The sequence below is a fragment of the Streptomyces sp. CBMA123 genome, from assembly GCF_014596465.1.
Lineage (GTDB): Bacteria > Actinomycetota > Actinomycetes > Streptomycetales > Streptomycetaceae > Kitasatospora.
In genome coordinates this window covers 1-45,413 of the sequence record NZ_MECK01000490.1, presented here as the reverse complement: position 1 = coordinate 45,413, position 45,413 = coordinate 1, and the positions used below count along the sequence as shown (strand labels likewise).

The window sequence follows — 45,413 nt, the reverse complement described above, 5'->3', positions numbered from 1 at the left end:
GCACCAGTGCCCCGGCCGCCCCCGCCGCGCAGAGCGTCGCCGCGGGCGGCGAGCTCGCCCACACCGGCGCCGGTGACGTCGAGATGCTCGGAGCCGCCGGGCTCGCGCTGCTGATCGGTGGCGGCGTGCTCTACCGCCGCGCCCGCGCCGGCGCCCGCTGAGCCCTCCCGTCCAGCCGTTCCGCCGACTGAGCCTTGCCGCCCGCTGAGCCCCCGACCGCTCGGCTGCCCCCGTCGGCGGGGCGCAGTCACCCGCCGACGAAACGACGCGCCTACGACCGCCCGATGCCGGGCGGTCGTAGGCGCGTCAGGGCTCGGCGCGCATTCCGCTCAGGACGAGGCGCCCCCGCCCGTCACCAGCTCCGGACCTGCCGGATGATCCGCCGCTTCAGCCGGACCGTCCGACTGCCGTCGGGGAACAGCCTCAGCCGGTCGAGCTCCCAGTGCCCGTACTCGGCGTGCTCGGTGAGCAGTTGGCGGGCCGCGTTGCGCGTGGTGCCGCGCGGCATGCGCAGCGACTGGTACTCGTACTCCGACTGCCGGACCGGCTTCGGTGGGGTCAAAACGCTCCTCCTGAGGATCACCTGCGCGCAAGCCTACGGCCTGCCCCGGACAGTCGGCCCGGGTATTTCCGGCCGACCTCCCGTCCCGGTGCGGCGGTTCGGCGGCCGGTGCCCCGGACACTCGCCTGACAGCGCATCAGTTCTGTTGCCACTGTGGAGGGGATATCCCGATCCCGGCGCACGAAGCGGCACCTGGACGGCCCCGCCGGACCGGCTGTGCGCCCTCTGCGCCCGCTCCACGCCGGTTCTGCCGGGGGCAGAACGTACCGAATCGGACATCAGGGGGGAAGTTGCGGTGAAATCGCGGGTGTAGGTGACAACCGCTGTGCGTACCGGCGCCGCGGGGAGATAGCGTCTGCACCATGTCTGATGCCGCGCAGCCCACCATTGCCGAGGTACGCGCCGCCGCTGAGGCGGTCAAGGCCGCCATCGACCGTCATCTGGAAGCGGTGTCAAGCCCCAACGCAGCTGATGATCCCGCCGTGTCGGCTGCCTACGAGCAGCTCGCGACGGCGGCCATCGCCTATGACCAGCTCCTCTACGAGGTCTACGACGAGGTCACGCCCTTCGAGATCCCGGGCGACGAGGGACCGGGCGGCTACCACGGCCCGGAACAGCCCGAGGCGATCAGCGTGCTGATCCGCCGCGACTACCACGTGGTGGACCCCAAGCGGCTGCGCGCGCAGGCCGAACGGCTCGACGAGTCGCTGACCCCGGGCGGCGCCGGCGGCGTCAACTCGGCGATCGGCGTGCTGTTCGGCGAGTACGAGCCGGACGAGATCGCCGCCCGCAGCGAGGAGTTCGGCCTGGAGGAGGCGGACTCGACGCTCTGGGTCGCGGCGGCCGAGCCGACCGAGCCGGGGGAGTGGCTGCCGGAGCCCTTCGAACACGCCGACCCGCAGCTGCTGATCTGCCGGTTCGACGTGAGCGAGGTCTACGACGAGGACCCCGACGACTGACATCGGACGAACGCGCGAAGGGCGGGTCCGGGAACTCCGGGCCCGCCCTTCGCGCGTCAGCCGGTCGACCGGCGGAGCCGGCGGATCAGTGAGCGGAGACCGCGTTCTCCGCGAGGACCGCCCGCAGCCGGGTGGTGCGCGGCTGCGCCGGGCGCTCGGCGACGGCCTGGGCGAGCGCCGGGCCCGCCGCGTGGACCACGGACAGGTGCCGCTCGCCCCGCCCGAAGGCGGTGTACACCCACTGCCGGGAGAGCGCCGGCCCGGCGTCCTCCGGGAGCACGACCACGGCGGCGGGCCAGCGACGGCCCAGCGCCTGGTGGACGGTCAGTGCCCAGCCGTGCCGCAACCGGCCGGCCTCGGCGGGCGGGACGGTCCGGCGCGAGCCGTCCGAGTACTCCAGGTGCAGGCCGGTGGCGTCGCCGTCCAGCACCCGGGCCGGGCGGGTGATGCCGGGCGCGGGGGACTCCACCACCCGGTCACCCGGGTCGAAACCGCCGAACCGGCCGGGGCCGGGGTTCAGCCGGGCCTTCGCGGCGGCGTTCAGCGCCCGGGTACCGGCCGGGCCACCGTGGCCCGGGGTGAGCAGCACCACCTGCTCGGCGGGGATGCCGAGCGCGCGCGGGATGGAGTCGGTGAGCAGCTGCACGGCGCGGTGGACGGCCTCGCCGCCGTCCTTGGCGGTCAGGATGACCACCTCCTTGTCCGGCGCCTCGACCGGCTGGAGCTCGCCGATGCCGACCCCGGAGACCAGCTCGCCGATCGGGCCGAAGTCCGGGGTGCGGGAGGCGACCGCCGGGCAGACCTTGGCGGCCAGCAGGTCCGCGAAGAACCGGCCGGGGGCGGCCGACCAGAGCTGACCAGGGTCCCCGCTGAGCACCAGCCGGGTGCCGTCGGCGAGCGACTCCAGGACGGTGGCGGCCAGTTCGACGTCCAGCAGCGGCGCGTCCAGTACGACGAGGAGGTCCAGGGCGAGCGAGCCGTCGGCCGCGTGACCGGGGCCCGCCGTACCGGACAGCAGCTCGGCCAGGGTGACCACCGGGGTCTCGGCCTCGCTGAGGGCGTCGAAGGACTCCTTGCCCTGGTCGGTCCAGGTGGCGGCCCAGGCCCGCAGCCCGAGCCCACCGGCGGCGGCGAGCAGCGCGGCCGGTTCGGCGCGGGCCGCCTCACCGCCGGTGTGCAGCACCAGGGCGCTGTCGGCGACGGCCCGGACCAGGGCGGCCGCGGAGGAGGACGGCACGGCCGCGGCGGCGGCCTCCCAGGCGGCGGGGCCGGGGGAGACGGGCACGGCCTCGGCGGGAACGGCGGCGGACTCCCCCGCCTCCGACTCCGGCTCGGCCTCCGGCTCCGATACCGAATCCGACTCCGACTCCGTGACCTCAGCAGCCTCCGGCTCAACGCCCTCCGGCTCGGCGTCCCCCGGCTCGGCGTCCTCGCCCGGCACGAAGGTGGCCATCAGCTGGAGCAGCTTCTCGGCGAGGCTGTCCTCCGCCATCGCCAGTCCCTCCAGCGCGAGCAGCGTCCGCGTCGGCGCCTCGTCCTCGTCGCCGCCGGTCGTCTGCGCCTCGGGGCCGCTCAGCTCCTCCTGGAACGGCAGCACCCGCCCGTCCGCGACGGCGTGCTGGATCGCGGCGGCCGGTTCCGGCATCCGGAGCCGTTCGAGTCCGTCGGCCACCTCGGTCAGCTCCTGGGCCGAGTGCCCGCGCAGCGCCGCCTGTTCCAGCAGCCAGACCACCAGCGCCTGGGCCCGGCGCGGGTCGTCCGGGGCGGCCGAGGCGCCGAGCAGCCCGCGGGCGAAGTGGTCCGCGTTCTCGGGGCGTACGCCGGGCAGGCCGAGGACGGCCCACGGGTCGTCGCGCAGCCGCGCGGCCGCGTCGTCGCCGAACTCGGTCACCGCGGCGGCGGCCAGCTCGGCGGGGGCGCCACCGGCGGTCAGCACCTCGGCGGTCTGCCGGAGCGCGTCGCCGCTCGGCTCCTCGGGCCGAACGGCCTGGGCGGCCCGGGCAGCCTGCGAGGCCGGGGCGGCCTGGCGGGGCCCCGGAGGAGCCGCTGCGGCGGGCTCGGGCTCTGTACCCCGCGCCTCTGTACCCCGAGGCTCGGAATCCCGCGTCTCGGAATCCCGAGCCTCGGAACCCTTCGGCCCGGAAGGCCCGAGCCGATGCGCCCCCGGGCTCGCCCCCTGCCGCTCGATCTGGCGGATCCGCGCCACGATCTCCGCGATCGCCGCCTGGTCGGCGGGCGGAGCCGCAGTCTCCTCCGGAGCGCCGTTCCCCGTGTCACTCATCGTCGTCCGCTCCAAAGGTCACTCCACTGCACGTTCTGTCGACGACCCGGTCCAGGGGCCTACAGCTCGGTCCACCCCTGGTCCGGGTAGCGGTGCACCGGCGACGAGATGTCGTCCAGCGCGCCGCGGATCTCACCCGGAAGCGTAAGCGCCTCCACTGACAGTGCCGCCTGCAACTGTGCCACCGTGCGTGCCCCGACCAGTGCGCTCGCCACTCCGGGCCGGTCCCGGACCCAGGCGAGCGCGACCGCGAGCGGGCTGCTGGCGAGCCCGTCGGCGGCGGTGGCGACGGCGTCGACGATCCGTCGGGAGCGCTCGCCGAGGTAGGGCTGGACGAATCCGGACAGGTAGGGCGAGGCGCCGCGCGAGTCCTGCGGGACGCCGTGCCGGTACTTGCCGGTGAGCACCCCGCGGCCGAGTGGCGAGCCCGCCAGGATCCCGACCCCGGCGTCCAGTGCGGCGGGCAGCGCCTCGCGTTCGATGCCGCGCTGCAGCAGCGAGTACTCCAGCTGCGCCCCGGCCAGCGGCATCCGGTCGTGGTGGGCGCGCTGCCAGGTGGCGGCCTTGGCGAGCTGCCAGCCGCTGAAGTCGCAGACCGCGGCGTAGCGGGCGCGGCCGGAGGCGACGGCGATGTCGAGGGCGCTGAGGGTCTCCTCGACCGGGGTGGTCGGGTCGAAGGCGTGGACCTGCCACAGGTCGACGTAGTCGGTGCCGAGCCGGCGCAGCGAGTCGTCCAGGGCGGCGAGCAGGTGGCCGCGGGAGCCGTCGAAGCGGCGGGTGGACTCGGGGACGCTGCCTGCCTTGGTGGCGATGACCAGCTCGGAGCGGGGGATGAGGCTGTCGGTGAGGCGGGAGATCAGGTACTCGGCGCCGCCGTCGGCGTACACGTCGGCGGTGTCGACCAGGTTGCCGCCGGCGTCGACGAACTCCTTGAGCTGCTCGGCGGCCTCGTGTTCGTCGGTGTCGCGGCCCCAGGTCATGGTGCCGAGACCGAGGCGGGAGACCTGCAGGCCGGTGCGGCCGAGGTGACGTTTTTCCATCGGACGGGCCCTCCACTGGCCGGTGGTACCGGTGGCCCGGTACCACCGGCAAACGCGCAGGTGAGGAGTGTGCTCCCCACGTCGGCTGAGCGTAGCGGCCGGTACCCGGGCAGGGGTGCAGACCCGCAGAACGATCAACGGGGCCGGTGTGACCCAAGCCACCACTACCCGTCAGTAGCATGACCTGTGCGTGCGCGGCTACCCTCGCCACCAAGCCCACCCGACTGGAAGGTTCGGCACATGCGACTCGGCATCAACCTCGGCTACTGGGGACTCGGCATGGACGCCGACAACATCGCGGTGGCCCAGGAGGCGGACCGGCTCGGCTACTCGGTCTGCTGGGCGGCGGAGGCGTACGGCTCGGACGCCGCGACCGTGCTGAGCTTCGTCGCCGCGAAGACCGAGCGGATCGACGTCGGTTCGGCCATCTTCCAGATCCCGGCCCGCACCCCGGCGATGACCGCGATGACCGCCGCGACCCTGGACACCCTCTCCGGCGGTCGCTTCCGGCTGGGCCTCGGCGTCTCCGGTCCGCAGGTCTCCGAGGGCTGGTACGGCGTGAAGTTCGACAAGCCGCTGGCCCGCACCCGCGAGTACGTGGAGATCGTCCGCAAGGCGATGTCCCGCGAGCGCCTGGTGCACGAGGGCGCGCACTGGACCCTGCCGCTGCCCGGCGGCCCGGGCAAGCCGATCAAGCTGACCGTGCACCCGGTGCGCGAGCACATCCCGCTGTACATCGCCGCGATCGGCCCGAAGAACCTGGAGCTGACCGGCGAGATCGCCGACGGCTGGCTGGGCATCTTCTTCTCGCCCGAGCACGCGGCGCTCTCCCTGGACGCCCTGACGGCGGGCCGCGCCAAGGCCGGGAAGACGCTGGACGGCTTCGACCTCTGCCCCACCGTGAACATCGCGGTCGGCGAGGACACCAAGGCCGCGGTCGACGGCCTGCGCTCCTACGCCGCGCTCTACATCGGCGGCATGGGCAGCAAGGAGAAGAACTTCTACAACCAGCTGACCCGGCGCATGGGTTACGAGCAGGCGGCCGACGAGATCCAGGAGAAGTACCTGGCCAAGGACTACGCGGGCGCCGCGGCCGCCGTCCCGCACGACCTGATCGACGCCACCTCGCTGATCGGCGACACCGCCCGGATCGCCGACCGGATGCAGGCCTACGCCGACGCGGGCGTCACCACGCTCACCCTGGCTCCGTCCGGTTTCACCCTGGACGAGCGGGTCCAGGCGCTGCGCACCGGCGTCGAGGCGCTGGAGCGGGCCGGCCTCGGATAGGTCCCGCACCCCGCGTGGGCACCGACCGGGGTCCGGGCGGCACTACAGCCAGTCGTGCCGCTTGAACACCCGGTGCAGCACCACGCAGACCAGTGCCATCAGCGACAGCACCGCCGGGTACCCCCACGGCTCGTGCAGTTCGGGCATCACGTCGAAGTTCATCCCGTACACGCCCGCGATCATGGTCGGTACGGCGGCCAGCGCCGCCCAGGCCGAGATCTTCCGCATGTCGTTGTTCTGCTGGACGCTCACCTGCGCCAGGTTGGCGCCCAGGATGTCGGAGAGCAGCCGGTCCATGCCGTCCACCTGGTCGTTCACCCGGGCCAGGTGGTCGGCGACGTCCCGCAGGTAGGGGGCGGTCTCGGGTTGGACGAAGGGGGCGCCGCGCTCCAGCCGCAGCATCGGTTCCAGCAGCGGAACGGTGGCGCGGCGGACGGTCATCACCTGGCGCTTGCAGCCGTAGATCCGCCCGGCGGTGTCGCGGCCGATCCGGCCGGGGGCGAAGACGTCCGCCTCCAGTTCGTCCAGGTCCGCCTGCAGGGCGGTGGCCACCTCGACGTAGCCGTCCACCACGGTGTCGCAGACCGAGTGCAGTACCGAACTCGGCCCGTAGCGCAGCAGTTCGGGCTGCTGCTCCAGCCGGGCCCGCAGGCCGCTGAGCGGGGTGTCCGCGCCGTGCCGGACGGTCATCACGAAGTCCGGGCCGAGGAAGACCATCACCTCGCCGCTGGTGACGGCGTGGCTGTCGGCGTGGTGGCCGAGGGTCTTGAGGGTGACGAACAGCGAGCCCTGGTAGGCCTCGACCTTCGGGCGCTGGTGGGCGCTGACGGCGTCCTCGACGGCCAGCGGGTGCAGCGCGAACTCCTTGCCGACCCGGTCGAGTTCCTCGGTGGTGGGTTCGAAGAGGCCTATCCAGACGAAGGCCCCCGGGCCGGCCCCGCGGGCGGCGGTGAGCGAGTCGGTCAGGTCCTCGGAGGCCCCCAGCCGGCGGCCGTCCTGGTATGCGGCGCAGTGGACGATCATGCGGGCCATTGTCCCCCGGGCGCGACCGGGGGACCGGGAGCCGGGTCGGCGGCGTCGGCCCGAGCGGCCGGAGCAGCCCCGGAGCCGCCCCGAAGCGGGGCACCCGACCGTCCCACGGCGGGGCCCGGAGGCCGTAGGCTGAGCCCCATGCCCACCCTGCTGCTCGTCCGCCACGGCCGCTCGACCGCGAACACCGCCGGAATCCTGGCCGGTTGGACCCCCGGCGTGGACCTGGACGACACCGGGCGCGCACAGGCCGCCGCGCTGGCCGGCCGGCTGGCCGGGGTCCCGCTGGTGCGGGCCGTCAGCAGCCCGCTGGAGCGCTGCCGGCAGACGCTGGAGCCGCTGCTCGCCGTCCGCCCGGAGCTGGGCGCGCCGGCCGAGGACGAGCGGCTGGGGGAGTGCCACTACGGCGAGTGGACCGGCCGCCCGCTGGCCGAGCTGGCGAAGGAGCCGCTCTGGCGCACGGTGCAGGACCACGCCGCCGCGGCGGCCTTCCCGGGCGGTGAGTCGCTGCGCGAGCTGAGCCACCGTACGGTCGGTGCGGTCCGGGAGTGGAACGCCGAGATCGCCGCCGAGCACGGTGAGGACGCGGTCTGGGTGGCCTGTTCGCACGGGGACGTGATCAAGGCGGTGGTGGCCGACGCCCTCGGCCTGCACCTGGACCACTTCCAGCGGATCAGTGTCGAGCCCTGCTCCGTCACCGCGATCCGCTACACCCCGCAGCGGCCCTTCGTGCTCAGGATGGGCGACACCGGAGACCTCTCCTCGCTGGCGCCCAAGCCCTCCGCCGCCTCCGCCGCCCCGGCCACTCCGGTCGGCGACGCGGTGGTCGGCGGCACGGCCTGACCGGCACCGCCCGAGGGGTACGGCCTGGAGCGGCACGCCCCGGGCCCGCGGGTGCCACCCCGCCCGCGGCCCCCGCTCGGCTCCCCGGCCGGGGCCCGGAGGTCGTAGGGTGGCTGATGAGTTCCCCGTCTGAGTGCCCCGCAGTTCGACCACCTGCCCAGTTGGACAACCCGATCCGGAGCTAGCGCGTGTCCCGTCAGGTCTTCTTCTACGACCAGCCCGAACGGTTCGTGGCCGGCACCGTCGGTCAACCCGGCGCCCGGGCGTTCTACCTGCAGGCCAGCGCCCGGGGCCGGATCACCAGCGTGCTGCTGGAGAAGAACCAGGTCGCCGCGCTCGCGGAGCGGATCGAGGAGGTCCTGGACGAGGCGCTGCGGCGCAGCGGCGGTGACGCCGCCATCCCGGCCGCCGCCCCCAAGGACCTGCTGGACACCGCCCCGCTGGACCTCCCGCTGGAGCAGGAGTTCCGGGTCGGCACCATGGCGCTGGCCTGGGACAGCGCGGACGCCTGCCTGGTGGTCGAGGCCCAGGCGCTGGTGGAGGACGAGGAGGAGGACGCCGAGGAGGCGGTCTTCCAGGACGACGAGAACGGCCCCGACATGCTGCGGGTGCGGCTGTCCGGCGCGATGGCCCGGGTGTTCGCCAAGCGCGCCCTGGACCTGGTCGCGGCCGGCCGCAAGCCCTGCCCGTTCTGCAACCTGCCGCTGGACCCGGAGGGCCACCTGTGCCCGCGCGCGAACGGCTACCGGCGCTGAACACCGAGACCCCGCCGCAGGCCGACCCGGCGGCGGCCGCCGCCCTCGCCGCCGACGTGCCCACCGCCCTCGCGCTGCTGCGCCAGGGCAGGCTGACCGTGCACGGCCGCCTCACCGAGGCCTCCAACGCCGCGCTGTACTGCACCGTCGAGCACGGTTCGCTGAGCGCCCAGGCCGTCTACAAGCCGGTGGCCGGCGAACGCCCGCTGTGGGACTTCCCGGACGGCACGCTGGCCGGCCGCGAGGTCGCCGCGTACGAGCTGTCCGCGGCGACCGGCTGGGAGCTGATCCCGCCCACCCTGCTGCGCGAGGGGCCGCACGGGCCCGGCATGGTCCAGCTGTGGGTCGAGCCGGATCCGCGGGCCGAGCCGCTGCTGGCGCTGCAGGACCCGGCGGGCCCGGAGGAGGGCTGGCTGCCGATCGTCCGGGCCGAGGTGGAGGGCGGGCGCACCGCGCTGCTGGTGCACCACGACGACCGGCGGCTGCGCCGGCTCGCGGTGCTGGACGCGGTGCTCAACAACGCCGACCGCAAGGGCGGTCATCTGATCCCCGCCGCCGACGGCCGGGTGTACGGGATCGACCACGGCGTCACCTTCAACACCGAGGGCAAGCTGCGCACCCTGCTCTGGGGCTGGGCGGGCGACCCGCTGCCCGCGGAGGCGCTGGAGGTGCTGGCCCGGCTGGCCGGGCAGTTGGACGGGGAACTGGCCGAGCGCCTCGCCCCGCACCTGACCGGCGCCGAACTGGACGCCACCCGCGCCCGGGTGGCCGGGCTGCGGGATTCGGGCCGGCATCCGCTGCCGTCCTCGGACTGGCCCGCGATCCCCTGGCCGCCGGTCTGACCCCACCCGGGCGCGTCGGCGGGGTTACCGGCCGGTGGTCTGGACCAGTCGGCGGAACAGGTCGCACACTGCTCCGATGGACGTGCGACGGACCACCCCCACCCCCCGATCCGCGCCGGACCTGCCGTTGCACCGCCTGCAGGTCCCGCTGCCCCACCTACTGCCCTTCGCCATCGGAAGTTTCGACGCGATCGGCCCGCTCTCCCGCGCCAACTTCCCCCACCGCCACTCGTTCTACGAGATCGTCCAGGTCACCGGCGGCCACGGCGCCCATGTCCTGGACCTGGTCCACCGGCCGCTGGCGCCACCGCAGTTGTGCGTGATCACGCCCGGCCAGGTGCACCACTGGGCGGACGCCGAAGGGCTGGCCGGCCGGGTCGTCCTGTTCAACGAGGACTTCCTGCTGGGGCACCCGCAGGACCTCGCCGCGCTGCGCGCCCTGGCCACCCGCCCCGGCATCGTGCTCGGCGAACAGGCCGGCGCCATCGGCGGGTTGCTCGCCGACATGGAGCAGGAGTACCTGACCAGGGCGCCCGGCTACCAGGGCGTGCTGCGCGCCAGTCTGCACATCCTGATCGTCCGGGCGCTGCGCGCCCGCACCCCGGACGACCGGCCCGCGGTGCCCGCCCGGCCGGCCGAACTGGCCGCCGCCTTCACCCGGTTGATCGCCAGGCCGGGCGGGGTGCGGCACTCGGTGGCCTCCACCGCCCAGGAACTCGGCGTCTCCCCGGGGCACTTGCAGACCCTGGTCAAGCAGGCCACCGGCCGCACCCCGGGCGGGTTGATCCGCCGGCAGCAGACCCTGGAGGCCAAACGGCTGCTCGCCTGCACGGACTTGACGATCCGTCAGGTCGCCAAGGAGGCGGGTTTCGCGGACCCGGCGTACTTCTGCCGCTTCTTCCGGCGGGAGACCGGGATGACTCCGGGGGAGTTCCGGTCCCGGGTCGACGGAAATCACCACGATCCCCGGATCATGTCCATCGCCGTCGGCCGGACGGTCCGTAACGTCTCTTCTGGCCACCGGCGGCCGGTCCAGCGCGCGGACGGCCGCCGGTTCGGCCCTTGTCATGCCCCCACCATGGCAAGGGCCGCCCCCACCCCCGGAAGAACCCCCGCGAAGAACCCGCACGAAGACCCCCACGGAGAACCCACCGGAAGGAGACGGCGCATGCCCCCGTCCGACGGCATGATCAGCCGCAAGACCGTCCTGAAGGCCGCCGCCGCCCTCGGGGCCGCGCCGCTGCTGATCGGCGGCGGGGTCGCACTGGCCCGGGACCAGGCCGGCACCGGCCGCACCCCCGGTCTGACCCCCGAGTGCCACGACGGCGACGACCCCACCATCGAGCAGATCGAGGGCCCGTACTTCAAGCCGAACTCCCCGCTGCGCAGCTCGATGGCGAACGACGGCCCGGGCACCCGGCTGACCGTCAGCGGCTACGTCTTCGGCCGCGCCTGCCGACCCGTCTCCGGTGTGCTGCTGGACTTCTGGCAGGCCGACGACGGCGGCACCTACGACAACGTCGGCTACACCTTCCGCGGCCACCAGTTCACCGACACCAACGGCGCCTACCGGCTGGACACCATCGTCCCCGGCCTCTATCCGGGCCGCACCCGGCACCTGCACGTCAAGCTCCAGGCCCCCGGCCGCCCGATCCTGACCACCCAGCTCTACTTTCCGGGCGAGCCGCGCAACAACACCGACACCATCTACGACGCCCGGCTGCTGATGAACGTCCAGCAGAACGGCTCCGGCGAGAACGCCACCTTCGACTTCGTGCTGGACGTGCCGCAGACCCCGGGCACCCCCAGTCCGACGGCCACCGCCACCCCGACCGGCGGACCGACCGGCGGGCCCACCACGCCGCCGGGCGGCAGCTGGAGTCCGGGTACGGCGTACCGCGCGGGCGACCGCGTCACCTACTCCGGCGCCTCCTACGTCTGCCTCCAGGCGCACACCGCCATGGTGGGCTGGGAGCCGCCGAACGTACCGGCCCTCTGGCAGCGGTCGTAGCGGCTCCGACCGCTTCACCCGGGGAGCCGGGCGCCCGGTCGGCGGCAGGGTCGACCGGGCGCTCACCCGTGTCCGCAACTGAACGGATCGAGCCACAAGCCCGAAGCGGAACGCGCTTTATCAGTCGCGAAGTGACCAGGCAACGACAGGAAGCGAATCCAGTCGATCTTCGTTACTGGTTAGGCTTTCAAATGTTCTCAAGGTTAAGGTCGATCCCATGCATGCCTGGCCCGCCTCCGAGGTTCCCGCCCTGCCTGGTCAGGGGCTCCCCCTTCGTATCTTCGACACCGCAGCGGGCACGGTCCGCGAGGTCGTGCCGCAGGACGGCACCGGCCGGATCTACGTCTGCGGCATCACGCCCTACGACGCGACCCACATGGGCCACGCCGCCACCTACAACGCCTTCGACCTGGTGCAGCGGGTCTGGAAGGACGCCGGTCACGACGTCCTCTACATCCAGAACGTGACCGACGTCGACGACCCGCTGCTCCAGCGCGCCGTCGAGACCGGCCAGGACTGGGTGGCCCTCGCCGAGCGCGAGACGGCCCTGTTCCGCGAGGACATGACCGCCCTGCGGCTGCTCCCGCCGGCCCACTACGTCGGCGCCGTCGAGTCGATCCCGTGGATCGTCCCGATCGTGCAGAAGCTGCTGGCCTCCGGCGCCGCCTACAAGGTCGACGGGGACATCTACTTCTCGGTCGACGCCGACCCGCACTTCGGCGAGGTCTCCGGCCTCACCCGCGAGGCCATGCGCCCGGTCTTCGCCGAGCGCGGCGGCGACCCGGACCGCCCCGGCAAGCGCAACCCGCTGGACGCCCTGCTCTGGCTGGCCGCCCGCCCGGGCGAGCCCGCCTGGGACACCGAGCTCGGCCACGGCCGCCCCGGCTGGCACATCGAGTGCGTGGCCATCGCGCTGCAGTACCTGGGCATGACCTTCGACATCCAGGGCGGCGGCAGCGACCTGTCCTTCCCGCACCACGAGATGGGCGCCTCGCACGCCCAGGTCGCCACCGGCTCCCAGCCGTACGCCAAGGCCTACGTGCACGCCGGCATGGTCGCCCTGGACGGCAAGAAGATGTCCAAGTCCCGCGGCAACCTGGTCTTCGTCTCGGCCTTGCGCCGCGAGGGCGTCGACCCGGCGGCGATCCGCCTGGCGCTGCTCTCGCACCACTACCGCTCCGACTGGGAGTGGACCAAGGCCGTCCTGGACGAGGCCGTCGAGCGCCTCGCCCGCTGGCGGGCCGCGGTCTCCCGGCCGGACGGCCCGGCCGCCGAGCAGCTGCTCGCCGAGGTCCGCACGGCGCTGGCGGACGACCTGGACGCGCCCGCCGCGCTGGCCGCCGTCGACCGCTGGGCCGCCCGGCAGGAGAACGAGGGCGGCACCGACATCGGCGCGCCCGGCCTGGTCTCCCGGACGGTGGACGCCCTGCTCGGCGTCGCGCTGTAGGCCCGTCACCACACGCCGAAGGGGCGCCAGGACATCGGTCCTGGCGCCCCTTCGGCGTTCCGGCCCACGAGCCCGAGCCCAAGCCCAAGCGCCCGAGCCCAGAAGCCCACGCCCAAGCGCCCGAGCCCCGACGGCCCGGCCCTGGGGACGAACTCGCGGGGCCGGGAGCTCAGGGCCGAGCAGGAGCACTACTCCTCCTCGGCCCCCTCCTGGCTCTCCCGGGTCGTCCCCGGCCCCTCCGGCTCGGCCGGCCGCTCGGCCGTCGCGTGCCCCGACACCGGCTTCTCGCCGGTCGGACCGACGTTCTCCCGGCGGCGCAGATAGCGCTCGAACTCGCGCGCGATCGCGTCCCCGGAGGCCTCCGGCAGCTCCGCGGTGTCCTGTGCCTCCTCCAGCTGCTGGACGTACTCGGCCACCTCGCTGTCCTCGGCGGCCAGCTGGTCCACGCCCAGCTGCCAGGCCCGGGCGTCCTCGCCGAGCTCGCCCGGCGGGATCCGCAGGTCCAGCAGGTCCTCCAGCTTGTTGAGCAGCGCCAGCGTGGCCTTGGGGTTGGGCGGCTGCGCGACGTAGTGCGGCACCGCGGCCCACAGCGTCACGGCCGGCACCCCGGCGTGGGTGCACGCCTCCTGGAGCACCCCGACGATCCCGGTCGGCCCCTCGTAACGGCTCTCCTCCAGGTCCAGCCGACGGGCCAGCTCCGGATCGGAGGTGACCCCGCTGACAGGCACCGGGCGGCTGTGCGGGGTGTCGCCGAGCAGCGCGCCCAGGATCACCACCAGCTCGACGCCCAGCTCGTGCGCGAAGCCCAGCAGCTCGTTGCAGAACGAACGCCAGCGCATGCTCGGCTCGATGCCGCGGATCAGCACCACGTCCCTGGTCACCGGCTCCGTCACCCGGACCACCGAGAGCCTGGTGGTCGGCCAGGTGATCCGGCGGATGCCGCCGTCCAGCCAGATCGTCGGACGGTTGACCTGGAAGTCGTAGTAGTCCTCCGCGTCCAGGGCGGCGAGCACCTTGCCGCCCCAGGTCTCGTCCAGATGCGCCAGGGCCGCGGAGGCGGCGTCGCCCGCGTCGTTCCACCCCTCGAAGGCGCAGACCATCACCGGGTCGATCAACTCGGGAACATCTTCCAGCTCGATCACCCAGCGTCTCCCTCCGGTCGGCGGTCGGACCGGCACCGCCTCGGCTGGATCGCCGGGGCGCCGACGGGCCGGCTCCCGCCTGTCGAACCTCTCGTCTCCCATGGAACGGCTCGCTCCATGGTCCCTACCTGCCCAGCCTACGGGCTTTGATGCGCATAGCGGCCGGGCACCGGGACAGTCTGGGGGAGCGGGCCGCCATGATCCAGCGGATATCCGGCCCGTCGCGGCCGACGCTCCGTCAGATCGCTCGACGGGGACGTACGGTGCCCGAGCGGCGACGAAGGGGCACGGATCGCCCGTCGGGCGCGGCGGCGCGATGATGGGGAGGCGGGAGCCGGGCGGAAGGGGCCGACCGATGAACCGACGGCTGTGGATCGGCGCGGGCGCGGCGGCGCTGGCCGGAACCGCGCTGCTGGCGGCGGACCGGGCCGGGCGCCGGCTGCCGGTGGAGCACATCACCGAGGGCGGGCTGGAACTCGCCCAGTCGCCCGGCGCGGTCTGGGACGTGCTGACCGACATCGACCTCTACCCGGCCTGGCGTCCGGGCCTCACCCACGTCGAACGGCTGCCCGCCGGGGCCGGCGGCCGCCCGCGCTGGCGCGAGTACGACCGGCACGGGCACATCACCTACGAGGTGGTGGCCAGCGAGGCCCCGCACCGGCTGGTGACCGGCATCGCCGACCCGGACCTGCCCTACGGCGGCACCTGGACCTACCGGCTCTCCCCGGCCGGGCCGGGCTGCTCGCTCACCGTCACCGAGCGCGGTGAGGTCCGCAAGCCGCTGTACCGGGCCGTCTCGCACTATCTGGCCGGCGAGGACGCCACCGTGCACCGCTACCTGGGCGCCCTGGCCCACCGCATGGCCGCGTAGGGCCGAGCCGGGAGACGTTCAGGCCGGATCCACCCAGCCGCTCCGGTACGCCGCCCAGTTCTCCGGCGTCGCGGCGAAGTCCACGTACAGCGCGACGCCGAAGTTCGCCCGCTGCGGGTCCTGCCGGCCCAGGCCCAGCCGGACGCCCCGGACGGCCGCCGGGACGGTCTCCGCGTGGCCCCGGTGCGCCCACTTGTCGTCCCAGAAGAACGGCAGGCCGATCAGCAGGTCGACGTCCGGCGGGGTGGCCTCCAGCGCCAGTTCGGTCTGCAGCGCGACGTAGCCGCCGAACAGCGGCTCGGTCGGCATCGAGGTGTCGTAGGCCATCACCGCGACCTGGTCGACCCTGCGGGCGGTCTCCCGGAAGTACGCCTGGTCCCACCACTTGCCGTGGTCGGTGAGCAGGATGCCGGCCGTGTGCAGGCCGGGCACCGGGTCGATCTGCGGGGCGGCCACCGACAGCTTCGCGCCGCGGGCGGCCGTCACCGGGCGGACCTGGTCGAGCAGGGCGAGCCAGCCGGCCGAGCCGGGGCGGATCGGCTCCATGTCGAAGTGCACGCCGTCGAAGCCCTGGTCCAGCACCTGGGCCGCGGAGGCGGTGACCCGGTCCCGGGTGGGGGCGTCGTCCAGGTCCAGGGCGTCCCGCTCGGGCTTGACCTCGTCGCCCAGCCAGCCCTGCAGCCGCACCCCCGGCAGCGCCCGGTGGGCGGCCTCGGTGAACCAGTGGGCGCGGGGGTGGACGGACGCCGGCAGTGAGCCGTCGTGCTCCAGCGGCCCGGTGTGGACGTAGAGGTCGCGCACGCCGGTGCCGGCCAGCTGCCGGGCCAGCGCCGCCACGTCGGCGTCGGTCTTGCGGCCGTCCACCCAGGCGTGGCCGAGCCAGACGGCGTCCCGCCCCCGGGTGCGGGCCTCGGCGGCCGGTTCACCCGAGTAGTGCAGTCGGAACGCGATGAACACCGAGCCCAGCGCGGCGACCGGCACGGCCGCCGCCAGCCCCAGCGCCACCAGGGCGCGGCCCCACCGGGACAGGCCTCTCCAGCGGCGCAGCGGAGCCCCCAGGGCCCGACCGGCGCGCCGCGCGACGGTCCCGAATCGGGCCACGCGGTTGCTCCCCCCCTTGCGGACGAGCGTTCAGGATACGGAATGCACCGGCATGCCGGGCGGTGGGCCGGATACCCTGGCCAGGTGCATGCCCGAGCAAGCGGGCGCGCAAAGCCGACAGCCGTCGCACAGGGAGACGCCCCATGGCCACTGCAGCCGATCCGTCCATCACTCAGCAGAGCCGCGCGAACGCGCTGCGCGAAGCACTCGCCACCCGGGTGGTGGTGGCCGACGGTGCGATGGGCACCATGCTCCAGGCGCAGGACCCGACGCTGGAGGACTTCCAGAACCTCGAAGGCTGCAACGAGGTCCTCAACGTCACCCGGCCCGACATCGTCCGCTCCGTCCACGAGGCCTACTTCGCGGTGGGCGTGGACTGCGTCGAGACCAACACCTTCGGCGCCAACTTCTCCGCCCTGGGCGAGTACGAGATCCCCGAGCGCATCTTCGAGCTGTCCGAGGCCGGTGCCCGGATCGCCCGCGAGGTGGCCGACGCCCACGCCGCCGACGGCCGCACCCGCTGGGTGCTCGGCTCGATCGGCCCCGGCACCAAGCTGCCGACCCTCGGCCACGCCCCGTACGAGACGCTGCGCGACGGCTTCCAGCGGAACGCGGCCGGCCTGATCGCCGGCGGCGCCGACGCCCTGCTGGTGGAGACCAGCCAGGACCTGCTGCAGACCAAGGCCGCCATCCTCGGCTCCAAGCGCGCCCTGGCCGAGGCCGGGCTGGACCTCCCGGTGCTGGTCCAGGTGACGGTGGAGACCACCGGCACCATGCTGCTCGGCTCCGAGATCGGCGCCGCGCTCACCGCGCTGGAGCCGCTCGGCGTCGACTACATCGGCCTCAACTGCGCCACCGGCCCGGCCGAGATGAGCGAGCACCTGCGCTACCTCGCCAAGAACGCGAGGATCGGCCTGTCCTGCATGCCGAACGCGGGCCTGCCGGTGCTCGGCAAGGACGGCGCCCACTACCCGCTCTCCCCGGCCGAACTGGCCGAGGCGCACGACGTGTTCACCCGCGAGTACGGCCTCTCGCTGGTCGGCGGCTGCTGCGGCACCACCCCCGAGCACCTGCGCCAGGTGGTGGAGAGGGTGCAGGGCCGCCCGATCGCCCGGCGCGAGCCGCAGCCGGAGCCCTCGGCCTCCTCGCTCTACCAGTCGGTGCCGTTCCGCCAGGACACCTCGTACCTGGCGATCGGCGAACGCACCAACGCCAACGGCTCGAAGAAGTTCCGCGAGTCGATGCTGGCCGGTGACTGGCAGGCCTGCGTGGAGATCGCCCGGGACCAGATCCGGGACGGCTCCCACCTGCTGGACCTCTGCGTCGACTACGTCGGCCGCGACGGCGTCGCCGACATGAAGGAGATCGCCGGCCGGCTGGCCACCGCCTCCACCCTGCCGATCGTGCTGGACTCCACCGAGCCGCCCGTGCTGCAGGCCGGTCTGGAGGCGCTCGGCGGCCGCGCGCTGCTCAACTCGGTCAACTACGAGGACGGCAACGCCCCCGACTCGCGCTTCGGGAAGATCGCCTCGCTGGCCCGCGAGCACGGCGCCGGCCTGATCGCGCTGACCATCGACGAGCAGGGCCAGGCCCGCACCGCCGAGCTGAAGGTCGAGATCGCCGAGCGGCTGATCGCCGAACTCACCGCCGACTACGGCATCGACGAGGGCTCGATCCTGGTCGACTGCCTGACCTTCACCCTGGCCACCGGCCAGGAGGAGTCCCGCCGGGACGGCATCGAGACCATCGAGGCGATCCGCGAGCTCAAGCGCCGCCACCCGAAGGTGCAGACCACCCTCGGCCTGTCGAACATCTCCTTCGGCCTCAACCCGGCCGCCCGGGTGGTGCTCAACTCGGTCTTCCTGCACGAGTGCGTGGAGGCCGGCCTCGACTCGGCGATCGTGCACGCCTCCAAGATCCTGCCGATCTCCCGGATCCCCGAGGACCAGCGCGAGGCCGCCCTGGACCTCGTCTACGACCGCCGCCGGGACGGCTACGACCCGCTGCAGCGCCTGCTGGAGCTGTTCGAGGGCGTCTCCACCGCCTCGGTCAAGGCCTCCAAGGCCCAGGAGCTGGCCGCGCTCCCGCTGGACGAGCGGCTGCAGCGCCGGATCATCGACGGCGAGCGCAACGGCCTGGAGGCCGACCTGGACGAGGCGCTGACCGCGCGTCCGGCGCTGGAGATCATCAACGACACCCTGCTGTCCGGGATGAAGGTGGTCGGCGAGCTGTTCGGCTCCGGCCAGATGCAGCTGCCGTTCGTGCTCCAGTCCGCCGAGGTGATGAAGACCGCGGTGGCCCACCTGGAGCCGTACATGGAGAAGTCCGACAGCGAGGGCAAGGGCACCATCGTGCTGGCCACCGTCAAGGGCGACGTCCACGACATCGGCAAGAACCTGGTCGACATCATCCTGTCCAACAACGGCTACAACGTGGTCAACCTGGGCATCAAGCAGCCGGTCTCGGCGATCCTGGACGCCGCGCAGGAGCACAACGCGGACGTGATCGGGATGTCCGGCCTGCTGGTGAAGTCCACCGTGATCATGAAGGAGAACCTGGAGGAGCTGAACCAGCGCAAGCTGGCCGCCAGCTTCCCGGTGATCCTCGGCGGCGCCGCCCTGACCCGCGCCTACGTCGAGCAGGACCTGCACGAGATCTACGAGGGTGAGGTCCGCTACGCCCGGGACGCCTTCGAGGGCCTGCGGCTGATGGACGCGCTGGTCGCCGTCAAGCGCGGCGTGCCCGGCGCCACCCTGCCGGAGCTCAAGCAGCGCCGGCACGCCCGGGTCGAGGTGGAGGAGCCGGAGCCCGAGGTCAACCTCGGCCAGATCCGCTCCGACGTCGCGCTGGACAACGGGCTGCCCACCCCGCCGTTCTGGGGCGACCGGATCGTCAAGGGCATCCCGTTCGCCGACTACGCCTCCTGGCTGGACGAGGACGCGCTGTTCAAGGGCCAGTGGGGTCTGAAGGCCGCGCGCAGCGGCGAGGGCCCGTCCTACGAGGAGCTGGTGGAGACCGAGGGCCGGCCGCGGCTGCGGGCCTGGCTGGACCGGCTGCAGACCGAGGGCTGGCTGGAGGCGGCCGTGGTCTACGGCTACTTCCCGGCCAACTCCAAGGGCGACGACCTGATCGTCTTCCACGAGGACGGCACCGAGCGGACCCGCTTCACCTTCCCCCGCCAGCGGCGCGGCCGCCGGCTCTGCCTGGCGGACTTCTTCCGCCCGGAGGAGTCCGGCCAGCGGGACGTGGTCGGGCTGCAGGTCGTCACCATGGGCAACCGGATCTCGGAGGCGGCCAACGAGCTGTTCGCCGGGAACTCCTACCGCGACTACCTGGAGCTGCACGGTCTGTCGGTCCAACTGGCCGAGGCGCTGGCCGAGTTCTGGCACGCCCGGGTCCGCTACGAGCTGGGCTTCTCCGGCGAGGACCCGCAGGACGTCAAGGACATGTTCGCGCTCAAGTACCGGGGCGCCCGGTTCTCGCTCGGCTACGGGGCCTGCCCCGAGCTGGAGGACCGCGCCAAGATCGCCGACCTGCTGCGGCCGGAGCGGATCGGCGTGGTGCTGTCGGAGGAGTTCCAGCTGCACCCGGAGCAGTCCACCGACGCGATCGTGATCCACCACCCCGAGGCGAAGTACTTCAACGCCCGGTAATCCCGACGCCCCTCTCCGTTCGCTCTTTCCGGGCGAAGCGGGCGTATCCTGGATGATCCTGAACGGGCCGGTCCGCTCACCAGCGGGCCGGCCTGTGCCATCCCCGAGGACGTCCGAGGACACGCCGCGGGGCCCCGCCGGAAGGATCCACCATGACCACCAGCCCCACCGCCGCCCTGGCGCTCGACCACGGGAACGACCGCGGCCTGCAGGCGGTGCTGCTGGACATGGACGGCACGCTGGTGGACACCGAGGACTTCTGGTGGCAGGCCGAGGTCACGCTCTTCGCCGAGCTGGGCCACCAGCTGGACGAGCGGGACCGGGCCCACGTGGTCGGCGGCCCGATGACCCGGGTGATGGACTACCTGGTCGCCCGTACCGGGGTGGACATCGCCCCGGCCGACCTGGGCGTGCTGGTCAACCAGCGCTTCGTCGACCTGCTGGCCGGCGGGGTGCCGCTGATGCCGGGCGCCGAGCGGCTGCTCAACACCCTTGCCGCGCACGGGATCCCGGCCGCGCTGGTGTCCGCCTCGCACCGGCACGTGATCGACATCGTGCTGCGTTCGCTGGGCGCCGAGCGCTTCGCCTTCACCATCGGCGGGGACGAGGTGCCGCGCACCAAGCCGTTCCCGGACCCGTACCTGGAGGCGGCCCGCCGGCTGGGGGCGGAGCCGGCCCGCTGCGTGGTCGTCGAGGACACCCCGACCGGGGTGCGGGCGGGGGAGGCGGCCGGCTGCCCGGTGATCGCGGTGCCCTCGGTGGCGCCGATCGAGCCGGCTCCCGGGCGGCTGGTGCTGCCGTCGCTGGAGCAGGTCGATCTCGAACTGCTGCGCTCGCTGGTCGCCTCGCGGGTGTGATTGTCATCTCATTGCGGGCGGGGTCTACTCGCCGGTAAGTGCCTCGATCCGAGGGCTCCGGGGGAGAAAACGGGCATTGGCTGACAACTCGTCGGGTGCGCCGTGATGCCCCCAACCACCGTGTCCCAAACGTCATCTGCACGGGTATCGGTCGTGCGTGTTCGATATGGCACGCTACTCGGGTTCGCGACACCCCCGAAGGACGCTCCCGTGAAGACTTCAGCTGAACGCCTGGCAGCACTCGGCTGCGCCGGTCTGGTCGCCGTGACGGTGGCCGGATGCGGATCGGTCACCGACGCCGTCAAGGGGGACAGTGGCGGCAAGGCGATCACCATGGGGACCGCCCAGCTGACCGGCACCTTGGACCCCGCGGTCGTCTACGACTCCGGCTCCTGGCTCGTGCTGCGCAACACCTTCCAGTCGCTGCTGACCTTCCCGGCGGCCGCCAGCACGCCCTCCCCGGACGCCGCGCAGTCCTGCGACTTCTCCGGCGGCGAGGCCACCGAGTACCACTGCACCCTGCGGCCCGGCCTGAAGTTCTCCAACGGCCACCCGCTGACCGCCGAGGACGTGGTGTTCTCGATCCAGCGGACCAAGAAGATCAACGACCAGAACGGCCCGGCGGGCCTGCTCGCCTCGATCAAGAGCGTGGAGGCCAAGGGCGACACCGAGGTGGTCTTCCACCTGTCGGCCCCCGACGCCACCCTGCCGGCCAAGCTGGCCTCCCCGGCCGGTGCCATCGTCGACCACCAGGTCTTCCCGGCGGACAAGGCGCTCTCCAACGACAAGGTGGTCGGCTCCGGCCCGTACCGCTTCGACTCGGTCGAGGGCATGGCCGACGGCAAGCAACTGGGCAAGGTCGTGCTGGTCCCCAACGACAAGTACACCGGTGACGCCAAGCTGCGGAACAGCAAGTTCACCGTCCGGTACTTCGACAAGCCCGCCGACCTCAAGGCCGCGCTGGACAAGGGCGACGTCGACGTCACCGACAACAGCCTGGAGCCCAACACCGCGGCCCAGATCCGCTCCGACCAGCAGGGCGGCAAGACCGACCTCCAGGTCGTCGAGGGCGACAGCAACGACACCCGCTCGCTGGCCTTCAACACCAAGGACCCGCTGCTGAGCAACGTCGGCGTGCGCCAGGCCGCCGCCGCGCTGCTCGACCGCAAGGCGCTCGCCCGCGACGTCTTCGCCCGCACCGTCCAGCCGCTGTACGCGATGGTCCCGGCCGGCGTCACCGGCCACACCACCGCCTTCTTCGACCGCTGGGGCGACCAGGACGTGGCCAAGGCCAAGAAGGCCCTGACCGACAACAAGGTCCAGATCCCGGTCAAGCTCACCCTCACCTGGTCCCGCTCGCGGGCCGGCGGCGGCGAGGCCGACACCCTCAAGAAGCAGCTTGAGACCGGCGGCCTGTTCCAGGTGACGGTCCAGCAGGAGCCCGACTGGGACGCCTACAAGAAGGGCTGGACCGAGGGCAAGTACCAGGCGTACATCGTCGGTTGGTTCGCCGACTACCCGGACCCGGACAACTACATCGCCCCGCTGCTGATCGACGGCGGCATCTTCCACACCGGCTGGGACGACCCGAAGATCAGCCAGAAGCTGATCCCGGACGGCCTCAAGCAGGCCGACCGCAGCGCCGCCTCGGCCGGCTACGCGCAGATCCAGCAGATCGTCGCGGACACCGTGCCGATGATCCCGCTGTACCAGAACAAGTCCTTCTACGCGGCCCGTGCGGACATCACCGGCGTCGAGTCCACCGTCGACACCACCGGCTTCTTCCGCTTCTGGGAGATCGGCCGCAGCGGCAAGTAACGCGCCACGCACGGCGGCCCGCCCGCTTCCCCCCTGAACCACCGGGGGAAGCGGGCGGGCCGCCGTCACGTTCCGGCCGGCTACAGGGCGCCCGGCCGCACCAGCCCGCTCTCGTAGGCGTACACCGCCGCCTGCACCCGGTCGCGCAGCTGGAGCTTGGTCAGCACATGGCCGACATGGGTCTTCACGGTCGTCTCGCTGACGAACAGCTCGGCCGCGATCTCCGCGTTCGACAACCCGCGCGCCACCAGCTTCAGCACCTCCAACTCCCGCTCGGTCAGCGCGCTCAGCGCCTGCGGCGGCGCCTCCTCGCCCGAGGGCAGCTTGGTGGCGTACATGTCCAGCAGCCGGCGGGTGATGCTCGGCGCCAGCATCGCCGCGCCGTCCGCGACCACCCGGATCGCCTGCACCAGCTCCTCCGCCGGGACGTCCTTCAGGAGGAAGCCGCTGGCACCCGCGCGCAGCGCCTCCACCACGTACTCGTCCAGGTCGAAGGTGGTCAGCACCAGCACCTTGGCCGGCCCGTCGCGGCCCGGACCGGCGATCCGGCGGGTCGCCTCGACGCCGTCCATCCGCGGCATCCGGATGTCCATCAGCACCACGTCGGGCTGCAGCGCCCGCACCTGGTCCAGCGCCTGCTGGCCGTCGCCGGCCTCGCCGACCACCACCAGGTCGGACTCGGCCTCCAGGATCATCCGGAAACCGGTGCGCAGCAGCGGCTGGTCGTCGACCAGCAGCACACGGATCGTCACTAGGACTCCTTGTTCATCGGATCCCCCGTGGGATCGCTCTCATCCGACGTACGGGCCTGTGCTGGCCTGCACTGGCAGCGGGTACGGCGGCGGGGTGCCGCCGAACTCCGGGCAGCTGGCCTGGTGGTCGCACCAGTCGCAGAGCCGGTTGCGGGTCGCCGGGAAGTCCCCGGTGGCCACCGCCTGGGCGATCCGCTCCCACAGCGCCTGCAGCTTGCGCTCCACCGCGAGCAGGTCGGCCTCGTCCGGGTCGTAGCTGACCACGTCCCCGCCGCCGCCCAGGTAGACCAGCTGGAGGCGCTTGGGGATCACGCCCTTCCAGCGCCACACCACCAGCGCGTAGAACTTCATCTGGAACATCGCCTTGCCCTCGAAGTCCCGGGAGGGCGCCCGGCCGGTCTTGTAGTCCACCAGCCGGACCTCACCGGTGGGGGCGACGTCCACCCGGTCGATGTAGCCGCGCAGCAGCAGCCCCGACTCCAGGGCCGTCTCCACGTACAGCTCCCGCTCCACCGGGTGCAGCCGGGTCGGGTCCTCCAGCCGGAACCACTGGCCGACCAGCTTCTCGGCGTCCGCCAGCCAGCGGGTCAGCGCCGCGCCGTCCGGGTCGTCCGGGAACAGCGAGCCCAGCTCCGGGCGCTCGCCCAGCAGCCGCTCCCACTGCGGGCGCAGCAGGCCCAGCGCCCGCTCGGGCGTCCGCTCGGTCGCCGGGCTGTCGAACAGCCGCTCCAGCACGGCGTGCACCAGCGTGCCCCGGGTCGCCGCCTGGCTCGGCGGCTCGGGCAGCCGGTCGATCACCCGCAGCCGGTACAGCAGGGGACAGGTGAGGAAGTCCCCCGCGCGGGACGGGGACAGCCCGGTCGGGGGCGCCGCCGGGCGCGCCGGTGCCGCGGCGGCGCTGCTGGTGTCGGTCTGCTGCATGACTACGACCCTATTGCCCTTCGCTGTCATCCCGCTGCCACCGAGCTGCCGCCCGGGCCTTTCCCGGGACCGGCCCCGGGAACGCCCGGGGCCGGTCCGAGCCCGCCCCAGTGGGTATGAAGGCTGACAGAGGGGCGCGCGGCACCCAGTGGCCGCGATCACGTAGCGTGGGCGCACCGGGGGCACCACGGGCGAACGACCGAAGGGATCACGGTGAGCGACACCAGGGGGCAGCAGACCTCCGACCAGCCACCGCAGGACGGCGACCGCCCGGGCCGGCAGCCGCCGGAACGCGGCGGCGGGCTCCTGATGGGGCGCCCCTTCGGGGTGCCCGTCTACGTCACCCCGTCCTGGTTCGTCATCGCCGCCCTGATCACCTGGGTGTTCGGCGGGCAGCTCGGCGACGTCCTGCCCGAACTCGGCAGCGGCGTGCGCTATCTGCTGGCCTTCTGCTTCGCGGTCGCCTTCTACGCCTCCGTGCTGGTGCACGAACTCGCCCACACCCTGGTCGCGCTGCGTTACAAGCTCGGGGTGCGGCGGATCCAGCTGCAGTTCTTCGGCGGCGTCTCCGAGATCGAGAACGAGGCCGAGAGCCCCTGGCGGGAGTTCTGGCTGGCCTTCGTCGGCCCGCTGCTGTCGCTGGTGCTCGGCGGCGTCTTCTACCTCGCGCTGCGCGCCGTCGAACTGTCCAGCGTGCCCGGGGTGCTGCTCACCGGCCTGATGGTCTCCAACCTGGTGGTGGCCGCCTTCAACCTGCTGCCCGGCCTGCCGCTGGACGGCGGCCGGATGCTGCGCGCCGTGGTCTGGGCCGTCAGCGGCAAGGCGATGACCGGCACGGTGGCGGCGGCCTGGATCGGCCGGGCGCTGGCGGTCGTGCTGCTGTTCGGCCTGCCGCTGGTCAACGCCTCACGCGGCACCGAAGTCAGCACCACCGACACCCTGGTGGACGCGGTGCTGGCCGCCGTGCTGGCCGCGATCATCTGGAACGGCGCCACCGGGAGCCTGCGCAACGCCCGGCTCAAGGCGGCGCTGCCCGAGCTGCGGCTGCGCGACTTCGCCCGCCGCACCGTCGAGGTCACCGCCGACACCCCGCTCGGCGAGGCGATGCGCCGCGCCCACGAGGCCCAGGCCGGCGCGGTCGTGGTGGTGGACGGCCGGGGCGACCCGATCGGCATCGTCCGGGAGTCCGCGGTACGGACCGTACCGGAGCACCGCCGGCCCTGGGTGTCCGTGGGCCCGCTCTCCCGCGACCTCGAACCGGGGCTGCGGCTGGACGCCGACCTCGGCGGCGAGGACCTGCTGCGGGCCATCCAGGCCACCCCGGCGGGGGAGTACCTGGTGGTCGAGGCGGACGGCCGGGTGTACGGCGTGGCCGCCCTCACCGACATCGAGCAGCGCCTGACCGCGGCCGTGTCCGGCCGGTGACCAGGCCCTGGTGAGGTGGAGCGGCCCGCTTCCCTTAGGATTGGCCGCATGTCCGAACCGACCGGTGCCGCCCGCCGACGCGGGCCCTTCCAGGTCGGGGACCAGGTCCAGCTGACCGACCCCAAGGGTCGCCACTACACGTTCACGCTCCAGGCCGGGAACCAGTTCCACACCCACAAGGGTGCGTTCCCGCACGACGAGCTGATCGGCGCTCCCGAAGGCACGGTCGTGCGCACCACGGGGAACGTCCCGTACCTCGCGCTGCGCCCCCTGCTCCCCGACTACGTCCTGTCCATGCCCCGCGGCGCCGCCGTGATCTACCCCAAGGACGCGGGGCAGATCCTGGCCATGGCCGACATCTTCGCCGGTGCCCGGGTGATCGAGGCGGGTGTCGGCTCGGGCGCGCTCAGCATGTACCTGCTGCGCGCCGTCGGAGAGCAGGGCATGCTGGCCTCCTACGAGCGCCGGCAGGACTTCGCGGACATCGCCCAGGGCAACGTCGAGCGCTACTTCGGCGGCCCGCACCCGGCGTGGAAGCTGACCGTCGGCGACCTCCAGGACAACCTGGTCGAGACCGACGTCGACCGCGTCATCCTCGACATGCTGGCGCCCTGGGAGTGCCTGGACGTCGCCTCCCAGGCGCTCGTGCCCGGCGGCCTCATCTGCTGCTACGTGGCCACCACCACGCAGATGTCCAAGACCGTCGAGGCACTGCGCGACCACGGCACCTTCACCGAGCCGCAGGCCTGGGAGACCATGGTCCGCACCTGGCACCTGGAGGGCCTGGCCGTCCGCCCGGACCACCGGATGATCGGCCACACCGGCTTCCTGCTCACCGCCCGCCGCCTGGCGGACGGCGTCGAGCCGCCGCTGCGCCGCCGCCGCCCGGCCAAGGGCGCCTACGGCGAGGACTACGACAACGGGACGCCCGAGCCGTCCCTGCAGGAGCGCGCCGCGGCCCGCAAGGCCGCCCGTGACACCGACGCGGTCCAGCCCGACCTGGGCTGAGTCCGGACCCGAACACCAGGGGTGGTGCGAGCATCGGCTCGCACCACCCCTTTCGTCTGCGCCCGCGACGGTGTGGGACGATGCTCGCTCACACGCAGACCAGCTCCTGGAGCTCTGGAGGGGACGCCTGGTGGAGACCGCGGTCGGGACGACGGCGACGGCTGGACAGCAGACACCGCAGGGCCCCACCCGGCCCGGTCACGCGCGCACCACCCCCTGGCACTGGGCCCTGGCCCTGGCCGGCTGCGGCGCGGTGGTGGCCGCCGCACTCGCCGCCTCCCCGGCGACCGGCACCCCGCTGCCGGCCCGCGGCGGCACCCCCAAGGCGCTCGCCGCGAGCGCCGCCCCCGATCCGGCCAAGGCCCAACTGCCCATGGACTGCGGCCCGTTCCCGGTCAAGACGGTGCTCAGGGTGCCCGCCGACCTGGGAGACGGCCACCCTGGTACGGTCGTCGCCGCGCACTGCGACACCGACACCGGCACCCCGCCGGACTCCGTCTACCTGCTCGGCTTCGGCCCGGACGGGCGCCCGGCAGTGGTCGCCACCCTGCTGACCGACCGCGAGAACCTGACCCTGAACCGGCTCGCGGTGCGCTCCGACGGCGCCATCACCGGCCACGCGCAGGGGTATTCGAGCGACGACGTGCCGCGCTTCCGGCCCGACGTCTCACTGGACCTCACCTGGACGCACAAGGGCGGCGGCTGGGTACGCTCCCAGTCCGCCGCCCCGGTCTCCGCCGTCTGAACGGCTATTCGGCGTCCGGTCCGTAGACCTCGACCCGGTCGGTGACCCGGCGCACGTGGATGCAGTCGCCGGGGCACTCCTTGGCCGAGTCCACCACGTCCTGAAGCAGCGTCAGCGGCACCGGGGCGGTCTCCCCGGGCTGCTGGCGCAGTTCGTCGTCCTGGCCCTTGACGTACGCGAGTCCGTCGATGTCCAGCTCGAAGACCTCGGGTGCGTACTGGACGCAGATGCCGTCGCCGGTGCACAGATCCTGGTCGATCCACACCTCCAGCTCCTCGCCCGCCGTCGCGGTCTGCTCGGTCACCGACATGTCCCCTGCCGTTTCTGTCCCGGGTCGCCCCTATTCCTGGAGCAATCCCGCCATTCGTACAACGATCGGACCCAGCACCGCGGTCGCGATCGGATATCACTTCGCTCGACGATACATCTGGCCCGCTTTGGGTGGTGAGCGGTGGGTATCCCCTTAGCAGAGGGGAAGCACGCTGGGGCGAAGATCGGACACGCCCGTTCCATCTTTCTTGATCTAGGGGTTTACGGACCCCTGGTCCCAGGTAGGGTCTGGAAGCGTCCAGCTCCCCGGAGGAGGTGAGGACCGTGGCAGCCCACGATGACGACTACAACCGCAGCACCGGCAGGCCCGCTCGTGGTTCCGACGAGGCCGCTCAGGTCTCGTACCTTGAGCAGGAAATCGCCGTACTGCGCCGCAAGCTCGCCGACTCGCCGCGCAATTCGAGAATCCTCGAAGAGCGGATCGTCGAGCTCCAGACCAACCTGGCCGGCGTGACCGCCCAGAACGAACGACTCGCCTCCACCCTGCGCGAGGCCCGCGACCAGATCGTGGCCCTCAAGGAGGAAGTGGACCGGCTGGCACAGCCCCCGGCCGGTTTCGGCACCTTCCTCGTGGCGAACGAGGACGGTACCGCCGACATCTTCACCGGCGGTCGCAAGCTCCGCGTCAACGTCAGTCCGAACGTCGCCCTCGACGAACTGCGGCGCGGCCAGGAGGTGATGCTCAACGAGGCCCTCAACATCGTGGACGCGATGGCCTTCGAGCGCATCGGCGAGATCGTCACCCTCAAGGAGATCCTCGAGGACGGCGAACGCGCCCTGGTCGTCGGCCACACCGACGAGGAGCGCGTGGTGCGCCTCGCCGAACCGCTGCGCGAGGTCACCATCCGGGCGGGGGACGCCCTGTTGCTGGAGCCCCGCTCCGGCTACGTGTACGAGGTGGTGCCGAAGTCCGAGGTCGAGGAGCTGGTCCTCGAGGAGGTCCCGGACATCGACTACCGGCAGATCGGCGGCCTGAGCAACCAGATCGAGCTGATCCGCGACGCGGTCGAACTGCCGTACCTGCACGCCGACCTCTTCAAGGAGTACGAGCTGCGCCCGCCCAAGGGCGTGTTGCTCTACGGCCCGCCCGGCTGCGGCAAGACGCTGATCGCCAAGGCGGTCGCCAACTCGCTGGCCAAGAAGGTCGCCGAGGTCACCGGCCGCCCCCAGGGGAAGAGCTACTTCCTCAACATCAAGGGCCCCGAGCTGCTCAACAAGTACGTGGGCGAGACCGAGCGGCAGATCCGCCTGGTCTTCCAGCGGGCCCGGGAGAAGGCGAGCGAGGGCACGCCCGTCATCGTCTTCTTCGACGAGATGGAGTCGCTGTTCCGCACCCGCGGTTCCGGTGTCAGCTCGGACGTGGAGAACACCATCGTCCCGCAGCTGCTCGCCGAGATCGACGGCGTGGAGGGCCTGGAGAACGTCATCGTCATCGGCGCCTCGAACCGTGAGGACATGATCGACCCGGCGATCCTGCGGCCCGGCCGGCTGGACGTCAAGATCAAGATCGAGCGCCCGGACGCCGAGGCCGCGAAGGACATCTTCTCCAAGTACCTCAAGGACTCGCTGCCGTTCCACCCGGACGACCTCAAGGAGCACGACGGCTCCGTCGGGGCCACGGTGGCGGCGATGATCCAGTCGGTCGTGGAGCGGATGTACTCGGAGACCGAGGAGAACCGCTTCCTGGAGGTCACCTACGCCAACGGTGACAAGGAGGTCCTGTTCTTCAAGGACTTCAACTCCGGCGCCATGATCCAGAACATCGTCGACCGCGCGAAGAAGATGGCCATCAAGGACTTCCTCGACCACGGTCAGCGCGGTCTGCGCGTCTCCCACCTGCTCGCCGCCTGCGTGGACGAGTTCAAGGAGAACGAGGACCTGCCCAACACCACCAACCCGGACGACTGGGCCCGCATCTCCGGCAAGAAGGGCGAGCGGATCGTCTTCATCCGCACGCTGGTCACCGGCAAGCAGGGCGCCGAGTCCGGTCGCTCGATCGACACTGTCGCCAACACGGGGCAGTACCTGTAAGCACGCGGTTGTCCGGGCCGCCAGCGGTCCCCGGAGCTGTACGCACACCGTCCGGCTGTGGCGCCTCGCGGCCCCGCAGCCGGACGGCGCGTCTCGGGGGCCCGCCGGTCGGCGCGGAAATAGGCTCGACCCACCGTCCGCGGGCAGACGTCCGGCGCCGGTGTTGTCCAGCGGAAGTCAGTGTGTTCCGTCCGTCGGGGGCGGCGCACCGGGCAAGGAGGGCCGCATGACCGTACGGCGCGTGATGGGAATCGAGACCGAGTACGGGATCTCCGTGCCCGGGCACCCCAACGCCAACGCCATGCTCACCTCGTCCCAGATCGTCAACGCCTACGCGGCGGCGATGCACCGGGCACGGCGGGCCCGCTGGGACTTCGAGGAGGAGAACCCGCTGCGCGACGCGCGGGGCTTCGACCTCGCGCGCGAGGTGGCGGACGCCAGCCAGCTGACCGACGAGGACATCGGCCTCGCCAACGTCATCCTCACCAACGGGGCCCGGTTCTACGTGGACCACGCGCACCCCGAGTACAGCTCGCCCGAGGTGACCAACCCGCGCGACGCCGTGCTGTGGGACAAGGCCGGCGAGCGGATCATGGCCGCCGCCGCGCAACGCGCGCTGGAGCTGCCCAACGGGCAGAACATCCACCTGTACAAGAACAACACCGACAACAAGGGCGCCTCCTACGGCACCCACGAGAACTACCTGATGAAGCGGTCGACGCCGTTCGCCGACATCGTCCGCCATCTCACCCCGTTCTTCGTCTCCCGCCAGGTGGTCACCGGCGCCGGCCGGGTCGGCATCGGCCAGGACGGCTCGTCGAACGGCTTCCAGATCAGCCAGCGGGCGGACTACTTCGAGGTCGAGGTCGGCCTGGAGACCACCCTCAAGCGCCCGATCATCAACACCCGGGACGAACCGCACGCCGACGCCGAGAAGTACCGCCGGCTGCACGTGATCATCGGGGACGCCAACCTCTCCGAGATCTCCACCTACCTCAAACTGGGCACCACCTCGCTGGTCCTGGCGATGATCGAGGACTCCTTCATCGCCTCCGACCTCGCCGTCGACCAGCCGGTGCGCACCCTGCACCGGGTCTCCCACGACCCGACCCTCAAGCACCTGATCACCCTGCGCAACGGGCGCAAGCTCACCGCCGTCCAACTGCAGCTGGAGTACTTCGAACTGGCCCGCAAGTACGTCGAGGACCGCTTCGGCACCGACGCCGACGAGCAGACCATGGACGTGCTGGCCCGCTGGGAGGACGTGCTGGGGCGGCTGGAGCGCGATCCGATGTCGCTCTCCAAGCAGCTGGACTGGATCGCCAAGCGGGAGATCCTGGAGGGCTACCGCAGTCGGGACGCCCTGGACTGGGACAACCCGCGGCTGCACCTGGTCGACCTCCAGTACAGCGACGTACGGGCCGAGAAGGGCCTCTACAACCGTCTGGTGGCCCGCGGCAGGTTCGAGCGGCTGCTGACCGAGGAGGAGGTCGAGCGGGCCGTCACCAAGCCCCCGGAGGACACCAGGGCGTACTTCCGCGGGCGCTGCCTGGAGCAGTACGCGGAGCACGTCGCGGCGGCCTCCTGGGACTCGGTGATCTTCGACCTGCCGGGCCGGGACTCGTTGCAGCGGGTGCCCACGCTGGAGCCGCTGCGCGGCACCCGCAACCACGTCAAGGAGCTGCTGGACCGCTGCCGCACGGCGGAGGACCTGCTGCGCGTCCTGGCCGGCGGGTAACTTTTCGATCACCACGGGTGAACGTCCGCCGAATGGGAATCATCCGGGGTGGCAGCGGGTGTTGGACAGGAAGCGCCACCGGCAAACCGGGAGCGGTAGTCGCACCTTGTGTATAGGGTCGGTGCCAACCGGCAACGACCGACCGACCAAACCGTGCCAGACGATTCGAGCGGGGTGAGGGAAATGGCGAGCAAGGACACCGGCGGCGGCCAGCAGCGGGCAAACCGTTCCTCCGAGGAGGTCGAGGAGCAGGTCGCGGAAACCCAGAATTCCGAGGACCTCAAGGAGCGCCAGGAAAAGCTGAGCGACGACGTCGACGCGGTGCTGGACGAAATCGACGAAGTGCTCGAGTCGAACGCCGAGGATTTCGTCCGGGGATTCGTTCAGAAGGGCGGGCAATAGCCCGTCCCCGGTCATCGGGAATTCACGGTCGTGACCGTCCGGGACGGTCGGGCGGCGTTGTCCGCCCGGCCGTCCCGGCACCGGCCCCTCCACGCGTGGACGTTGATCGTCGGCGGGTAGGGTGCGGGCAAGGCGCGCTTCAAGCTACCTGGAAGGAATCGTGTGGAAGCCAACACTCGTGGCACCGGGCGTCTACCGGCTGCCTTCCTGACCCCGGGGTCCTCCTCGTTCCTCGACTTCCTCGCCGAGCACAAGCCGGAGCTGCTCCCCGGCCTCCGCGGGCTCCCCGGGGGGGCCGTGGTCGAGGCCCCGCACGGGACCACGATCGTGGCCGCGGTCTTCGACGGCGGCGTGGTGATCGCCGGTGACCGCCGGGCGACCATGGGCAACGTCATCGCCCAGCGCGACATCGAGAAGGTGTTCCCGGCCGACGAGTACAGCGCGGTCGGCATCGCCGGCACCGCCGGCCTCGCGATCGAGATGGTCCGGCTGTTCCAGCTGGAGCTGGAGCACTACGAGAAGATCGAGGGCACCACGCTCTCCCTGGAGGGCAAGGCCAACCGGCTCACCACCATGATCCGGGGCAACCTGGGCATGGCGATGCAGGGCCTCGCGGTGGTCCCGGTGTTCGCCGGCTACGACGTCGACCTCGGCCGCGGCCGGATCTTCAACTACGACGTCACCGGCGGGCGCTCCGAGGAGCGCGGCTTCGCCGCCACCGGCTCGGGCTCGGTCTTCGCCCGCGGTTCCCTGAAGAAGCTCTACCGCGATGACCTGACGGCCGACCAGGCCGTCACCCTGGTCGTCCAGGCGCTCTACGACGCGGCGGACGACGACTCCGCCACCGGCGGCCCTGACCTGGCCCGCAAGATCTTCCCGATCGTCTCGCTGATCACCGCGGACGGCTTCCGCCGGCTCACCGACGCGGAGGTCGCGGAGATCGCGATCGCCATCACGGACGAGCGTCTGACCCGGCCCAACGGCCCGCAGGCCCCGCTGATGTAGGGAGGTCTTGTGGATCTTGTCGGCCCAGGCGGACCCGGCAGAGTTCCACCAGACGCCCCCTGAGCCATCACCTCACAGGAAAGGGACGACCGCCGGTGTCGACACCGTTCTACGTCTCGCCCCAGCAGGCCATGGCGGACCGCGCGGAGTACGCCCGCAAGGGCATCGCGCGCGGCCGCAGCGTGGTCGTGCTCACCTACGCCGACGGCATCGTCTTCGTCGCCGAGAACACCTCCAGGGCGCTCCACAAGGTCTCCGAGATCTACGACAAGATCGCCTTCGCGGCGGTCGGCCGCTACAACGAGTTCGAGAACCTGCGCATCGGCGGCGTCCGCTACGCCGACCTGCGCGGCTACTCCTACGACCGGGCCGACGTCACCGCCCGCGGCCTGGCCAACGTGTACGCCCAGACCCTGGGCACCATCTTCTCCTCGGTCGGCGAGAAGCCGTACGAGGTCGAACTGATCGTCGCCGAGGTCGGCCGCACCGCGGACAACGACCAGATCTACCGGCTCACGCCGGACGGTTCGGTCGTCGACGAGAAGAACTACGTCGTGGTCGGCGGCAACGCCGACTCGATCGGCAACTACCTGGGCCAGCGCCACCGCGTCGGCCTGAGCCTCACCGAGGCGGTGAAGGTCGCCGTCGACTCGCTCGCCCGCGACCCCAACGGGGGCAGCCCGCGCGCCCTCACCCCGGAACAGCTGGAGGTCGCGGTCCTCGACCGCCAGCGGTTCCAGCAGCGCAAGTTCAAGCGGATCCTGGGCAACCAGCTCAGCCGGCTGCTCGACGGGGACCAGTCCGCCGAGGCGGACGACGAGGAGAAGCCGGCGGCCACCCCGCCGTCGAACGAGTAGTGCCTGTGGAGTCCCGTGCGCCGAGACGATCGCCGCACGGGACTCCGGTGCCCCTGCGACGCACGACGTCGTGGAGGCGGTTTCGGACAGCTCCGACCAGATAGGAGTGCTCATGGACCGCCGGATTTTCGGGCTGGAGAACGAGTACGGCGTGACCTGTACGTTCCGCGGGCAGCGGCGGCTGTCGCCGGACGAGGTCGCGCGGTACCTGTTCCGCCGGGTCGTCTCCTGGGGCCGCAGCAGCAACGTCTTCCTGCGCAACGGCGCCCGGCTCTACCTCGACGTCGGCTCCCACCCCGAGTACGCCACCCCCGAGTGCGACGACGTGACCGAGCTGGTCACCCACGACAAGGCGGGCGAGCGGATCCTCGAAGGACTCCTGGTGGACGCCGAACGGCGGCTGCACGAGGAGGGCATCGCCGGGGACGTCTACCTCTTCAAGAACAACACCGACTCGGCCGGCAACTCCTACGGCTGCCACGAGAACTACCTGGTGGCCCGGCACGGCGAGTTCTCCCGCCTGGCCGACGTGCTCATCCCCTTCCTGGTGACCCGCCAGCTGATCTGCGGCGCGGGCAAGGTGCTGCAGACCCCGCGCGGCGCGGTCTACTGCGTCAGCCAGCGGGCCGAGCACATCTGGGAGGGCGTCAGCTCCGCCACCACCCGCTCCCGCCCGATCATCAACACCCGGGACGAGCCGCACGCGGACGCCGAGCGCTACCGCCGGCTGCACGTGATCGTCGGCGACTCCAACATGTCCGAGACCACCACCCTGCTCAAGGTGGGCTCCACCGACCTGGTGCTGCGGCTGATCGAGGCCGGCGTGGTGATGCGCGACCTCACCCTGGAGAACCCGATCCGGGCGATCCGCGAGGTCAGCCACGACCTCACCGGCACCCACCAGGTGCGGCTCGCCAACGGCCGGGAGGCCAGCGCGCTGGACATCCAGGAGGAGTACTACACCAAGGCCCTGGAGTTCGCCGACCGCAAGGGGATCAACACCGGGACCATCGCCCAGGTGCTCGAGCTGTGGGGCCGCACCCTGGAGGCCGTCCGCACCGAGCGGCTGGACGAGGTGGCCACCGAGATCGACTGGATCATGAAGTACAAGCTCATCGAGCGCTACCGCGAGAAGCACCAGATGAGCATGTCCAACCCGCGGGTGGCCCAGATCGACCTGGCGTACCACGACATCCACCGCCGCCGCGGCCTGTTCTACCTGCTCCAGGGCAAGGGCCAGGCGAAGCGGGTGACCACCGACCTCAAGACCTTCGAGGCCAAGTCGATCCCGCCGCAGACCACCCGGGCCCGGCTGCGCGGGGACTTCATCCGCCGGGCGCAGGAGCAGCGCCGGGACTTCACGGTGGACTGGGTGCACCTGAAGCTGAACGACCAGGCGCAGCGCACGGTCCTGTGCAAGGACCCGTTCCGTTCGGTGGACGAGCGGGTGGAGAAGCTGATCGCGGGCATGTGACCGTGAGGCGTGCGCCGTGATCCACGCGTTGACCGGCCCCGGTGGTGTCTACCGGGGCCGGACGCATGCCGGGCATACGCTGTCCGTCGATTCGGGGGAGCCGACTTCGACCGACAGTTAGGACCACCGTGCGCCGCACCGCCGGTTTGCTTCTCACCCTGCCGTTGCTGCTGGCGGTCGCCTGCAGCAGCTCGCCCAAGGCGGCCGGCCCGGCGACGCCGTCCACGGCGACTGCCGCCCCGACCGTGCCGGCGCCGGTGAGCGAGGCCTCCCCGATGCCCACTCTTTCGGGTGGCGGATTCGGCAGCAAGGCCACCATCACCATCCCCGAGGGCCAGCAGCCCAGCGGCCAGTTCGTGGTGAACACGGTGACCGACGGGGAGCGGTCGACGGTCAACAAGGGCGACTGGGTGACCGTCAACTACACGGCGAAGGACTGGACCACCGGCAAGGACCTGCCCAGCTCGTACGACGACAACGGCAAGCCGCAGCTCTACCAGGCGGGCAGCGGGCAGCTGGTGCCCGCGCTGGACCAGACCGTGATCGACAAGAAGGTCGGCACCCGGCTGCTGGTGGTGGCCCCGCCGGCGGCGGCCTTCGGCGAGCAGGGCTCCACCCAGCTGGGCGTCAACAAGGGCGACACCGTGGTGTTCGTGCTGGACATCGTGGAGGCCCTGCCGCAGGACTCCACCCTGACCGGGGCCATGACCCAGCCGGCCGCGACCCTGCCGCAGGTCAAGGACAACGGCAAGGCGCCGGTGGGGATCACCATCCCGGCCGGGCAGGCCGCGCCCACCGACCTCCAGCAGGCGGTGCTGATCAAGGGCGAGGGCAAGCAGGTCAAGAGCGGCCAGACCCTGGTGGTGCAGTACACCGGGGTGCTGTGGAGCAACGGGCAGCAGTTCGACGCCTCCTGGACCCACGGCGGCGCCCAGGCGGTGCAGATCGGCACCGGCAGCGTGATCGAGGGCTGGGACAAGGGCCTGGTCGGGCAGAACGTGGGGAGCCGGGTGCTGCTGGTGGTGCCCCCGGCGCTGGGGTACAAGGACCAGGCGCAGGGCTCGGTTCCGCCGAACTCCACGCTGGTCTTCGTGATCGACATTCTCGAAGCGGTCTAGCGGGCGGTCTAGGAAGTCGCCGGGAGAATTCCGTACGCTTGGGCGGACGCTCGTACAACGAAGCGTCCGCCCTCATCCTGAGCTGTCATACTGCCCTCGCACTGTGGCAGGCGCCGCCCGGCGCCGGGGTCCGGGGCGGACGGGTACGGCGACAGGCCGGCGCTCACCACGCCGGGCGCAGACCTGGAAGACCTCGTGGCGAGATGGATGGGGAGTCATGACTGAGAAGACGCCGAGCCCGGGCGGGGCCGGCACCGCGGCTAACGACAGCTCTGCGGGTGACCCGGCCGCCTCCCGTCCCGGCGGCCAGATCGCCGCGGACCGCGAGTCGATCGTCGTTCCCCCGGCGATCCTCGCGCAGCAGGCCGGCTGGGCGCAGCCCGGTGACAAGCCGCGTGCGACGGGCAGGTCCAAGAACGACGAGGACGACGCCCCGCAGATCTTCGCCAGCAGCGTGCGCAAGGCCGACAGCTCGGAGGCCGGGTACGACGAGAACCCGCCCGGTGTGGGCAAGCTGGGCGTGATCCTCGGCACGGTGATCGCCCTGCTGCTGGTCGGCAGCGGTGTGACGCTGTACATGGTGAACAAGGACTCCTCGAAGGACACCTCCGCGGCGGCCCAGCCCGACGCGACGAAGTCCGCGCCGCCCACGCCGACCGCCGAGCCGGTCCCGCCGATCAAGGACAGCGCCAAGGTGCTGCCGACCGTCACCGGTGACTTCGGCAAGAAGGCCGAGATCCAGGTGCCGGGCGAGGCCTCCGACGGCTCCTTCGTGGTGAAGGTGCTGTCCGAGGGCACCGGCCCCAAGGTGGACAAGAACACCTGGACCTCGGTGGACTACACCGCCAAGGACTGGAACACCGGCAAGGACATCCCGAGCTCGTACGACAACAACGGCAAGCCGCAGATCTTCCAGGCGGGCACCGACTCGCTGATCCCCGCGCTGGACCAGGCCGTGATGGGGAAGAAGGCCGGCAGCCGCCTGCTGGTGGTGGCCCCGCCGGCGGCCGGCTTCGGCTCCCAGGGCAAGCCGGACATGTCGATCGGCCCCAAGGACAACCTGATCTTCGTGATCGACGTCCGCAACGCCAACGCGCCCGACGCCGTGGTGAGCGGTACCGTCACCCCGCCGCCGGCGGACTTCCCGCAGGTCAAGGACAACGGCAAGAAGCCGGCGGACATCACCCCGGTGGCCGGCGCCAAGGACCCGACCGAGCTGAAGACCCACGTCCTGATCAAGGGCACCGGGCCGGCGGTGGAGAAGGGCGAGAAGGTCGTCGTCCAGTACACCGGCGCGCTGGCCAAGGACGGCAAGGTCTTCGACTCCTCGCTCAGCAAGGGCCAGGCGTTCTCCTTCCCGGTCGGCGGCGGCCAGGTCATCCAGGGCTGGGACCAGGGGCTGGTCGGCCAGACCGTCGGCAGCCGGGTCGAGCTGGTGATCCCGGCCTCGCTGGGCTACGGGGACAAGGGCCAGGGCGACATCCCGCCCGGCGCGACCCTGGTCTTCGTGGTGGACATCCTGGACGCCGGTCAGGGCTGACCCGCTTTCGGGTGACAATGGTGTGCGTGTGACCTTCGGGGCCGGCCGCGTGGCCGTGTCCTGACGGGCGGCGGGCGCCCGTACCGTGGTCCTCCCCGTACCTTGTGGTCGGGTGGACCGGGTGCGGGCGTCCGCCGCTTGGTCGTGTAGGGAATTGCGAAACGTGAGAAGAGGGACCATGGCTGTGAACCTGAACGAGAAGCCCGAGATCGACTTCCCGATCGGCGACGCTCCGACCGAGCTGCAGATCCGCGACATCGTCGTCGGTGACGGTGCCGAGGCCAAGCCGGGTCAGAACGTCAGCGTCCGCTACGTCGGCGTGACCTTCGAGACCGGCGAGGAGTTCGACGCGAGCTGGAACCGGAGCCCCAACGAGTTCCGCTTCCCGCTGGGCGGCGGCCGGGTCATCAAGGGCTGGGACCAGGGCGTCGTGGGCATGAAGGTCGGCGGTCGTCGCGAGCTGACCATCCCGTCGCACCTGGCGTACGGCGCCCAGTCGCCGACCTCGGCGATCCCGCCGCACTCGACCCTGATCTTCGTGGTCGACCTGCTGGCCGTCTGAGGCTGCTCCGACCTCGGGCCGGACCCCTTCGGGGGCCCGGCCCGAGGCCGTTTCCGGGCCCGAACGGCACCCCGTGGGGACCGGGCCCGGGACGCGGCTTTTGCAGTGCGTACCGCTACCGGTACGGTCGGTCCCGCCGGGTGAGGATCGCCCGGTTGGCGCACCCCGCGCGCGGCGCGGCACACCGGAAGGGTCAGCGATGGCGATCGCCAAGGCAGAGCGGCTGATGAATCTCGCCCTGTGCCTGATGAACACCAGACGTCCGCTCTCCAAGAAGGAGCTGCGGGAATCCATCGAGGCGTACCGGGAAGCCTGGCAGAACAGCAGCGAGGACGCCTTCAACCGGATGTTCGAGCGGGACAAGGACGACCTGCGCGAGCTCGGCCTGGTGATCGACGTCGACGAGAGCGCGCTGGACGGCGAACTCGGCTACCTCGCCCGCCCCGACCGCAACCGGCTGCCGGAGATCGCGCTGGACGCCGAGGAGGCCGCCGCGCTGACCCTGGCCGCCAGGGTCTGGCAGCAGGCCAAGATGTCCGGCGCCGCCAGCGGGGCGCTGCAGAAGCTGCGCGCGGCCGGGGTGCCGTTCACCGAGCCCGAGGGCCGTACCGCCCTGGAGCCGCGCATCCCCGCCCGGGAGGCCGCGTTCGAGCCGCTGCTCACCGCCGCCCGGGACCGCCGCCCGGTCACCTTCGAGTACCGCAAGGCCGGCGCCGCCGCCGTCGAGCAGCGCAGCGTCGAGCCGTGGGCGCTGGAGTGCTGGCGCGGGCACTGGTACCTGGCCGGGTACGACCGGGACCGCGGCGACGCCCGGGTGTTCCGGCTCAGCCGGATCACCGGCAAGGTGAAGGCCAAGGGCGGAGCCTTCCTCGGCACGGTGCCGGAGCACGTGGACGTCCGCGCCACCGTGGCCAAGTTCGCCGGTGAGGGGGCCACCGCCACCGCGACCGTCCGGGTCCGCCGCGGCGCCGGCTTCCCGCTGCGCACCAAGGCGCTGGGCAGCACCCGGGTCGACGAGGCCTGGGACGAGCTGGAGATCCCGTACGGCAACGGGCTGGGCGCCGACCTGGCGGAGTTCGGGCCGGACGTGCTGGTGCTCGGGCCGGAGGAGCTGCGGGCGGATGTGGTCGACCGGCTGCGGGCGGTCGCGGGGCTTGAAGGAGTGGGCGCGTGAGTGAGCGAAGCGAGCGAACCGTCGGAAGGTGCCTCCTGTGCGAAGCGCCCGCCGAGCGCAGCGAGGTGGACGCATGAGTAACGCCATTGACCAGACCAGGCGGATGCTGTCGCTGGTCACCTACCTGCGCGAGCGGCCCGGGGCCGAGGTCGCCGAGGTGGCCCGGGCGTTCGGGATCAGCGAGCGCGAGCTGATCGGGGACCTCAACGTGCTGCCGATGTGCGGCACCAGCTTCCGCGGCGGCGACCTGCTCGACATCGACACCGACGGCGAGCGGATCTGGTGGCACAACGTCGACGACGTGGCCCAGCCGCTGCGCCTCGCCGCCGACGAGGCCACCGCGCTGCTGGTCGCCGCCCGGGCGGTGGCCGGACTGCCGGGCCTGCGGGCCGGGGACCGGGAGGCGCTCACCCGCGCCGTCGCCAAGATCGAGAACGCCGCGGGGGAGAGCGCCGAGGGCAGCGCCCGGGTCGGGGTCACCTTCGAGGCGGAGAGCCATGTGTTCGCCGACATCGACCGCGCGCTCAGCGAGGGCCGCCGGCTCTGGCTGCGCTACTACTCGCACGGGCGCGGCGGGATGACCGAGCGCGAGGTCGACCCGATCCGGCTGCTCACCGAGGGCCACACCTACCTCGAGGCCTGGTGCCGCACCTCGGAGGACCACCGGATGTTCCGGCTGGACCGGGTCGCCGAGATCCGCGTCCTGGACGTCCCGGCCGACCCGCCCCGGCGCGAGCCGCGCGACCTCAGCGGCGGGCTGGTCAACCCGGCGGCGGACGACCCGGAGGTGGTGGTGGAGGTCTCCTCCGGCGGCCGCTGGGTCGCCGAGTACTACACCCACGACCGGGCCGAGGAACTGGCCGACGGCGGACTGCGGATCACCCTGCGCAGCGCCGACCCCTCCCAGCTGCGCCCGCTGGCGCTGCGGCTGGGCCGGGACGGCCGGATCGTCTCGCCGCCCGAGCTGGCGGAGCAGGCGCGCTCGGCCGCGCGGGAGGCGCTGGCCGCCTACGGGGAGGGGCAGGTCTGAGCGGTGGAGGCCGGGACGAGATTCAAGGTGTACTGCTCGCAGTGCCGGGAGAAGGTCGAACTCCCGGCCGAGGAGTTCCGGCTGACCCTCGGCCGGACCCCGGCGCAGGCGCACTACAGCTTCGGCTGCCCGCTGTGCGGGGCGGCGGTGCGCAAGGCGGCCGGGGAGAAGATCGTCGAGGCGCTCACCGCGGCGGGGGTGCGCACCATGCGGCTCGTGCGGGCGGAGGGATGACCCCGGTGGCCCCCGTATAGGGTGGGCGCATGTCCTGGATGCTCGTCGCCGCCGTCCTGCTCGCCACCGCGGGCCTGCTGGTCCTCGGGGTCCTCGCGATCCGGCTCTGGCTGGACGTACGGGCGCTCGCCAAGGGCGTGGACGCGGCCTCCCGGGCACTGGCGGAGGCGGCGGGGGAGCTGGCCGAGGCCGTTCCCGGCCGTTAGGTCCGCCGGCGCGGCGGCCGTCGGTCCGGTCGGACCGTTAGCACAGCCGGGGCACGGGTGGTACGGGGGCTGCTGCGCGGAGGTAGGGGCGGGTTACGCTCTCAAGTGGCTCCTGAACTGCGAACCGGGGGCCGCTGTCCTGTTCGGGCGGCCGTCGTCGTGGCGTCATCCGCAGCGGTTACCATCCGCGGCGGGCGGCCCGCCGGGCCGCGGATGCTGAAGGTGGTCGGCGCATGCGCTTCTCGATGACCGCGATCGTGCTGGTCGCGGTGGTTGCCATCGTGCTGTTCGGGGCCAAGCGGCTGCCCGAGCTGGCACGCTCGTTGGGGCAGTCGATGCGGATCCTGAAGAGCGAGGCCAAGGCGATGCGCTCGGACGACGAGCCGGACGGGAGTGCGCCGCCCGCCCGGCCGCAGGTCTCGGCGGAGCCGACGGCCAGGACCGTCCAGTCCGCTCCGGGGGCCTCGGCGACGGCCCGGCCGGTGGCCGAGCCCGGTGCGGGGCAGGGCGCGCCCGGCGGCGACCGCCCGCACTGAGCGCAGTGCCGGTGACGTACGCGACGCACCCGCGGTGTGCACCGCGTGCGTCGTACCCGACGTACACGGTGCGCGTGCCGCGCGCGACCACGGAGGCCCGTCGACCGGCGGGCCTCGACGCACGAGTTGAGGACCGGGGTTGAGCAAGCTCTCCAAGGCGCCGCAGAAGGCGCCCAAGGATCCTGAGGGGCGGATGGCCCTCGCCGACCACCTGCGGGAACTGCGCAACCGCGTGGTCAAGTCGGTCCTGGCGATCGTGGTGATCACCGTCATCGCGGCGATCTACCACAAGCAGATCGAGCACTTCCTGCTGGAGCCGCTGCCGCAGTGCACGCCGGAGCGGCAGGAGAAGTACCACAACAAGTGCGCGCAGGTCTCCAACATCGGGCTGACCGCGGGTTTCACCTGGATGCTCAAGGTGTCGCTGACGGCGGGCGTGGTCGGCACCGTGCCGGTCTGGCTGTACCAGGTGTGGGCCTTCGTGGCTCCCGGTCTGCACAAGCACGAGAAGAAGTACACGGTCATCTTCATGACCTGTGGTGCGCCGCTGTTCCTGGCCGGTGTGGGCTGCGCGATCCTGACGCTGCCGACCACGGTGCAGGTGCTGATCTCGTTCACCCCGAACGGCACCACCCCGATCCTGCCGCCCGAGGACTACTTCGACATCGCCACCCGGATGGTGCTGGTCTTCGGCCTCGCCTTCGAGTTCCCGCTGCTGCTGGTGATGCTGAACATGGTCGGCATCGTCACCGGCAAGCGGCTGCTCGGCTGGTGGCGCGGGATGGTCATGGGCATCACCGTGTTCGCGGCCTTCGCCACGCCGAGCGCCGACCCGCTGAGCATGCTCGCGCTGGCCGCGCCGATCTGGGCGTTGTACTTCCTCGCGGTGGCCATCGCGCTGTTCAACGACCGGCGCAAGCGCCGGAAGAACCCCGATGCCGACCTGGACGACGAGGAGGCCTCGCACGTCGACCTCACGGTGCAGCCGGTGGCGGATACGGAGTCGGTCGAGGCCTCCGCGGCCCCGGCGGCGAGTGCCGCGCCGGTGCCGAGTGCGCGCCGGGAGCAGATGGACGACATCACCTGAGTCTGCTGCGGTGAGCCTTCCGGCCCTGGTCCCCGGCTTCGTGCGGGGACCAGGGCCTTCCGCTGTCCCGGCTCTGGCGCGCTCTTGGCAGGGTTGATGGCATGTGACATATTACTGACGTGCTGAAGACCTGGACACCTCCGCTGGACGTCGTCGTGGTCGGCGCCGGAGTCGTCGGCGCCGCCTGCGCGTACTACGCCGCCCGCGCCGGACTCGCCGTCGCCGTCGTCGACCGCGGGTCGGTCGCCGGGGGTACCACCGGCGCGGGCGAGGGCAACCTGCTGGTCTCCGACAAGGAACCCGGGCCCGAACTCGACCTCGCGCTGCTCAGCGTCCGGCTCTGGCGCGAACTCGCCGAGGACCTCGGCCCGGCCGTCGAGTACGAGCCCAAGGGCGGCGTCGTGGTCGCCTCGACGGAGGCCGGGCAGCAAGCGCTGCGGGCCTTCGCCGCCGGGCAGGCCACGGCCGGGGTGACCGCCGAGGAGGTCCCGGCCGAGCGGCTGCACGAGCTGGAGCCGCACCTCGCCCCCGGGCTCGCGGGCGGCTACCACTACCCGCAGGACGCCCAGGTGCAGCCCGCGCTCGCCGCCGCCCACCTGCTGCGCGAAGCCCGTCGGATGGGCGCCGAACTGTTCACCGGGGAGGACGTGACGGCCGTGGAGCGCGGCCCGGACGGCGCGGTGCGCGGCGTCCGGACCACCCGGCGCCGGCTCGCCGCCCCCGCCGTGGTCAACGCCACCGGCGCCTGGGGCGCCGAACTGGCCGCGCTGGCCGGAGTGCACCTCCCGGTGCTGCCCCGGCGCGGCTTCGTGCTGGTCACCGAGCCGCTGCCGAGGGTCGTCCGGCACAAGGTCTACTCCGCCGACTACGTCGCCGACGTGGCCAGCGGCGCGGCCGGGCTGCAGACCTCCTCGGTGATCGAGGGCACCCCGGGCGGACCGGTGCTGATCGGGGCCAGCCGGGAGCGGGTCGGCTTCGACCGCACCCTCTCCCACGCGGCGATCGGCCGGCTGGCCGCCGAGGCGGCCCAGCTGTTCCCGGTGCTCGCGGACGTCGCCGTGATGCGCACCTACCGGGGCTTCCGCCCGTACCTGCCGGACCACCTGCCCGCCATCGGCGAGGACCCCCGGGTGCCGGGGCTGTACCAGGCCTGCGGGCACGAGGGCGCCGGGATCGGGCTGGCGCCCGGCACCGGGCTGCTGATCGCCGAGCAACTGACCGGGAAACGGCCGGAGCTGGACCTCGCGCCGTTCCGGGCGGACCGGTTCCCGGCGGGGTGAGACCTTGTTCAGGACCTCTGGAATGGAGAAGCCGGTGACGCGTCGCCGCACCCCCGCCGGGCTGGTCGGGGCCGAGCCCGGGCCCGGCCACCACATCGAGTTCGACGGACGGCCCGTCCGCGCCCTGCCCGGGCAGTCGATCGCCGCCGCGCTCTGGGCCGACGGCGTGCTCGCCTGGCGCACCACCCGGACCGGCGGGCGCCCGCGCGGCGCGTTCTGCGGGATCGGCGCCTGCTTCGACTGCCTGGCCACCGTGGACGGCCGGGCCAACCAGCGGCTGTGCCTGCTGCCCGCCGAACCCGGGACCGTCGTCACCACCCAGGAGGGCCACGGCCGTGCCGACCTCGCCGTCTGACCCGTACGAGCCGTCCGGGTTGTCCGGGTCGTACGAACCCTCCGGGCCGTCTGGGTCCTACGAGCCGTCTGAGCCGTCAGAGCCGTCAGAGCCGTACGAGCCGTACGAGCCGTACGACCTCGCCGTGGTGGGGGCCGGGCCCGCCGGGCTGGCCGCCGCCGTCACCGCCGCCGAACTCGGGCTGCGTTGCGTGCTGCTGGACGGCGCGGAGCTTACCGGCGGGCAGTACTACCGGCACCCGGCGCCCGGGCTCGGTGCGACCCGGCCGGACCGGCTGCACCACCGCTGGTCGGTGTACACCGGGCTGGCCGCGCGGCTCGCCGGCCAGCCCGGGGCCGACTTCCGCGGCGGCCACCAGGTGTGGGCGCTGGAGCGGACCGCGGACGGCTTCGCCGTGCACGTCACCCGCGGGCCGCAGGCCGCCGACCGGGACACCGTCCGGGCCCGGACGGTGCTGCTCGCCACCGGGGCGTACGAGCGGCAGCTGCCGTTCCCCGGCTGGACCCTGCCCGGGGTGGTCACCGCGGGCGGCGCGCAGGCCATGCTCAAGGCCGGGCTGGTGCTGCCCGGGCGGCGGATCGTGGTGGCCGGCAGTGGGCCGCTGCTGCTCGCGGCCGCCTCCTCGCTGGTCGGCGCCGGGGCGGACGTCCCGGCGGTGGTCGAGGCGAGCGGCTACCTCGGGTACGCCCGGCGCCCCGGCGTGCTGGCGGCCGTCCCCGCCAAGCTGGTCGAGGGCGCCGGGCACGGTGGAGCGCTGCTGCGGCACGGCGTACGGCTGCGGCCGCGCAGCGCCGTCGTCGAGGCGCACGGGACGGAGCGGGTCACCGCCGTCACCGTGGCCCGGCTGGACGCCTCCTGGCGGCCGCTGCCCGGCACCGAACGGCGGATCGCCTGCGACGCGCTCGCCGTCGGCCACGGGCTGCTGCCGCAGATCGACCTGGCCACCGAACTCGGCGCGGACACCCTCGCCGGACCGGACGGCGCGGTCGCGCTGCGGGTCGACGCCCGGCTGCGCACCTCCGTCCCCGGCCTGTGGTCCGCCGGGGAGACCAACGGCGTCGGCGGGGCGGACCTCGCGCTCGCCGAGGGGGAGCTGGCCGCGCAC

The 45,413-nt window shown here is 72.4% G+C and carries 42 protein-coding genes and 1 pseudogene; 34 read left to right on the top strand and 9 right to left on the bottom strand.

The window, feature by feature from the left end:
- Window positions 1–161: LPXTG cell wall anchor domain-containing protein (locus BG452_RS48245; protein ID WP_188308394.1), on the top strand; the 161-nt coding region annotated here is incomplete at its 5' end.
- A 191-nt stretch (window positions 162–352) separates the two neighbouring features.
- Here the strand turns inward: BG452_RS48245 and BG452_RS35165 are convergent.
- Window positions 353–562: a DUF5703 family protein gene (locus BG452_RS35165; RefSeq protein WP_188308401.1), complete on the bottom strand. Its 210-nt coding sequence runs from the start codon at window positions 560–562 to the stop codon at window positions 353–355.
- Window positions 563–924: 362 nt separating this feature from the next.
- Between BG452_RS35165 and BG452_RS35160 the strand changes: the two genes are divergently transcribed.
- Entirely contained in the window at window positions 925–1,521 is a 597-nt protein-coding gene (locus BG452_RS35160; protein ID WP_188308393.1) for a hypothetical protein, read from the top strand.
- Window positions 1,522–1,606: 85 nt separating this feature from the next.
- Here BG452_RS35160 and BG452_RS35155 read toward each other — a convergent pair whose 3' ends face one another.
- On the bottom strand, window positions 1,607–3,709 hold the full coding sequence (locus BG452_RS35155) for a helix-hairpin-helix domain-containing protein (protein WP_411293072.1): 2,103 nt from the start codon (window positions 3,707–3,709) through the stop codon (window positions 1,607–1,609).
- Window positions 3,710–3,861: 152 nt separating this feature from the next.
- Window positions 3,862–4,842: an aldo/keto reductase gene (locus BG452_RS35150; RefSeq protein WP_188308391.1), complete on the bottom strand. Its 981-nt coding sequence runs from the start codon at window positions 4,840–4,842 to the stop codon at window positions 3,862–3,864.
- Between the two features lie 240 nt (window positions 4,843–5,082).
- Between BG452_RS35150 and BG452_RS35145 the strand changes: the two genes are divergently transcribed.
- Window positions 5,083–6,129, top strand: coding sequence for an LLM class F420-dependent oxidoreductase (locus BG452_RS35145; protein ID WP_188308390.1), 1,047 nt, complete (start codon window positions 5,083–5,085; stop codon window positions 6,127–6,129).
- Between the two features lie 42 nt (window positions 6,130–6,171).
- On the opposite strand, the gene BG452_RS35140 is transcribed toward BG452_RS35145, so the two are convergent.
- On the bottom strand, window positions 6,172–7,161 hold the full coding sequence (locus BG452_RS35140) for a magnesium and cobalt transport protein CorA (protein WP_188308389.1): 990 nt from the start codon (window positions 7,159–7,161) through the stop codon (window positions 6,172–6,174).
- A gap of 138 nt (window positions 7,162–7,299) precedes the next feature.
- On the opposite strand from BG452_RS35140, the gene BG452_RS35135 reads away from it, so the two are divergent.
- From BG452_RS35135 to mshC, 6 genes and pseudogenes are all read left to right on the top strand, one after another.
- Complete coding sequence (locus tag BG452_RS35135) at window positions 7,300–8,001, top strand: MSMEG_4193 family putative phosphomutase (protein ID WP_188308388.1); 702 nt, start codon at window positions 7,300–7,302, stop codon at window positions 7,999–8,001.
- Window positions 8,002–8,189: 188 nt separating this feature from the next.
- Window positions 8,190–8,756 carry a DUF3090 domain-containing protein gene (locus BG452_RS35130; RefSeq protein ID WP_188308387.1) on the top strand — a complete coding sequence of 189 codons (567 nt, stop codon included), beginning with the start codon at window positions 8,190–8,192 and terminating at the stop codon, window positions 8,754–8,756.
- 56 nt (window positions 8,757–8,812) lie between these two features.
- The gene (locus tag BG452_RS35125) at window positions 8,813–9,598 is read left to right on the top strand and encodes an SCO1664 family protein (RefSeq protein WP_317621377.1); all 786 of its coding nucleotides are present in this window, start codon (window positions 8,813–8,815) and stop codon (window positions 9,596–9,598) included.
- A 76-nt stretch (window positions 9,599–9,674) separates the two neighbouring features.
- Window positions 9,675–10,481, top strand: a pseudogene (locus tag BG452_RS35120) (AraC family transcriptional regulator); the annotation flags it as partial.
- A 285-nt stretch (window positions 10,482–10,766) separates the two neighbouring features.
- Complete coding sequence (locus tag BG452_RS35115; RefSeq protein WP_188308400.1) at window positions 10,767–11,609, top strand: carbohydrate-binding protein; 843 nt, start codon at window positions 10,767–10,769, stop codon at window positions 11,607–11,609.
- A gap of 217 nt (window positions 11,610–11,826) precedes the next feature.
- Window positions 11,827–13,056, top strand: coding sequence for a cysteine--1-D-myo-inosityl 2-amino-2-deoxy-alpha-D-glucopyranoside ligase (gene mshC, locus BG452_RS35110; RefSeq protein ID WP_188308385.1), 1,230 nt, complete (start codon window positions 11,827–11,829; stop codon window positions 13,054–13,056).
- A gap of 188 nt (window positions 13,057–13,244) precedes the next feature.
- Here mshC and BG452_RS35105 read toward each other — a convergent pair whose 3' ends face one another.
- A complete protein-coding gene (locus BG452_RS35105; protein WP_188308384.1) occupies window positions 13,245–14,198 on the bottom strand; it encodes a PAC2 family protein in 954 nt (317 codons plus the stop codon).
- 355 nt (window positions 14,199–14,553) lie between these two features.
- Here BG452_RS35105 and BG452_RS35100 point away from each other — a divergent pair, with 355 nt between their 5' ends.
- Window positions 14,554–15,069 (top strand): SRPBCC family protein, encoded by a 516-nt coding sequence (locus BG452_RS35100; protein WP_188308383.1) that lies wholly within the window; start codon window positions 14,554–14,556, stop codon window positions 15,067–15,069.
- A gap of 18 nt (window positions 15,070–15,087) precedes the next feature.
- On the opposite strand, the gene BG452_RS35095 is transcribed toward BG452_RS35100, so the two are convergent.
- Window positions 15,088–16,170 (bottom strand): hypothetical protein, encoded by a 1,083-nt coding sequence (locus BG452_RS35095; protein ID WP_317621374.1) that lies wholly within the window; start codon window positions 16,168–16,170, stop codon window positions 15,088–15,090.
- A gap of 143 nt (window positions 16,171–16,313) precedes the next feature.
- On the opposite strand from BG452_RS35095, the gene metH reads away from it, so the two are divergent.
- The 3 genes from metH to BG452_RS35080 all read left to right on the top strand — a co-directional run bounded on the left by metH (window position 16,314) and on the right by BG452_RS35080 (window position 22,498).
- Window positions 16,314–19,823 (top strand): methionine synthase, encoded by a 3,510-nt coding sequence (metH, locus tag BG452_RS35090; RefSeq protein ID WP_188308382.1) that lies wholly within the window; start codon window positions 16,314–16,316, stop codon window positions 19,821–19,823.
- Window positions 19,824–19,975: 152 nt separating this feature from the next.
- The gene (locus BG452_RS35085) at window positions 19,976–20,680 is read left to right on the top strand and encodes an HAD family hydrolase (protein ID WP_188308381.1); all 705 of its coding nucleotides are present in this window, start codon (window positions 19,976–19,978) and stop codon (window positions 20,678–20,680) included.
- Window positions 20,681–20,890: 210 nt separating this feature from the next.
- The gene (locus BG452_RS35080; protein ID WP_188308380.1) at window positions 20,891–22,498 is read left to right on the top strand and encodes an ABC transporter substrate-binding protein; all 1,608 of its coding nucleotides are present in this window, start codon (window positions 20,891–20,893) and stop codon (window positions 22,496–22,498) included.
- Window positions 22,499–22,578: 80 nt separating this feature from the next.
- Here the strand turns inward: BG452_RS35080 and BG452_RS35075 are convergent, their stop codons facing one another.
- Together BG452_RS35075 and BG452_RS35070 are read right to left on the bottom strand one after the other, a co-directional pair.
- A complete protein-coding gene (locus BG452_RS35075) occupies window positions 22,579–23,250 on the bottom strand; it encodes a response regulator (protein WP_063346919.1) in 672 nt (223 codons plus the stop codon).
- A gap of 39 nt (window positions 23,251–23,289) precedes the next feature.
- Entirely contained in the window at window positions 23,290–24,171 is an 882-nt protein-coding gene (locus BG452_RS35070; protein ID WP_223243172.1) for a RecB family exonuclease, read from the bottom strand.
- 213 nt (window positions 24,172–24,384) lie between these two features.
- Between BG452_RS35070 and BG452_RS35065 the strand changes: the two genes are divergently transcribed.
- From BG452_RS35065 to BG452_RS35055, 3 genes are all read left to right on the top strand, one after another.
- Window positions 24,385–25,596, top strand: a complete 1,212-nt coding sequence (locus BG452_RS35065) for a site-2 protease family protein (RefSeq protein ID WP_317621373.1) — start codon at window positions 24,385–24,387, stop codon at window positions 25,594–25,596.
- Window positions 25,597–25,644: 48 nt separating this feature from the next.
- A complete protein-coding gene (locus BG452_RS35060; protein WP_188308378.1) occupies window positions 25,645–26,604 on the top strand; it encodes a tRNA (adenine-N1)-methyltransferase in 960 nt (319 codons plus the stop codon).
- A 130-nt stretch (window positions 26,605–26,734) separates the two neighbouring features.
- Complete coding sequence (locus tag BG452_RS35055; RefSeq protein WP_188308377.1) at window positions 26,735–27,349, top strand: hypothetical protein; 615 nt, start codon at window positions 26,735–26,737, stop codon at window positions 27,347–27,349.
- A gap of 4 nt (window positions 27,350–27,353) precedes the next feature.
- Here BG452_RS35055 and BG452_RS35050 read toward each other — a convergent pair whose 3' ends face one another.
- Window positions 27,354–27,659, bottom strand: coding sequence for a ferredoxin (locus BG452_RS35050; protein WP_188308376.1), 306 nt, complete (start codon window positions 27,657–27,659; stop codon window positions 27,354–27,356).
- 284 nt (window positions 27,660–27,943) lie between these two features.
- Between BG452_RS35050 and arc the strand changes: the two genes are divergently transcribed.
- The 18 genes from arc to BG452_RS34960 form a co-directional block, all read left to right on the top strand.
- Window positions 27,944–29,710, top strand: a complete 1,767-nt coding sequence (gene arc / locus BG452_RS35045) for a proteasome ATPase (RefSeq protein ID WP_188308375.1) — start codon at window positions 27,944–27,946, stop codon at window positions 29,708–29,710.
- Between the two features lie 226 nt (window positions 29,711–29,936).
- Window positions 29,937–31,448 (top strand): depupylase/deamidase Dop, encoded by a 1,512-nt coding sequence (dop, locus tag BG452_RS35040; RefSeq protein WP_188308374.1) that lies wholly within the window; start codon window positions 29,937–29,939, stop codon window positions 31,446–31,448.
- Between the two features lie 183 nt (window positions 31,449–31,631).
- The gene (locus BG452_RS35035; RefSeq protein WP_188308373.1) at window positions 31,632–31,850 is read left to right on the top strand and encodes a ubiquitin-like protein Pup; all 219 of its coding nucleotides are present in this window, start codon (window positions 31,632–31,634) and stop codon (window positions 31,848–31,850) included.
- 162 nt (window positions 31,851–32,012) lie between these two features.
- On the top strand, window positions 32,013–32,855 hold the full coding sequence (gene prcB, locus BG452_RS35030; RefSeq protein ID WP_188308372.1) for a proteasome subunit beta: 843 nt from the start codon (window positions 32,013–32,015) through the stop codon (window positions 32,853–32,855).
- Between the two features lie 95 nt (window positions 32,856–32,950).
- On the top strand, window positions 32,951–33,712 hold the full coding sequence (prcA, locus tag BG452_RS35025) for a proteasome subunit alpha (protein ID WP_188308371.1): 762 nt from the start codon (window positions 32,951–32,953) through the stop codon (window positions 33,710–33,712).
- A gap of 112 nt (window positions 33,713–33,824) precedes the next feature.
- Entirely contained in the window at window positions 33,825–35,186 is a 1,362-nt protein-coding gene (gene pafA, locus BG452_RS35020; RefSeq protein WP_188308370.1) for a Pup--protein ligase, read from the top strand.
- A 128-nt stretch (window positions 35,187–35,314) separates the two neighbouring features.
- Window positions 35,315–36,304: an FKBP-type peptidyl-prolyl cis-trans isomerase gene (locus tag BG452_RS35015; protein WP_188308369.1), complete on the top strand. Its 990-nt coding sequence runs from the start codon at window positions 35,315–35,317 to the stop codon at window positions 36,302–36,304.
- A gap of 217 nt (window positions 36,305–36,521) precedes the next feature.
- Complete coding sequence (locus tag BG452_RS35010; RefSeq protein WP_188308368.1) at window positions 36,522–37,844, top strand: FKBP-type peptidyl-prolyl cis-trans isomerase; 1,323 nt, start codon at window positions 36,522–36,524, stop codon at window positions 37,842–37,844.
- Window positions 37,845–38,022: 178 nt separating this feature from the next.
- On the top strand, window positions 38,023–38,406 hold the full coding sequence (locus tag BG452_RS35005) for an FKBP-type peptidyl-prolyl cis-trans isomerase (protein ID WP_188308367.1): 384 nt from the start codon (window positions 38,023–38,025) through the stop codon (window positions 38,404–38,406).
- A 199-nt stretch (window positions 38,407–38,605) separates the two neighbouring features.
- Window positions 38,606–39,580 carry a helix-turn-helix transcriptional regulator gene (locus tag BG452_RS35000; protein ID WP_188308366.1) on the top strand — a complete coding sequence of 325 codons (975 nt, stop codon included), beginning with the start codon at window positions 38,606–38,608 and terminating at the stop codon, window positions 39,578–39,580.
- Window positions 39,581–39,653: 73 nt separating this feature from the next.
- Window positions 39,654–40,610, top strand: a complete 957-nt coding sequence (locus tag BG452_RS34995; protein WP_188308365.1) for a helix-turn-helix transcriptional regulator — start codon at window positions 39,654–39,656, stop codon at window positions 40,608–40,610.
- Window positions 40,611–40,637: 27 nt separating this feature from the next.
- Complete coding sequence (locus tag BG452_RS34990; protein ID WP_223243171.1) at window positions 40,638–40,844, top strand: hypothetical protein; 207 nt, start codon at window positions 40,638–40,640, stop codon at window positions 40,842–40,844.
- 29 nt (window positions 40,845–40,873) lie between these two features.
- Entirely contained in the window at window positions 40,874–41,050 is a 177-nt protein-coding gene (locus BG452_RS34985; RefSeq protein ID WP_159398379.1) for a hypothetical protein, read from the top strand.
- A gap of 233 nt (window positions 41,051–41,283) precedes the next feature.
- Entirely contained in the window at window positions 41,284–41,586 is a 303-nt protein-coding gene (gene tatA / locus BG452_RS34980; RefSeq protein WP_188308363.1) for a Sec-independent protein translocase subunit TatA, read from the top strand.
- A gap of 193 nt (window positions 41,587–41,779) precedes the next feature.
- On the top strand, window positions 41,780–42,673 hold the full coding sequence (tatC, locus tag BG452_RS34975; RefSeq protein WP_188308397.1) for a twin-arginine translocase subunit TatC: 894 nt from the start codon (window positions 41,780–41,782) through the stop codon (window positions 42,671–42,673).
- Between the two features lie 119 nt (window positions 42,674–42,792).
- Window positions 42,793–43,953 carry an FAD-dependent oxidoreductase gene (locus BG452_RS34970; RefSeq protein WP_317621371.1) on the top strand — a complete coding sequence of 387 codons (1,161 nt, stop codon included), beginning with the start codon at window positions 42,793–42,795 and terminating at the stop codon, window positions 43,951–43,953.
- Between the two features lie 34 nt (window positions 43,954–43,987).
- Window positions 43,988–44,308 (top strand): (2Fe-2S)-binding protein, encoded by a 321-nt coding sequence (locus BG452_RS34965; RefSeq protein ID WP_317621370.1) that lies wholly within the window; start codon window positions 43,988–43,990, stop codon window positions 44,306–44,308.
- A 124-nt stretch (window positions 44,309–44,432) separates the two neighbouring features.
- Window positions 44,433–45,413: FAD/NAD(P)-binding oxidoreductase (locus tag BG452_RS34960; RefSeq protein ID WP_317621376.1), on the top strand; the 981-nt coding region annotated here is incomplete at its 3' end.

Bases quoted from the DNA above. Each gene is read 5' to 3' on its own strand.
- BG452_RS35160 (WP_188308393.1), top strand. From the start codon at position 925: ATGTCTGATGCCGCGCAGCCCACCATTGCCGAGGTACGCGCCGCCGCT.
- BG452_RS35150 (WP_188308391.1), bottom strand. From the start codon at position 4,842: ATGGAAAAACGTCACCTCGGCCGCACCGGCCTGCAGGTCTCCCGCCTC.
- BG452_RS35145 (WP_188308390.1), top strand. From the start codon at position 5,083: ATGCGACTCGGCATCAACCTCGGCTACTGGGGACTCGGCATGGACGCC.
- BG452_RS35140 (WP_188308389.1), bottom strand. From the start codon at position 7,161: ATGGCCCGCATGATCGTCCACTGCGCCGCATACCAGGACGGCCGCCGG.
- BG452_RS35135 (WP_188308388.1), top strand. From the start codon at position 7,300: ATGCCCACCCTGCTGCTCGTCCGCCACGGCCGCTCGACCGCGAACACC.
- BG452_RS35115 (WP_188308400.1), top strand. From the start codon at position 10,767: ATGCCCCCGTCCGACGGCATGATCAGCCGCAAGACCGTCCTGAAGGCC.
- mshC (WP_188308385.1), top strand. From the start codon at position 11,827: ATGCATGCCTGGCCCGCCTCCGAGGTTCCCGCCCTGCCTGGTCAGGGG.
- BG452_RS35100 (WP_188308383.1), top strand. From the start codon at position 14,554: ATGAACCGACGGCTGTGGATCGGCGCGGGCGCGGCGGCGCTGGCCGGA.
- metH (WP_188308382.1), top strand. From the start codon at position 16,314: ATGGCCACTGCAGCCGATCCGTCCATCACTCAGCAGAGCCGCGCGAAC.
- BG452_RS35085 (WP_188308381.1), top strand. From the start codon at position 19,976: ATGACCACCAGCCCCACCGCCGCCCTGGCGCTCGACCACGGGAACGAC.
- BG452_RS35070 (WP_223243172.1), bottom strand. From the start codon at position 24,171: ATGCAGCAGACCGACACCAGCAGCGCCGCCGCGGCACCGGCGCGCCCG.
- BG452_RS35060 (WP_188308378.1), top strand. From the start codon at position 25,645: ATGTCCGAACCGACCGGTGCCGCCCGCCGACGCGGGCCCTTCCAGGTC.
- BG452_RS35050 (WP_188308376.1), bottom strand. From the start codon at position 27,659: ATGTCGGTGACCGAGCAGACCGCGACGGCGGGCGAGGAGCTGGAGGTG.
- dop (WP_188308374.1), top strand. From the start codon at position 29,937: ATGACCGTACGGCGCGTGATGGGAATCGAGACCGAGTACGGGATCTCC.
- BG452_RS35035 (WP_188308373.1), top strand. From the start codon at position 31,632: ATGGCGAGCAAGGACACCGGCGGCGGCCAGCAGCGGGCAAACCGTTCC.
- pafA (WP_188308370.1), top strand. From the start codon at position 33,825: ATGGACCGCCGGATTTTCGGGCTGGAGAACGAGTACGGCGTGACCTGT.
- BG452_RS35010 (WP_188308368.1), top strand. From the start codon at position 36,522: ATGACTGAGAAGACGCCGAGCCCGGGCGGGGCCGGCACCGCGGCTAAC.
- BG452_RS35005 (WP_188308367.1), top strand. From the start codon at position 38,023: ATGGCTGTGAACCTGAACGAGAAGCCCGAGATCGACTTCCCGATCGGC.
- BG452_RS35000 (WP_188308366.1), top strand. From the start codon at position 38,606: ATGGCGATCGCCAAGGCAGAGCGGCTGATGAATCTCGCCCTGTGCCTG.
- BG452_RS34995 (WP_188308365.1), top strand. From the start codon at position 39,654: ATGAGTAACGCCATTGACCAGACCAGGCGGATGCTGTCGCTGGTCACC.
- BG452_RS34985 (WP_159398379.1), top strand. From the start codon at position 40,874: ATGTCCTGGATGCTCGTCGCCGCCGTCCTGCTCGCCACCGCGGGCCTG.
- tatA (WP_188308363.1), top strand. From the start codon at position 41,284: ATGCGCTTCTCGATGACCGCGATCGTGCTGGTCGCGGTGGTTGCCATC.
- tatC (WP_188308397.1), top strand. From the start codon at position 41,780: ATGGCCCTCGCCGACCACCTGCGGGAACTGCGCAACCGCGTGGTCAAG.